Raw genomic sequence first — 56150 nt, 5'->3', positions numbered from 1 at the left:
CTGGGGCCACGACCTCCGCATCGACGGCGTCGTCGTCGAGTTCCTGCAGGGCGCCGACCACCTCGCCGAGGTGCTCACGGTCTTCGGCCCGAGCCAGACGCGGCGCGTCGGCGTGCTGCTCGACCACCTCGTCAAGGGCTCCAAGGAGCAGCGCATCGCGGACGACATCACGAAGCGCTTCGGCGCATCCCACGTCCGCGTCGTCGGGCACCCGTACGTGGACGTGTGGCAGTCGGTCAAGCCCGAGCGCCTCGGGCTCAAGGCCTGGCCGGTCATCCCCCGTGGGCAGGACTGGAAGAAGGGCATCTGCCGGGCGCTCGGCTGGCCTGCCGAGGAGCAGGCGGACACCGCGAGGGCGTGGCAGCGCATCCTCGAGCAGGTCCGCGACTACCGCGACCTGGAGCCGTCGCTGCTTGGCCGCGTCGAGGAGCTCATCGACTTCGTCACGGAGCCCGGCGGCGCAGGTACCTGACGGCGTAGACCGCACCAGCGGCGACGTGCAGCACCGTGCCGATCGCGAGCATCCACCACGTGATGCCGCGCAGGGGCTCAGCTGGCACCTGAGCGGCGTAGGAGAGCAGGTGGAGCGGCATCGCGACCATGATGAACGCCGACCTGGCCTTGCCGAGCAGGTTGACCCTCCCCTCGCGGACGCGGTCGAGGCGGGTGAGCCCGATCACGAGCAGAGCCACGTCGCACACGAAGATCGTGATGAGGACGAACCACGGGAAGTAGCCCAGGAGCGCAAGCCCGAGGCCGATGGCGATGATGCCGAGTCGGTCCGCGACCGGGTCGAGGATCTCCCCCACTCGTGAGACCTGCCCGAGGCGGCGGGCGAGGAACCCATCGATCCAGTCGGTCGCGCCGAAGGCAGCGAGGCTCAGGGTCGCCGCGAGTGCTCTGCCATCGGCGGCGAGCCAGATCGTGAGCGGCACGAAGACGAGCAGCCGAGCCACCGAGATGGCGTTCGGCAGCGTCACCCACCGCATCGGGGCCTCCGGCTCTCTGCTCACCATGCGCACATTCTCTCAGCGGCCGCACCCCAGCGACTGGGTGGACCAGCGTGTCGCCGGGATGATCGCGTCGTACGCCGACGGCGGACCGCGATTCGCGGACGAGCTCGGACTCGCTACCATCAGCGGATGGACCCCGACGAGCATGGCTCCCCGCAAGCCGGCCCCGCATCCGTGCGCGTCGACGTCTGGCTCTGGGCCGTGCGCATCTTCAAGACGCGCAGCGCCGCCACGGCCGCCTGCAAGGCCGGGCACGTGAAGATCGACGGCGACCGCGCGAAGCCCGCCCAGCGCATCCACGTCGGCGACGAGGTTCGCGTGCGCACGGATCGTGACCGGATCCTGGTCGCGCAGCAGCTACTCAAGAAGCGCGTCGGCGCGCCGATCGCGGCGAAGGCCCTCATCGACAACTCGCCGCCGCCTCCCCCGCGGGAGTTCGCCGCGCCCATCGCGTTCCGCGACCGTGGTGCCGGCAGGCCGACGAAGCGCGAGCGGCGCGAGATCGATCGCATCCGCGGTCGCGACATCGAACCGGAGCCCTGGGGCGCGGAGGAGTGAGCGGGCGGCCGGCGGCCGTGGCGACGTCGATCCGTGCCCGAATCGACCTCCAGCGGGACGAGGCCCCAGCCGGGAACGTCGAGTCCTACGCCGTGATGGCGTTGCGCTCCCCCGCTCGCACCGGCACCGTGAGGCGGTTGTCTGCGGCCGGCGTCGGGCAGACGAACTGGTCGCTGAAGGCGCACGGCGGCAGGTAGGCGCGGTTGAAGTCGATCGTCGTCGACCCATCGGCCTCTGGCGCTGGGACGGTGAGGAACCGGAAACGGTAGCTCTCGTCGCCGCTGGTGGCATCCGCGAAGACAACCTGCAGGCCAGCCTCCGAGTGGTCGGCGTCGATCGAGAACTGGGCTCCGCCCAGCGTGAAGTCGAGCTTCCCGCCGAGGTCCTTCCTGGAGACGTAGCCGTCGGCCTGGAGCACGTCGACCTGCTCGGTCGACGGGCGGAAGGTGGCGGAGACGACGTAGTCGTGACCGGGTGCGTAGCTGTCGATGCCGAGCAGCGCCGCGCGTCCGGGCGCTCCCGGGTCCAGCACGCGAAGCGCCCGCTGGTCGTCGCGAGCGAAGGCACGGAGGATGCGCTCGCCGTCGCGGAGCTCCTCTCCCGCGGTGAGCGCGACCCGGTCCCCGACCGCCTCGCCGGAAGCGTCGGTGTACCCGCTCGAGGCGAGCCCCGTGCCGACGACGGCCCCGTCCGTGATCGTCCAGGCCCCCGCTACGGTGTCGAGCTCGAGTTCGATGCCGTCGGCCAGCCAGTTCGTGGCGACGAGCGCCGCGGGCCCGTACGGTGCTCGGACCGCGCGTTCACGACTGTCGTGCCAGGCCGCCCAGCGCTTGCCGAACTGGTCTCCGGTGGTGGTGCTCTGCTGCGTGGTCATGCTGCTCCCGATCCTGGTTCTCTCTGCTGATGTCGCCGACAAGTCTCAAGGTACTCAGCGCGACGGCGTCGTTCTCGCGAAATGACACGGCGTTGGTCCTCGGGCGCGAGAAGGCGCCCACGAACGGATTCGAGGTGTACGGACCGACGGCGAACCGTCGCGGATGCGCGGTTCCGTCGGCCCGCACGATGCGCGAGTCAGCGCGCCGTACCTCGATGACGCCGGTGGCGAGGCTGCCCTCCGGCGTGACGGCGACGCGCTCGCGTCCCTCACCGGACGCGAGGAGCTGGCGCAGGGCGTCGTTGTCGGTGTGCGCGACGTCGGAGTCCGGGAGCCAGGCGTCGATGAGCGCGCGGGCCGAGACCTCCCGCTCGAGCGTGCTGCCTCTCGCGCGGAACGACCCGGTCTCCTCGTCTTCCCAGACTCGGAGGTCGCCTCCGAGGAAATGCACGACACCGGCTTCGCTGAGCGCGAGGAGCTCGTCGAGGCGGTGCCCGGGTGGACCGGAGGCGACGTAGCTGAAGAAGCCCTTCCACCAGACGCGCACGTCCCCCGCGAGGGATGCGGGTGACCAGTTGGGTGCGTCCTGGAACTCGACGAAGGTCATGTACGAGAAGAGGAGCGCGAGGAAGAGCCCCTGGCTCTCGCTGTGCTCCTGCCGGTTCCTGCGTCGCAGGTCCTCGCGAATGTACGCGTGCAGCGAGGCTGAGACCGACCCGACGTCGGTGGCGGTGGCCCCGCGAAGGGGGTGGTCGAAGGTCGCGATGTCGAGTTCGTCGCTTGGGTCGACGAGCGCGGCGATGACCGCGTCGTGCAGTTCTGGAGACTGCGCGCCGAAACGGTCGAGCTCCGCCCGGAACTCGACCCAGGAGATGCGGACGCGCTCCGGGTGGCCCGTGAACAGCTCCCGGTAGTAGCCGTGCAGCATCTCCTTCGCGAGCAGCGGCCAGAAGTGCGCGCGGAAGTCGAGGATGTCGTGCCGCGCGACGACCTCCCGCGCGATGTCCGGCGTGAAGTAGCGCGTCTCGAATGGCTCTCCCTGCAGCACGCTGGTGACCTTCGAGTGGTACGGGACGCCGCGCCTGGAGCCGACGAGGATGCGCGGCTCGCGTCCTGAGGGAAGGTACGTCAGGCGTCCCTCGTCCGGACTCCGCACGAACGCCCCGCCCCGGCCCTCGGTGAGGAGCACGAGCAGGTCCACGGCGGCGAGTCCGAGCCCGCGGACGATGACGGGCTCCCCCGCTCGAACGGCGCTGAAGTCGGCGTCTGCCGTGAACGAGGGCGGCACGTATGCGAGCTCGTGGCGCGCCGCGAAGTCGCTGAGCTCGGCCGTCCTGGTGCCCTCGTGGACACGTGTCCCCGAGTGGCCGAGGGCGTAGACGACCACGTCGACCGTGAGCCCGTCGCCCGTATCGAGCTCGACCCGCTGGGAGCCGTTCTCGAGCGTCGTGACGCCTGTCACCTGCGCGGTGTGCACCAGCACGGTCAGCCCTTCCGGCGCGGCATCCGCTGCCTGCTCGAAGAACCATCCGAGGTACCGGCTCTGGAGCCGCCTGGTGGGGAAGCTCGCGGGACCCAGTGCCCGGATCTCCGCGGCGAGCTGCGGGGCTTCCGTGTCGAGGTCGTACCCAGGCAGCGCGCCGCGCGTCGCGAGCTGCGCCCACTCGACCAGCGATGGCCCCTCGCGGACGGGTCCCTCGATGGTGCTCGTCTTGTCGGTGAACATCGTGACGTCGGCCGCGAGCGAGTTGAGCTTGAGGAGCCCGGACTGCGCGTCGCGCCAGATGCGCCCGGCGCCTGGCGGGTGCGGGTCGATGAGGTGCACGACGAGCTGACCGGTGTCGTCGGCGTCGTAGTTGGCGACGATGCGTTCGAGGAGTCCGGCGCCGCGCGGGCCCGCGCCGAGCACGGCGATGCAGCGCGCGCCCTTGCTGCTGTCGCTGTCGACGAGTCTGGCGGCTGAGGTCACGCGATGACCTCCAGGACTCGCTCGGCGGGTCGCACACCCGGGATCGCGTCGACGAGCGCCCGCGTGTAGTCGTTGGTGCTGCGCTCGAAGACCTCGTCGACCGTGCCCTCCTCCAGCAGCTCTCCCCCGCGGAGCACGCCGACCCTGTCGGCGATCTGCCGCACGACGCCGAGGTCGTGGGTGATGAAGAGGTAGCTCAGCGAGTGCTCCGCCTGCAAGTCGACCAGCAGCTGCAGGATCTGTGCCTGCACGGAGACGTCGAGCGCCGACACTGCCTCGTCGAGCACGATGAGCTCGGGCCTGAGCGCGAGCGCCCTGGCGATGGCCACGCGCTGGCGCTGCCCGCCGGAGAGCTGCGTGGAGCGCCGCTCGGCGAAGCTCTCGGGCAGTGCGACGTCGTCGAGCAGCTCGAGGACGCGCGCTCGCCGCGACGCCTTGTCGCCGACGCCGAAGGCGCGCAGTGGTTGCTCGATGGACTCGGCGACGGTGAACCGCGGGTCGAGCGAGGAGTACGGGTCCTGGTGCACCAGCCCCGTCCTGCGACGGAAGGCCCTGAGCGCGCCGCCTCGCGCTCCGGCGACCTCGACGCCGTCGAGGCGGATGCTGCCCTGGTCTGGCCGTTCGAGCAGCAGCGCGAGTCGCGCCGTGGTGCTCTTGCCGGAGCCCGATTCCCCGACGAGCGCGTAGCTCTCGCCGCGGGCGATCGAGAACCCGACGTCCTTCGTCGCATCCACGCGTGCCCCGCCTGGGAGCCGGAAGGCCTTGCTGAGGCCGGAGACCTCGAGCACGGGCCTGCTCCGGTCTACCGCGAGGGAGCCCTGCGCCGGCACGAGCCTCGTCGAGTTCCTCGTCGGAGCCGCCGCGACGAGTCGCTTCGTGTATGGGTGCTGCGGGTCCTCGAGCACCTCAGCGGCAGGTCCCGCTTCGACGATCACGCCGTGCTGCATGACCAGGATGCGGTCCGCACGGTCGGCGGCCACGCCGAGGTCGTGGGTGATGAAGAGCACCGCCGTTGAGGCCTCGGCGGCGCGTTCCGCGATGAGGTCGAGGATCTGGCGCTGCACCGTCACGTCGAGGGCGCTTGTCGGCTCGTCCGCGATGATGAGGCCAGGCGAGGCGGCGAGCGCCGCCGCGATGAGGACCCGCTGCCGCATGCCGCCGGAGAACTGGTGCGGGTACTGGGCCGCGCGCTTCGCGGCGTCCGGGATGCCCGCATCCGCCAGCAGCTCGACGGCCCGCGCCCGCGCCTCCTTCTTCGTCGCGAGCCCGTGGATGAGGAGCACCTCGGCAACCTGCGAGCCGACCGTCTGCAGCGGGTTGAGCGACGCCGAGGGGTCCTGCGGGATGAGGCCGATGCGGGCGCCGCGCACAGCGCGCCACTCGAGCGGGGTGAGGGCCGTGAGGTCGAGTCCGTCGTAGCGGAGCGCATCCGCGCTGACGTCGGTGCTCGACGGGAGGAGGTCGACGATCGACTTCGCGACGCTCGTCTTGCCGGAGCCCGACTCGCCGACGATCGCGACCTGCTCGCCCGGGTAGACGTCGAAGGAGACGCCGGCGACGGCGAGCGTCGTGGCCCCCTTGTAGGCGAGCTGCAGGCCGCGCACGGAGAGCAGTGGCTCGGCGGGACCCCCGCCGGCGGTGGGTGACTGCGTTACGGTCATGAGCGGTCTCCTCGGTCTTGGAGCCAGCGGGAGAGGCGGGCGGTGGAGAGCACGACCGCGACGATCACGAGGCCGGGCAGCGTCGTGAGCCACCAGGCGGCCTGCAGGTAGTCGCGGCCCTCGGAGATGAGCGCGCCCCACTCGGGCTGGGGCGGCGGGGCGCCGAAGCCGAGGAAGCTGAGCGCGGAGATGGCGAGCACCGCTGCGCCGAACTCGATGGCGGCCAGCGCGAGCACCGGGGTGATCGCGGCGGGCAGCACCTGGCGGAAGATGATGCTCGGCCAGCGGGCACCTGACAGCTTCGCGGCCTCGATGTAGCCGGCCGTCGCCACCGAGAGCACCTGTGAGCGCATGATGCGTGCGAAAGCCGCGGTCGAGGCGAGGCCGACCGCGATGGCGATGTTGAGGGTCCCGAAGCCGAGCCCCGTGATGATCGTGAGGGACAGCAGCAGCGCCGGGATCGCGAGGATCACGTCCATGAACCGCATGATCGCCTCGTCGACGAACCCGCGAAGGTAGCCCGCGAGCAGGCCGAGGAGCGCGCCGGTGCCGAGGGCGATGACCACGGCGAGGCCGGAGGCGAGGAGCGTGGTCTGCGACCCGAAGATGAACCGAGCGAGCGTGTCGCGCCCGAGGTTGTCCGTCCCGAACGGGTGCGCGGCGCTCGGCGGCTGCAGGCGGTCGAGGAGCGTGCCGTTGATGGCGTCGTACGGCGTGAAGACGGACGGGATGATCGCCCAGGCGATGACCGTGGCGAGCACGGCGAGCGCGAGGATGAGGGACGGCAGGCGCAGGAGGCCGCTGAAGCGTGCGAACGACGACGGCTTGACCGCCTCCGGCACCGGCTGCGGCGTCCGCTCAGCGATTATCTGTTCTCGCCCGTCCGGGGCGTCCCGGTGTTCCGGGTTGTCCCCGGCGCTGGGTGCGACGTAGCGTTCCGTGCGGCTGAGCGGGGCGAGGCCCGGCTCGGTCTCGAGAAGTCGCTGGCTCATGCTGGGACCTCGTTCTTCCTCGCGGCAGCCGGCTCGTTCGGGACGAGCCCGGGCGTCGGCTGGGGCGTTGATCGCCCCTTCGACGAGGGGCGCTGCTGTTTCGTGGAATGCGTCAGGCGCGGGTCGATGAGCGGGTAGAGCGCGTCGACGATGAGGTTGGTCACGACGAACACGACCGCGGCGAAGACGACAGCGATCATGACAAGCGGGATGTCGCGGTTCGCGACGGCCGTCACGATCATGCGGCCGATGCCGTCGCGGGAGAAGACGGTCTCGGTGACGACGGTGCCGGCGAGGAGCTGGCCCACGAGCACGCCGCCGATCGTGAGGGTCGGGAGGGCCGCGTTGCGCAGAGCGTGGCGGACGAGGATGCGCGTGTCTCCCGCGCCCTTGGCCCTCGCCTGCTCGACGAACGGCCGCGCGAGCGTCTCGTGGAGGCTGCGCGTCAGCACCTGCGCGAGGTAGGCCCCCGTCGGGATGGACAGCGTGAGCGCGGGCAGGATGAGCCCGACGATTCCGGTGCTTCCGAAGGCCGGCACCCAGCCGAGCTGGAACGAGAAGACCTGCAGGAGCAGCAGGCCCAGCCAGAACGTCGGGACGGCGATGGCGAGCGACGGCAGCGACTGGAGGATGCCGCGCAGCCAGGACGACCGGACGAGGTTGCTGACGAGCGCGAGGCCGACGCCGCCGACGATGGAGAGGACAAGCGCTGCGCCAGCGAGCGTGGCCGTGGACGGGAGGGCGCGGGCAAGTACCTCGGTTGCCGGGATGCCGTTCTGGACGGAGCTGCCGAAGTCGAGCACCAGGGCCCCGCCGAGGGCCGCGAGGTACTGCTCGTGGAACGGGGCGTCGAGCCCGAGCTCCGCACGCAGCGCCTCGACGGCCGCAGGATCGGCCGCGCCTTCACCTCCACCGGCCGCGGCCACTGCGGCCGCGTCACCGGGGAGAAGGTAGAGCAGGAGGAACGAGAGCGTGAAGGCCGCCCAGAGGACCAGGATCCCCAGGGCGAGCCTGCCAGCGAAGTAGCGGACCATGAACTACTCCGCGGCCTTCCAGGCTGCCGAGAAGTCGAGTCGGCTGGACGCTTCGAACTGGGTGCCCTGCACGCCGGGCGCCTGGACGAGGTTCGTCGACAGCTGGATGACGGGAACTGCGTAGCCCTCCTCGAGCAGCTGCGTGACGGCGTCGTCGACCGAGGTCTGGCGCGCATCCGCGTCGATGACGGCCGCCTGCGAGTTGAGGACCTCGTCGATCGGGCCCACCTCGCGGTAGTTGTACTTGTTGCCGCCTTCGGCCGAGAAGAAGATGCGCAGCGCGTCCGGGTCGGCGCGGGTGATGTTTGCCCAGGTGAACGGCTGCGTGCCGTCGTTGATGGCAGTGACGTCGGCGATGGGTGCCTCGCGGAGCTGGAGGTCGATGCCGACGGCTGCCAGCTGCACCTGCACCTGCTCGAGCACGTTCGTGGTCGGCTGCCAGTAGGCGAGCTCGAAGGTCAGCTTCTGCCCGTCCTTCTCGCGGACGCCGTCGGCTCCTTCGGTCCAGCCTGCTTCGTCGAGCAGCTTGGCGGCTTCCTCGGTGTTGAACTCGAGGATGTCGCTCTTGTCGCTGTAGTACGGGGTCGAGGTTGCGAGCACGCTCGTCGCCGGGCTGTCCTCCGGCGTCAGGAGCGCGAGGAGCTCCTCGCGGTTGATGCTCTTCTGCACGGCGAGGCGCACCTTCTCGTCCGAGAGGATGGGGTGGGAGGCGTTCGGGATGAGGTTGTACACGACGCCCGGGTTCGCCCGGTTCTCGACGGTCGCTCCGGCGCTCTTGAGCGGGTCGAGGTCGACGAAGGACACGTCGGTCGACACGTCGAGCTGACCGGACTGGAGCGAGCCGGTGAGGGTCGAGGCCTCTGGGATGACCGAGTACGTGATGGTGTCGAGGTAGGGACGCTCGGTGTTCCCGGTCGTGGACGCACCCCACGCGTAGTCCTCGCGCGCGGTGAGCACGGTCTCGGCGTTCGGCGTGTACGACTCGACGGAGAACGGGCCGGAACCGACGAGGTTGCCGGCACAGCGCTCTTCCTGGCTGAGCTTGCTGCTTTCCGTGGAGACGAGCCCGAGCGTGAAGGTCGAGGTCGCCTGCAGGAACTGCGCGGACGGCTCGGCGAAGGTGTAGGTGACGGTCTGCGGGTCGACGACCGTCACCGATTCGAGGCCGGCCAGGTAGAGATTGCCCAGCGGCGACTTCGCGCCGAGCGCTTGGATGCCCTCGGCGTTGGCCTTGACGGCCTCCGCGTCGATCGGCGTGCCGTCGGCGAAGGTCGGGCCCTCGGCGAGGGTGAAGGTGAACTCCTTGGCGTCGTCGGAGATCTCCCACGACTCGGCGAGCCACGGCAGCACCTCACCCGTCTCGACGTCCTGCGTCGTGAGCGACGCGACGGTCTGGCGGGCGATGTTGACGTTGTTGTTGTTGCCGACCTGCGCTGGGTCGATGCATCCGATGTCGCTGAGGATGCCGACGCGGAGGTTGCCGCCCTGCACGGGGTCCGCATCCGCCGCCGGAGTCGCCCCGGACTGCCCGGCGCACGACGCCAGGGCCATCATCCCGACCGCAGCGAGGGCGGCAGCGGAGAGGGATCTGGTCGAGCGGGTCATCTGGACTCCTTCGTGGTGGGGATGTCCAGAGACTAGGAAGACGGCCGCCAGCGGAAGCGGGCGGCCGAAATCTCGAGTACCAGGGGGACACGCGGGGTCACATTCCGCGTGGCAGGTCCTCAGGCGAGGAACGCCGCGAGGTCCTGGAGCTCCTGCGGCGAGATGCCGTGCGCGAGCCCCGGGTAGACCTTCTCCGTCGGGGTGGCGTGCTCCGCGAGCCAGCCCGTGGTGCGCTCGAAGGTCGTGTCGCTGATGATCTGGTCCCGGTCTCCGCGACCGAAGAACACCGGCGGGCGGATGCGTGCCAGCTCGGCGTCACCGGGTTGCTCGCCCTGGAGGGAGAAGCCGGAGAGCACGGCGCCCCGCGCGAACCGCTGCGGGTCGCGTCGGAGGAGCTGCGTCACCATGAGCCCACCCTGGGAGAACCCGACGGGGATGATGCTCGCAGTCGGCGGCGTGTGCTCGTCGAGCCAGGCGAGCACTGCGTGGGTCGCGGCCGCGGCCTGCGCCGGGTCCGGGAGCCCGGGGCGCTCGATGGGCACCCACGCGTACGAGCCGACCTCGGCGGGTGTCTGCTCGCGGAGAACGAGCGGCGCGCGGAGCGAGGCCCAGGCGAAGGCGTCGCCGAGTGACGGGAGGAGGCTGGTGAGGTCGTCCTCGTGGGAGCCGTAGCCGTGCATGAGCAGCAGGATCGGACGGGCGGTCGCCTCGTCCTGAAGGCTTCCCCCAGCGGAGGTGAGGGCCGTCGTGATGGCGAGGTGGCTCATGCGGCGACCGCCTGGTCGCGTGTTCGCAGCACCACTTCGGAGCGCCACGGGTCCAGCACGGTGATGGAGGCGCCGTCATCCGCGAACTGCAGGCCTGCGCCCCGAAGTCGGTCGGCGACCGCATCGAGCTCGTCGCGGGCAGGCACCTCGATGGTGAGCTGGCCGAGTCCGAGAGTCGCGGCTCGGGGGCCGGCTCCCGCGCTGTTCCACACGTTGAGGGCGACGTGGTGGTGGTAGCCGCCTGCGCTCACGAAGAGGGCACCCGGATAGGTCGTGGTCGTCTCGAAGCCGAGGGTGTCGACGTAGAACCCTCGAGCGGTGTCGACGTCGCCGACCTGCAGGTGCACGTGGCCGACGTCGGCTGCTGCGGTGTTCGGCGCATCCGCGGTCGCTTCGACGAGGTTGGCGCGCAGGTAGGCGTTCGGGTCGAGGAACTCGGTCGACATGGCGATGCGGCCTGAGGCGTCGAGCCAGGTGTCGCGGGGCCGGTCGGTGTAGAGCTCGATGCCGTTGCCCTCCGGATCGGTGAAGTAGAACGCCTCGCTCACGTGGTGGTCGGAGGAGCCGACGAACTGCGAGCGCTTGTGCTGTGCGGCTCGGTAGACCGTCGCGGCGAGGTCGCTCGGCGTCTCGAAGAGGAGCGCCGTGTGGAAGAGCCCAGCGGCACGGCGCGAAGGAATCGGGAGGCCCGGGGTGTGGCGCAGGCGCACCAGCGGAGTCTGCCCACGGCCGAGCGTGATCTCGCCGTCGGCCTCAGCCATCGGCTCGAGCGCGAGGGCAGTTCGGTAGTACTCGGATTGCGCGGCGAGGTCGCCGACGTGGAGGGAGACGAGGCCCATGCCGGTGCCTGCGTCGAGCTTGTCGCCGTCTGTTGTCGTCATGCCAGGAACCGTAGCACTCAAAAACTTGCATCTACAACTAAAAGTCGGGACAATGGGGCAATGACCGAACCCAGATGGCTGACCGCAGACGAGCAGCACTCGTGGCTGCACTTCATCGGGGTCGTCGAGCTCCTCCCGGGGGCACTCGACACTCAGCTCGGCAATGACGCCGGCGTCACGCACTACGAGTACCTCGTGATGGCCGTACTCTCGGAATCGCCGGGGCGCAGCCTGCGGATGACCGACCTCGCGACGCGCACCAACGCGACGCTCCCCCGCCTCTCCAGGGTCGTCCTCGGTCTCGAGCAGCGAGGCTACGTCGAGCGCACGAGCCACCCAGACGATCGCCGGGCGAAGATCGCCAAGCTCAGCGACGAGGGGATGTCGTTCCTCGAGGAGACCGCGCCAGGGCACGTCGCCAAGGTGCGCGAGCTCATCGTCGACGCCCTCACCCCGGAGGAGTTCAGCACGCTCGGCCGCCTCTCCCAGAAGCTGCTGGGCCGGATCGACCCAGAGGACCGTTTCGGCGTGCATCGGGGCCCCGCCGAGCCCTCGACGGGCGACGCGGAACCGCTCGCGCGCCTCGGGATCGGCGCTCCGGCGACGCGCGCGTTGGCGGAGGCTGGCCAGACGATGCTCGGAGACGTCGCTGGAGCGAGCCGCGAGCACCTCCTGTCGCTGCACGGCGTGGGGCCGAGGGCCGTCGGCCTTCTGGAGACCGCGCTCGACGCGCGAGGCCTCGCGCCGCTCCAGCGCTGACGTCGCGGCGCACTCGGGGCACTCGTCCACGCGCCGGGAGCTCAGGCCCCGACGGCACCTCCTGTGCCGAGCAGCTGACCGCTCGGTGCCTCCGCCGACGGCGGCTCGGACGGCAGGCCGAGGGTTTCGCGGAGGGTCGCTCCCGGCGTGTACTCCTCGCGATACACGCCGCGCTCCTGCAGCTCGGGGATGACCTCGTCCACGAACCGGTCGAGCCCGTTCGGGATGAGGGAGGGGACGATCACGAACCCGTCCGCGGCACCGCCCTGCACGTAGCGTGAGATCTCGTCGGCGATGTGGGAGCCGGTTCCGACGAACGTGTGGCGCGTGTTGAGCTTCAGCATGAGCTCTCGGACGCTGAGCGACTCGCGCTCCGCGATTTCCCGGAACTTCGAGATCTGGGCGCGCTGCTTGGAGAGGTCGTTGGCCTGACCGGCACGGATGAGCTGGTCGCCGGGTTCGAGGTCGGGAAGCGGCCCGTCCGGGTCGACGTCGGACAGGTCCCTCCCCCACACCTGCTCGAGCATCGCGATCGCCGTCTGCGGGCTGATCTGGGCGAGTGCCTCCTCGCGGGACCGCTCGCGTGCATCCGCCTCGGAGTCCCCCACGACGAAGGTCGCGGCGGGCATGATGAGGAGCGAGTCCTTCGACCTCCCGACGGCGGGGAGGCGGGACTTGACGTCGTCGAAGAACCGCTTGCCGTCCTCGAAGGCCGCGTGCAGCGAGAAGATGATCTCGGCGTTCGCGGATGCGAAGTCGCGCCCCGCCGGCGAGTCGCCGGCCTGCACGATGACCGGGTACCGTTGCGGGCTTCGCGGCACGTTCGAGATGGTCTCGATGTCGAAGTGCTTGCCGACGTGGTTGATGCGCTGCACGCCGTCCTGGCGCAGGTACTCTCCACGGCCTGGGTTCGCAGCGATCGCGTCGGACTCCCAGGAGTCCCAGAGGCGCTTCGAGAGCCGCACGAACTCCTCGGCGCGCTCGTAGCGCTCCGAGTACTCGAGGAAGCCACCGCGGCGGAAGTTCTGGCCATGGAAGGCGTCGCTTGAGGTGACGACGTTCCAGCCCGCCCTGCCACCGGAGAGGTGGTCGAGCGTCGCGAGCTGGCGTGCGAGGTCGGCGGGCTCGTTGAAGGTGGAGGAGAGCGTGCCGACGAGCCCGATGTGGGTGGTGAGGCTCGCGAGGGCGGCGAGGATCACGAGCGTGTTGGGGCGACCGACGACGTCGAGCTCGTGGATGCGCCCCTTGTGCTCGCGGAGCCGCAGCCCCTCTGCGAGGAAGAGGTAGTCGAACCTGCCGCGCTCCGCTGTCTCCGCGAAGGTGCGGAAGGAGGCGAGGTCGATCTGGCTCCCGGCGTCCGGGTCGGTCCAGATGGTGGTGTTGTTGACGCCGGGGAAATGCGCGGCGAGGTGGACCTGCTTGAGTGGTGAGCTGGTCATGCGCGGTGTGCCTTTCGTGCGGGTGCCGCCTGCGTGGAGCTCCTGGGAGCGCGAGTCGCTGCGGAGCCTGCGGTTCCGGGCCGCTCCGCGTGGGAGGCTGCGAACCGGTTGGCCGGCCGAGGGACGAGGCCGAACGTCTTTCGAAGGCTCGGCGACTTCTCGCGCGGGTTCGGGGGCGCGACGATGCCCCTGGCCTCGAGCATCGGCCGAACGCGGTCGACGAACTCGGCCACGTCGCCGTGCGTGAGCGGGCGGACGCGGACGCCGTCGAGGCCAGCGTCGGCGTACTTCGCGATGAGCTCTGCCGTGATGACGTTCGAGCGCACGACGACCCTCGTGTCGCTGCGATACCCGGAGTCCGCGCGGACACGCTCGTCGAGGGCGCGGAAGTGCTCTTCGGTGGAGCCGTCTTCGTCGCCGAGGAAGATCTCCAGGTCGGCGACGATGCGCAGCGGCTCCCCCGTGCGGCCCACACGCAGCTCCGCGTCCCTGATGGTCGCCACCAGCTCCGCGACCGTCGAGCGACCCGGAGTGATGAACACGACATCTGCCTGCCGAGCCGCGAAGTCGAACGACTCCTCGGCCTGCGCGAGGGCGAAGACGGGGGGCTGGCCCTGCGGTGAGCGGGGCACGATCGATGGCCCCTTGACGCTGAAGTGCTCTCCCTCGAAGTCGGCGTAGTGCAGGCGATCGGCGTCGATGAAGCGGCCGGTGCTCTCGTCGCGGATGACGGCGTCGTCTTCCCAGCTGTCCCAGAGTCGGCGGATGACCTCGACCGCGTCGGTGCCCTCCGCGAAGATCGCGTCGAGGCCGAGCGAGCTCTTGCGGCCGAAGCTCGCGGCCTCGGCCGCACTCGCGCTCAGTTTCGCGCGCAGTCCGGCACGGCCGAGCGAGACGTGGTCGAGGGTCTGGATGCTCGTGGCCGCGTGGAAGGGCTCCGCGTGCGTCAGACCGATGGTCGGGACCAGCCCGATGCGCTTCGTGAGCGGTGCGAGCGACGCTGCCAGGAGGGTCGCGTCGAGCGACACCTCGGCGAGGTCGCGGGGCGCCTCCCAGTCTGGGGCGCCCCCCTCGATCTGGTAGGCGTCCTCGAAGGTGACGTAGTCGATGCCGGCTCGTTCGGCGTGCTGCACGAGGTCGCGCCAGTAGCCGAGCTCGGTGAGCCTGGTGCCGTCACCGCGCGGGAGGACCGTCCAGGCGGCCGGATGCCAGCCAGCTCCCTGGAGGGCGAGTCCGACCGTGAATCGTCCGGGTCCTTGGCGTCTCGTCATGGTGCCTCTCTCACGGGATCGTGGGCCCCACGAACGCCGGAGCAGAGGTGCTGACGGTGCGTGGAGTTGCCCGATCGTAGGTCCGTGCGTGGAGGCCGGGCGTCGGGGCGCGTCACCGACCGAAATGGAGTGCAACATTTCGACGCGCGTCCCGGGGCGGCCGGGCTTCCCCAGCCGATTAGTCTGCTGTTCCATGGAGCTCGAACTCGCAGTCTTCGGCGTCGCCGCGATCCTCATCATCGTCGCGGTCGCCGCGATCGCACCGAGGCTCGGGGTGGCCGCGCCCATCCTGCTGGTCCTCGTGGGCATCGGCGTCGGCTATCTCCCCGGGGTCCCCGACTTCGAGTTCCCGCCGGAGATCATCCTCACGATCGTGCTCCCGCCGATCCTCTACTCGGCCGCCGTGAACGTTCCGCTGACCGACTTTCGCCGCAACCTGCGCTCCATCACCGGCCTGTCCGTGCTGCTCGTGATCATCTCCGCGTTCGGCAGCGGGCTGCTCCTCTTCGCGCTGCTCCCGGAGCTGAACTTCGCCGCAGCGGTCGCGCTCGGCGCCGTCATCAGCCCGCCGGACGCCGTGGCGGCGACAGCCATCGGCAAGCGGCTCGGGCTGCCACCCCGTCTCGTGACGGTGCTCGAGGGCGAGGGGCTCGTGAATGACGCGACGGCCCTCGTCATGCTGCGCAGTGCCATCGCGGCGACGGCCGGGGCCCTCTCGTTCTGGGGTGCGGTCGGCGACTTCGTGCTCGCCGTGGCGCTCGCCGTTGTGCTCGGCGCCGTTGTCGGTGCAGTCACCGTGTTCGTGCGCTCGAAGCTGGGCAGCCCCGTGCTCACGACCGCGATCTCGTTCACGGTGCCGTTCCTGGCCTACGTGCCCACCGAGGAGATCGGTGGCTCCGGCGTGCTCGCCGTCGTCGTCGCCGGTCTCGTCACAGGGCACGCGAGTGCCAGCCGCTTCAGTCCACAGGACCGCATGAGCGAGCGCACCAACTGGCGCACGGCGCAGCTGCTCCTGGAGAACGGCGTCTTCCTCCTCATGGGATTCGAGCTCTCGGCGCTCATCGAGTCGGTCGACGGCGACGAGGACGGCATCGGCCTCCTGCACGCGGTCGGCATCGGGCTCCTCGCGACCGCGGCCCTCGTCCTCATCAGGGTCGCGTTCGTCATTCCCCTGGTGCTGATGCTCCGCAGCGAACAGCGCAGGGCCACGCTCGTCGCTCCTCGCCTCGACCGGTTCCTTGAGCGCGTCGCCGGCAAGGACAACGTGCGGCCACGCCTGCTCGACCGGGCGAAGCGGGCGAGCGCGGACATGGCGTTCTACCGGGACGAGGGGCTGGGCTGGCGCGGTGGAGCCGTGCTCGCCTGGTCGGGGATGCGGGGCGTCGTGACGCTCGCTGCCGCGCAGTCGCTGCCCTCGGATTTCCCGTACCGACCGCAGCTCATCCTCATCGCCTTCACCGTCGCGATCGTCACGCTCGTGGTCCAGGGCGGTTCGCTCCCCTGGCTCATCAAGCGGCTCGGCGTGACCGGCACCGACGCGCAGGCAGACGCGCGGGAGCTCTCGAGCCTCGCTGACGAGGTCTTCGAGGTCGCACAGGATTCGCTCGCGAACCCCGAGCTGCGGCGCGCGGACGGACAGGCGTACGACCCGGAGGTCCTCGAGCAGGTGCGCGCGCTCGCGTCTCGCATGGGCGGCCTCCTCGCCAACCGCGCGGAGCTTGACGAGGATCTCGACGACGCGCACCTGCAGCGCCGAGAGCTCACGCGCATCCTGCTCGAGAACGCCCAGCTCGCGCTGCTCGACGCCAGGTCATCCGGCACCTACTCGTCGCGGACGATCGAGCAGGCCCAGAACCGCCTCGACGCCGAGGCGCTCCGGTTCGGCGGCGCGTGAGGGGACGCACGGGAAAGGGTGGGGCGCCGACTCGATCCGAGTCCGCACCCCACCCCCGTCGGGCCCTGTCGCCGGCCTACGCGGTGGCGTCCAGCGGGTAGCGCAGCGTCGCGGCCACCTCCGCACCGTCGACCAGGTCGCCCCTGCGCACTGCCCTGACCTTCGCGCCGTGCTTGAGGGCGCGCGCCGCGATCTCGTCGACGATCGCGTAGGTGTGCGGACCGGGGGTCTCGGCGCGCGTCAGCCCGCCGTGCTCGTCGAGCTCCCCCTCGAGCGTGGAGTCCATGTCGAAGTAGAGCTCAGCGACGGCGCCCTGCGACGCGGCCCTCGCCACCTCGTTGATCGAGGTCGTCGCGTGCCCGTTGCTGCGCTTCGTCCCGAACTCCTCGCGCCACGTGTTGATCTCGCTGCGGTAGTGGTCGTCGAGGATGCCGCGGGCCTTCGCGTCGAGCTCGCCGGCGGCCAACGACCCGGGATGCGCTCCGATGCGCTGCTCGAGGAGCCCCGGGTACTCGTTCACGGCCCGGTACGCGGTGTCGAAGTCGCCCGTCGCCGCGAGGATGAGCGGTGCGCCCGATTCCCGGAGGATCGGGATGACCTGCTCCTGCACGATCCTCGCGAACCGCTCGTGGCCGATGCGGTCGCCCGTCGTGCCCTGCGCTCGCTGTCGGTCGAAGCGTCCGCCCGTCGTCGTGTGCTCGAGCACCAGAGGGAGGTCGTCGGGGAGCCCCTCGATGGGCAGCTGGCGCGGCTTCGCGTCGGCGAGCACCTCGAAGAGCGTCACCTCGCCTCGGGAGAGCCCGAGCACGAACCCGCAGTTCGGGAAGGTGGTGGCCCGCAGGAGTGCGCCGACATCGAAGCGGTCGCCGACGGCGACATGCTGGCCGAGGCGATTCGCGAGGCGGAAGGTGCGGAAGCGGTCAGGTGAGGCGAGGATGACGAGCGACCGGGATTGCGCCCGCCAGAACTCAGGATCGGACTCCAGCTGCTTCGCTGGATCGAGGGTCTTCGCGATTCGCGTCCGGTCCAGGCCGAGCGCCTCGAGCTCCTTCGCCGCCTGGCTCACCGCCGCGCGCAGCTCAAGTCGAAGAGCCTCCGACTCGCTCGGAGCACTCGATGCCGGGATGGCGATGCTCACGCTGCCCTCGCCCCGGTACTCGGTCAGTTCAAGCAGATCTTCATGGGTGGGAATATCACTTGGCAACATCTCTGCACGCTATTGATTCGGCCTGAGAGTTCGGTCACCGTCGAACACCTAGACTGACGTGGTTACGCCCCTCCACACCCCTCGTACGGCTCAGGACGCAAATCACATCTATGACAGGTAACGCGACTACTCGCTTCCACAACGTCTCGCTGCTGTCGGTCGCGAGCCGCCTTCCGTCGAAGGCCACCGCCTCCTCGGACATCGAAGGCCAGCTCGCCACGGGCCTGAAGCGGTTGAAACTCCCCGGCAACCTCCTCGAGCGCGTCGCCGGGGTCACCGAACGGCGAAACTGGGCCGACGGCGAGTCCTTCACCGACGCGACCGTGGCCGCGGGCCAGGAGGCGCTGCGGCGTGCTGGCGTCGACGCCAGCGACGTGGGCCTCCTCATCAACACCTCCGTGACCCGCACGCACCTCGAGCCCTCGGTTGCCGTCCGCATGCACCACGGTCTGGGGATGCCGAGCTCGGCCGTCAACTTCGACATCGCAAACGCGTGCCTGGGCTTCGTGAACGGCATGACGCTCGCCGCCCAGATGATCGAGGCCGGACAGATCCGCTACGCCATCATCGTCAACGGCGAGGACGCCGACGAGATCCAGGTCAACACCATCAACCGCCTGCTGCGCGACGACATCGGCCGCGAGGACTTCATGAGCGAGTTCGCGAGTCTCACGCTCGGCTCGGGGGCGGCGGCGGCCGTGCTCGGCCGCACCGACGAGCATCCGGAGGGCCACCAGATCCTCGGCGGCGTGACCCGGGCGGCCACCCAGTTCCACGAGCTCTGCGTCGGCAGCGTCCAGGGCATGTTCACCGACGCGAAGGCGCTCCTCAAGGGGGGACTCGACCTCGTCGTCTCCGCCTGGAAGGAAGCCCAGGCCGACTGGAACTGGTCGTCGATGGACCACTACATCACCCACCAGGTCTCCCGCGTGCACACGAACGCGATCGTCAAGGCCGTCGGCCTCGACAGGAAGCGAGTGCCCACGACGTACCCGACGCTCGGCAACGTCGGCCCCGCCTCCATCCCGATCACGCTCGACCTGCAGTCGAGCACGCTGAAGCGCGACGACCGAGTGCTGCTCATGGGGGTCGGTTCAGGCCTGAACACGGCGATGATGGAACTCAAGTGGTGAGGTCGGCCACACGCCCACCCTCCGGCCTGCCCGGGCTCCAAGACCGGTTCAGCCGCATCGTCGATGCTCCGGGCGTCGGCGCGGACGCCGGCACCCGGCGGGGCTGGCATGTCCTCGACACCGGGCCGGCGCTGGCGCAGCTCGGCATCGAGACGGTCGGCACGGTCCTCGCTGTGCACGGCAACCCGACGTGGTCCTACCTGTGGCGCGCCCTCGCCAACGAGTCGCTCGCAGCCGCCGAGTCCGGAGGCACCGCCTGGCGCGTCGTCGCGGTGGACCAGCTCGACATGGGCTTCTCCGAGCGAACCGACGTGCGACGCACGCTCGAGCAGCGCATCCTCGACCTCGGGTCCCTCACCGCCGAGCTCGCGCTGGACGGCCGCGTCGTCTCGCTCGGCCACGACTGGGGCGGCGTCGTCGCCCTCGGCTGGGCGGTCCGCCACCCCGAGCTGCTCGCCGCCGTCGCCTCCCTCAACACCGCCGTCGACCAGCCGAGCGACCTGCCCATCCCGGCGGCACTGCGGCTCGCACGCTTCGGTCCGGTGCTGCGCGCTTCCACGTCGACGAGCCCGGCGTTCCTGCGGACGACGCTCGCCCTTGCGAATCCCCCTCTTCCGACCGAGGTGAAGGCCGCGTACTCCGCGCCGTACCCGGACCGCGCGTCGCGTCTCGGCATCGAACAGTTCGTCGCCGACATCCCCGTCGACGAGGACACCGAGAGCCACGAAGCGCTGCTCGGAGTCTCATCGGGCGTCGCGAAGCTCGAGGTGCCCGCCCTGCTGCTCTGGGGCCCCCGCGACCCGATCTTCACCGACCTCTACCTCGGCGACCTCATGCGTCGGCTCCCCCACGCCGAGGTGCACCGCTTCGAAGGCGCTGGCCACCTCATCGCCGAGGACGCCCCGTACGCGACGCATCTCCTCACCTGGCTCGACGACGTCGCCGCCGGTCGTGCGCGCCGGCGCGAGCAGCCGGCGAACTCCCCCGCCCCGGTCAGCGTCCACAGCTCCGCACCCATGTGGGCGGCCCTCGACGAGCACCGTGACGACCCGTCCGTCGCCGCGCTCGAGATGGGCCGCGGTCCCGACGGGGCACCGCTCGCCGTGTCCTGGCGTCAGCTCGCCGCCCGCGTCGACGAGCTCGCCGCGGGGCTGAGCGCCGTCGGCGTCCGCCGCGGAGACCGCGTCTCGCTGCTCGTGCAGCCCGGCGTGACCCTCACCGCCATCGTCTACGCCTGCCTGCGGATCGGCGCAGTCGTCGTCGTCGCGGACGCGGGCCTCGGCGTCACAGGCCTCTCGCGTGCCGTCCGTGGCGCGTGGCCCGACGTCGTCATCGGGCAGGTCCCCGGGCTGACCGCGGCGAAGGTGCTCGGCTGGCCGGGCCTCCGCATCAGTGCCACGAGCATCCCCGCCAGCAGTCGCGCGGCCCTCGGGGTCGCCCACTCGCTCGCCGAGGTCGCCGAGCTCGGGCGCGGCGCGCCCCTTCCCGATGCCCCCGGCCCCGACGACCTCGCAGCGGTGCTCTTCACCTCCGGCTCCACGGGACCCGCCAAGGGCGTCGTGTACACGCATCACCAGCTGCAGGCCGTGCGAGACACGCTTCGCGACACCTACGGCGTCACCGCCGAATCAGGCCTGGTCACCGGGTTCGCGCCGTTCGCGCTGCTCGGCCCGGCCCTCGGAACACGATCAGTGACCCCGGACATGGACGTCACCTCGCCACGCACACTGACGGCGACGGCTGTTGCCGACGCGGTCATCGCGGCGGACGCCCGCATCGTGTTCCTGTCGCCAGCGGCGATCCTCAACGTCGTCGCGACCCGAGACGCGCTCGACGCGACGCAGCGTGCGGCGCTCGAGCGCGTCCAGACGTTCCTCTCGACGGGCGCGCCCATCGGCGCGAGGCTGCTCGACGATGCCTGCACGCTCATGCCGAACGCCGACGCGCACACGCCCTACGGCATGACCGAGTGCCTGCTCGTGACCGACATCGACCGCGACGGCATCTCGGCCGCGGCGCTCGCCCCCGACGACGGGGTCTGCGTGGGCACGCCCATCGGCAGCAACGTGGTGCGCATCAGCGCCCTCGACTCCACTGGAGCCGCGCGGGGCGAGCCCTCCGACGAGCCCGGCGTGCTCGGCGAGATCGTCATCAGCGCCCCGCACCTCAAAGAGCGCTACGACCGACTCGCGATGACGGACCGCGCCGCAGCGCGCGAACTGCCCCCACAGGGGCGCTGGCATCGCACGGGCGACGTCGGCCACCTCGACGACGAAGGCCGCCTCTGGGTGGAGGGCCGACTCCCACACGTGTTCGTGACAGCGGACGGACCCCTCGCGCCCGTCGGCACCGAGCAGGACCTCGAGACGCTGCCATGGGTTCGGCGCGCTGCCGTCGTCGGGGTCGGCCCAGCCGGCACGGCGCAGGCGGTTGCGGTGCTCGAGACGCGGGAGCCGACCCGTCGGGTGCGCGTCGCCGAAGCGGAACTCGCCGACGCCCTGCGCGCGTCCACGACGCATCCCATCGCGGCCGCCTTCATCGTGCCTGAGCTCCCCACCGACATCAGGCACAACTCGAAGATCGACCGGAGCGCGCTGGCCGCCTGGGCTGAGCGCGCGCTCTCCGGGGAACGGGTCTCGGCGCCGTGAGGGTTCTCGTCACGGGCGCGAGCGGAATGCTGGGGCGCGCCGTCGCGACCGAGCTGCGCGACAGCGGCCACGAGGTCACGACGATGCAGCGCGGTCCCAGCGGCATCGACGGGGTGACGGATGCGCTCGGATCGGTCACCGACGAGGCTGCCGTCGAACGAGCCGTCGCTGGCGCCGAGGGCGTTGTGCACCTCGCCGCCAAGGTGTCGCTGAGCGGCGCGGAACACGAGTTCGAGGCCGTCAACGTCACGGGAACGAAGCGTCTGCTCGCACACGCGAGGGCCGCTGGCGCCACACGCTTCGTCATGGTGTCCTCCCCGTCGGTGGCGCACTTCGGCGCCGCCATCCACGGCGCGAGCGCCGATGAGGCGAGGCCCGATCTCGCGCACGGCAGCTACGCCCGTACGAAGGCGACGGCCGAGCTGCTCGCCCTCGCGGCGGACGCCCCCGAGTTCGCGGTGGTCGCGGTTCGTCCCCACCTCGTCTGGGGGCCGGGCGACACGCAGCTCATCGGGCGCATCCTCGAGCGCGCCACGAAGGGGACCCTCCCGATCCTCGGACGCGGAGCCGCGCTCATCGACTCCTGCTACGTCGACAACGCCGCAACCGGGATCGCAGCGGCGCTCCGTCGAGCGCCCGCCGCGCACGGCAACAGCTACGTGATCACGAACGGCGAGCCGCGCACCGTCGCCGAGCTCATGGAGGGCATCTGCCTGGCCGGCGGCGCGCCACCGCCGCGACTGCGCATCCCAGCCGGGGTGGCTCGTGCCGCGGGGTCGATCATCGAAGGCGTGTGGCGCATCCGACCGGGTCAGGATGAGCCGCCCATGACGCGCTTCCTCGCCGAGCAGCTCTCGACCGCGCACTGGTTCGACCAGCGCCGCACCCGCGCCGACCTCGAGTGGTCGCCCGCGGTCTCCCTCGAAGAGGGATTGCAGCGTCTCGCCGATCACGCCGCTGCGACGCGCAGCACGGCGCAGGCGCAGGGAAGCTAGTCGAGCAGCCCCCGCCGCTCAGCTGCCGCCACGGCCGAGCGGCGGTCACTCGCGCCGAGCTTGCGGAACACGCTGCGGAGCTGCGCGCGGACCGTATGCACGGAGACGAAGCGCTGCGCGGCGATCTGCGCGTTAGTCCAGTTCCTCCCGACGAGGCGCAGGACCTCGATCTCGGCGCTCGAGAGCTCCTCGCCGACGGTGGAGTCGGAGAGGGGCCGCGAGTCGAGTGCGGAGACCACCAGCAGGTCGGCGATGCGCTTCGGCAGCCTGTCGCTGATGGAGGTCATGAGCGCGGCGTCGCTTGTTGTCGCGAAGCGCAGGGCGAACCTGGCGTTGCGATCGTCGAGGCACTGCGTGGCCATCGTTGCGATGCGGTTGGCGGCCGCATCCAGGTTGCCGAGCCGGAGCACGCAGAGGGCCGCGAGCGTGCGCGCGATGGACGCGAAGCGCGGGGCGATCTTGTCGTCGGCGAGGGCGGCTTCGGCGTGGGCGAGGGCCTCCCCGGGTCGGCCGTTCGCGAGCTCGACGAGGGCGCGCGCGACGCTCACGTAGCAGTCGCCCTCCGCGCCGGAGTAGTCCGCCGCCTTCTGGGCGCGCACGCTCTGTCCGCGCGTGAGGTAGAAGGTCGTCGCCGACAGGGTGAGCAGCGTGGATGGCAGCCCGTCGCGCCAGGACGCCGCGCTCAGCTCGAGGAGCTCATCGACCTCGGCGATCGGGTCCTCGTCGCCCACGAGGGCCTCGAGGAGGATGCGCACGCTCGCCCCGGTGTCGTGCGGGAGGACGGAACGGGGGAGGTCGCGAAGCTGCCGCGCCAAGTCGCGCGCCTTCGCTTCCTCGCCGTTGTCGAGCAGGTCGAAGCAGTCCGCGAAGCCCGGCAGGGAGCGACCGGTGAGCTTGGCTGCGTCGGACTGACGCACGCCGGCGATGACCCCGATGATCTCGATGTGCCGGAGCGCGTCGGTGTCGGTGCGGTTGAAGCTCTGGCCGTGCTCGGCGGCGATGTTCGACAGCTCGAGTGCGAGCGGCATGTCCTCGAGGAGGGTTGCCGCCCAGACCAGCACGAGGCAGTCGGCCGCGAAGCGACCGCGGGCGATGGGCGACGCGTGGAGGGCGGCGTGCAGCTTCCCGTCCGCGTCCCGGATGAGGGCCTTCGCGTCGCGAAGGCAGCGTTCGGCAGCGGCACGGTCTCCCCCGAAGGAGGTGGCCAGGGAGTGCCTCGTGACCTGCGAGAACAACCCGATCGGGTCGCTGGCGGCGATGCGCGTCGTGGCGATGCTGGACTCGCGCAGGCTGTGGAGGACGCTCCGTGTGGCGCCGAATCTGCGCCAGCGGAAGAGGGCGATGAGGAGGTTCGTGCTCACGAGCCGCGGGAGCACGCTGGCCGGGGCCTGGAGCATCTCCTCGACGGTCTCGCGTGGGGCGTACTCGTAGATGGTCCTGAAGTGGCGCTGCGCGATCGACTCGACTTCGCCCCAGGCGCGGGCCCGGAGGGAGAGGAAGAGCCTCTGCATGACGTTGCTCTCGCCGGGGAAGGCCGCCACGGCCCGCGCGGCGAGCGCACGGACCTCGTGGGGTGAACGCTCGGCGCTGAGGCGCGCGAAGGTGTCCGCGTGCCAGACGAACTCGCCGTCGAGGGACACCGGGTTGATCTCCGTGACGCCGTACGGGGACGAGGCGAGCTGGTCGAACCAGTGGTCGCCGGTCAGCTCCGGCGCGAGCAGGTGGAGATCTTCCCGAGAAAGGCGCCGCAGGACGCTGGTGGCGCGCATCATCCGCACGGCGTCGACGCGGTCGAGCTCGGCCGGGTCGAATCGACGCAGCTCCTGCAGCGTCAGGGCGGCACTCGAGCTGCCGCTGACGACGGACCAGCCTTCGGCGTGGGCGTTGGCCCGGAATCGCTCCAGCGCGACGCGAGTCGTGAGCGGATGCCCGGCGAACGAGTCGAGGAGCTGCATCCGAAGTTCTCGAGGCGAGCCTGGCGCGTTGGCTGCCAGGACCGCGTTCAGCTCCGACGCGTCGAAGGCGAGGTCTCGGGGCCTGAGGACCACGCCGGAGGCTCCGTGCACGGAGGCCCAATCCGGCATCGACAGCGACGCGATGAGGAATCGCGGGGCGCTCCCCCGGTCCGGGGCCTCATCGCCGTCCGCTGGCATGACGAGCCGCCTGATGCGGTCCCAGAGCTGGTCGTCCTGCGCGACGATGACGTCGTCGACGATCACCGCGAGACGCCCCGAGCGCTTCCCGTCGGCGAGGCTGTCCAGGACACGTTGCAACTCCGAGCGTGACGAGCACCAGACATGCGCCTCGCCGACGGTCTCGAGCTTCGCCTGCATCTGCCGGAGCACCGTGGTGCGGCCGCTCCCCGGCATGCCGACGAGGAAGGTCAGGGCATGGCCCTCGAGCGCGACGCCGGAGAGCCGGTCGCGTTCCGCGATCTGCCACGGCTCTCCCCCGCGGTGATCGCCGTTGAGCGTGGTGCTGGACATTCGCTTCTCTCCTGCTGATTCTCGGCGCCAGGCGCCGTGGACTCCCCCCAGAGTCCGGCACGATCGCGGAAATCGTCCTCCGCTACCACGCCTCGCCCCCACGATACGGTTTTGGGGACACGCGCGTTGTATACGTTCACGCCGCGTCTCGGGTCGCTGCACCCGATTCGGAGCTACGGCCCGGGTTTTGTTGGCCCATTTCTCCTATTTGTGACGCCAAAGCGCGCGAACGACCATGAATTCACCGGGTGACCGGCGCACGGAGCGAATTCTTGGACCGCGTTCGCTCGGGCGTGTCTCGCCTCAGATGCCCAGGACCGACTTCGCGATCGAGAAGTAGACGATGAGCCCCGTCGCGTCGCAGAACGTGGAGATGAACGGCGTCGAGAACACGGCGGGGTCGACCCGGATGGACTTCGCCACGAGCGGCATGACGCCGCCGACGGTCGCCGAGATCGTGCAGACCGACAGCAGCGTGAGACCGATGACCGTGCCGATGCCGATGCCGTAGAACGTGGTCGCGATAGCGAACGCGACGGCCCCGAGCGTCACGCCGAGCACGATGCCGGTCCGCAGCTCCTTGAGCGCGACCGGCCAGGCGTTCCTGGGGCGCACCTCCCCCATGGCCAGGGCCCTCGTGACCGTGGTCGCCGCCTGCGAACCGGTGTTGCCGCCGATGCCGGTCAGGAGTGGGATGAACAGCGCGAGCGCCACCTGCTGCTCGAGGGTCGCCTCGAAGAGCTCGAGCACGCTCACCGTCAGAATCGCGGAGACGGCGAGCACGAACAGCCAGACGATGCGGGAGCGGACGACGGCGAAGACCGGTGTCGTCAGGTACGGGCGCCGCAGCGGTTCGGCTGCGCCTGCGTGGGCCTCGTCCTCGTCGCGAGCGGCCTCGACCATCCGGTGCGCGTCGTCGCTCGTGAGCAGCCCGATGAGTCTGCTCTCGCGGTCGACGATCGGCATCGCCAGCACGCCCCGGTCGACGAGGGTGCGGGCCGTCACCTCGGCGTCGTCGTCGGCGTGCGCGTACAAGGCCGTGGCCATGTGGGTCTCGACCGCGTCGTCCGGGTCGGCGAAGAAGAGCTCCCGGAGGCTCACGACACCGAGCAGGTGCCGCTCGTCGTCGATGACGGGGATCGTGTAGATGGTCTCCGCGTCGCCGCCCCGCTGCCGGATGCGCTCGAGGGCGACGCCGACGCGCTCGTGCGGGTAGACGTGGACGTAGTCGGGGGTCATGCGCCTGCCGACGGAGCCGACCGGGTAGCCCAGGATGATGGCCGTCCCGCCGCGCTCATCCGCCGGCAGGTCCTGGATGAGCCGCTTCGCGATCTTCGCCGGGAGCTCGTCCATGAGGGCGACCCGGTCGTCTGGGTCGAGTTCCGAGAAGACCCTCGCGACGTCGGCGTCGGAGAGCTGCGCGACGACCTCGCGCTGCGCGGGTGCGTCCATGCGCTCGAAGACGGTCATGGCCTCGTCCTTCGGCAGGAGCCGGAACGCGACCCCGGCGTCTCCTGCAGGCAGGCGTTCGAGCAGCACGGCGACCTCGGGCATCGGCGCGCTCCCCAGCGCAGACGCGACAGCGCTGAGGTCTCCCCGGGCGAGTTCGGTGGTCACGAGTTCGACAAGATCGTCGAGAGAGTGGAACGGGGGCATGTGGGAAATGCAAGCACACTCAGGCACTGGTCCCGCCGCCCGCGCGCCGCATCCGGTCGATGCCGAGGTCCGGCTGCCCGCCGCGAACCGCGTGCCGCTCGCTACGATCACTGCATGTATGAAACCATCCGCGTTCGCGGTGCTCGCGAGAACAACCTCAAGGGAGTCGACGTCGACATCCCGAAGCGCAAGCTGACGGTCTTCACCGGCGTCTCCGGCTCCGGAAAGAGCTCGCTCGTCTTCGGCACGATCGCCGCGGAATCTCAGCGACTCATCAACGAGACCTACACGGCCTTCGTGCAGTCGTTCATGCCGAGCCTGGCTCGGCCCGACGTCGAGGTGCTGGAGGGGCTGAGCGCGTCCATCGTCGTCGACCAGGAGCGGATGGGGTCGAACGCGCGTTCAACGGTGGGCACGGCCACCGACGCGCACACCATGCTTCGCATCATCTTCTCGAGGCTCGGGACGCCCTCAGCCGGGCCAGCCGGTCACTTCAGCTTCAACCTCGCGGAGGGCATGTGCCCGCGCTGTGAGGGAATAGGCCGCGTGACCGACCTGGATCTCGACGAGGTCGTCGACCGCTCGAAGTCGCTCAACGAGGGCGCCATCACCATTCCCGGCTACAAGGTCGACGGGTGGATGGTCCGCGGCTACTCCGAGGCGCCGTTCCTCGACGGCGACAAGAAGGTCGCCGAGTACTCGGACCAGGAGCTTCAGGACTTCCTGTACAAGGAGGCGACGAAGGTCCACGTGCCAGCCCTGAACATGAACATGACGTACGAGGGGCTCGTCCCGCGCATCCAGAAGTCGATCCTGTCGAAGGACCCCGAGGCGGCCCAGCCGGCGATCCGCGCGTTCATGGATCGGGCCGTCACGTTCACGGCCTGCCCCGACTGCGAGGGGACCCGCCTGAACCAGGCGGCCCTCGCCTGCCGCATCGACGGCAAGAACATCGCGGACTGCTCGTCGATGCAGATCAGCGACCTGGCCGTCTTCATGGCGGGGGTGCAGGACCCGCAGGTAGCGCCCGCCATCGCGACGCTGCAGGAGACCCTCGACTCGCTCGTGAACATCGGACTCGGCTACCTCAGCCTCGACCGCGAGTCCGGGAGCCTCTCCGGAGGCGAGGCGCAGCGCGTGAAGATGGTGCGTCACCTCGGCTCCAGCCTCACCGACATCACCTACGTCTTCGACGAGCCGACGGTCGGGCTGCACCCCCACGACATCCAGCGCATGAACGAGCTGCTGCTGCGCCTGCGCGACAAGGGCAACACGGTGCTGGTCGTCGAGCACAAGCCGGAGACGATCGCGATCGCCGACCACGTCGTGGACCTCGGCCCGCGTGCCGGCTCTGGCGGCGGCGAGCTGATGTTCGAGGGCACGGTCGAGGGACTGCGCGCGTCCGGCACGCTCACGGGCAAGCACCTCGACGACCGCGTCCCGCTGAAGGACACGACTCGCACCTCGACGTCGAGCCTCGAGATCCGCGGCGCGACGCGCCACAACCTCAAGGACGTGGACGTCGACATCCCCCTCGGGGTGCTGACGGTCGTGACCGGCGTCGCTGGTTCCGGCAAGAGCTCCCTCATCCACGGGTCGATCCCGAAGTCCGCGAACGTCGTGGTCGTCGACCAGACGTCGATCCGTGGGTCTCGCCGCAGCACGCCCGCCACGTACACGGGCGTGCTGGACGCGATCCGCACGGCCTTCGCGAAGGCCAACGGCGTGAAGCCCGGCCTGTTCAGCGCGAACTCCTCAGGGGCCTGCCCGAAGTGCAACGGCCTCGGGGTGATCTTCACGGACCTCGCGATGATGGCGGCCGTGTCGACCGTGTGCGAGGAGTGCGAAGGGAAGCGCTTCCAGGCCGAGGTGCTGCAGTACACGCTCGACGGGAAGAACATCAGCGAGGTGCTCTCGATGTCGATCGACGAGGCGCACGAGTTCTTCTCGACGGGGCCGGCCAACAAGGTGCTGGCGCGGCTCGTCGACGTCGGCCTGGGCTATCTCGGCCTCGGCCAGCCGCTGACGACGCTCTCGGGAGGCGAGCGCCAGCGGCTCAAGCTCGCGATCCACATGGCCGAGAAGGGCGGCGTCTACGTGCTCGACGAGCCGACGACCGGTCTGCACCTCGCCGATGTGCGGCAGCTGCTCTCGCTGCTCGACCGGCTCGTCGAGTCGGGGAAGTCGGTCATCGTCATCGAGCACCACCAGGCCGTCATGGCGCACGCCGACTGGATCATCGACATCGGGCCCGGGGCCGGGCACGACGGGGGCTCCGTCGTCTTCGAGGGAACCCCCGCGCAGCTCGTCGACGATTCCTCGACCCTCACCGGGCAGCATCTGGCCCGCTACGTCGGCGCGTAGCGTCGCCGAGGCAGACGATCGCGCGGCGGCACCCTGCGGAACGTCATCCAGCGAGACTGGTCAGCTCGTGCTCGCCTCGAGACCCTTCAGCTCGCGCTCGAGGTTGCGTCGTGCTCGCGGCTCCCAGTCCTCGGGGGCCGCGGGCGAGACGAAGAGGCGAGCTGATCCGAGGAGCGCGCGGAGCACAGACGCTCGGCCGATGCGCCACTGCGCGTCTGGCACATGCGCGTAGTCGCGGCGGACAAGGGCGACGTAGCGGGCGTAGCCGTCCTCAGGACGCGCGAGGACGGCGAGGTCCGCATCCATGAGGATCTGCCCCGCGGCATCCCCGGGCTGGACCCGGTGGTCGATCGTGGCCAGCACGAGGCGCTCGACGTTCTCCACGAGCTCGGGCTCGAGACCGAGGGCGCCGAGCCGCTCCACCGCCAGGGCTGCGCTGGCGCGTTCGTCGTCACCCGCCGCCCCCTCGTAGACGGCGTCGTGGAACCAGGCGGCGAGGCGGGCCGTGAGCAACTCGCGCCCGCTCAGCGGGGACCCCATCTCGGTGGCTCTGCGGCGCAGCGTGTCGACGGCGTCGAGCACCGACAGCAGGTGCGTGACGTCGTGGTAGTTGCGGGAGGTGCCCGACCAGGCGTCAAGCAGGTCGTCACGGAGCGCATCCGCCGCCGCCCGCCTGTCGCGGGCTATCTCTCGCTCGAGCTCGCCCCAGCGGCGCACGAGGATGAGGCGGGCTCGCTTCGGCCGGTCCCTCGCCGGTACGCGCACGCCCCCTGCGACGAGGCGCCGCACGAGCTCGGACCCTCCGACCGGTTCGGCTCCCATCGCGACGAGGGCGCCGTACTGCTCAGCGGGAACGTCGTAGTGGTCGAGGTCGAAGGCCCTGCCCCTGATGCCGGCCTTCGCCGCGAACGCGTGCAGCTCATCCACCGAGGAGTCGGAGACGAGATGCGAGAAGGTCGTGCCGTGCGCGGGCCAGACAGGCGGATCGATCAGGATGACCATCCAGAGAGACTACGACTACCCTTGCCACATGGTCTCCCGTGTCAAAGGTGCAGTTGTCCGTGGCAAGAATGAACCGGTGTCGATTGAGACGGTGCTGGTCCCCGATCCGGGGCCAGGCGAAGCTGTGGTCGACATCATCACGAGCGGTGTCTGCCACACCGATCTCCACTATCAGCAGGGTGGGATCAGTGACGACTTCCCGTTCCTGCTCGGCCACGAGGCCACCGGCCGTGTCTCGGCGATCGGCGAGGGCGTGACCGAGATCGAGGTCGGCGACCGGGTCATCCTGAACTGGCGCGCCGTGTGCGGCGAGTGCCGCGCCTGCGCGAAGGGGCAGCCGCAGTACTGCTTCAACACGCACAACGCGACGCAGAAGATGACGCTCGAGGACGGCACCGAGCTCTCCCCCGCGCTCGGCATCGGCGCCTTCATCGAGAAGACGCTCGTCGCCGCCGGGCAGTGCACGAAGGTCGACGAGGAGTCGGACGCCGCTGCGGTCGGCCTGCTCGGCTGCGGCGTCATGGCGGGCATCGGAGCCGCGATCAACACTGGCGAGGTGAAGCGCGGCGAGTCGGTCGCGGTCATCGGCTGCGGTGGCGTCGGCATGGCGGCCATCGCCGGTGCCGCCCTCGCCGGTGCCACCACGATCATCGCCGTCGACATCGACGCCGCGAAGCTCGAACGTGCGGCGCACTTCGGCGCAACCCACACCATCAATTCCCGCGAAGAGGACGTCGTCGAGGGCGTCCGCGCCCTCACGGGCGGCTTCGGCGCCGACGTCGTCATCGAGGCTGTCGGACGGCCAGAGACGTACAAGCAGGCGTTCTACGCGCGCGACCTCGCGGGCCGGGTTGTCCTGGTGGGGGTGCCGACGCCCGAGATGACCCTCGAGCTCCCGCTGCTCGACGTGTTCGGACGGGGCGGATCCCTGAAGTCCTCCTGGTACGGCGACTGCCTCCCGAGCCGCGACTTCCCGATGCTCGTCGAGCAGTACCGCCTCGGCAGGCTCGACCTCGACGCGTTCGTGTCGGAGCGCATCGGCATCGAGGACATCGAGGCGTCGTTCGAGCGGATGAAGGACGGCACCGTCCTCCGATCGGTGGTGGAGCTGTGAGCGGCCACGGGAAGGTCCGCATCGATCGCATCGTCACGAGCGGCACGTTCTCACTCGACGGTGGCACCTGGGACGTCGACAACAACGTCTACCTCGTCGGTGACGACGATGACGTGGTGGTGATCGACCCTGCCCACGACGCGCAGGCGGTCCGGGACGCGGTGGGAGACCGGCGAGTTCGCCGGGTCCTGCTGACGCACGGGCACGACGACCACATCGCGGCGGCGCAGGAGTTCGCGACGCTCGTCGACGCTCCCATCGCACTGCACGGTGGCGACCGGATGCTCTGGGACGCCGTCTACCCCGACGCAGCACCCGACATCGAGCTCACTGATGACGACCGCATCCTGATCGACGAGGTCGACCTGCAGGTGCTGCACACCCCAGGCCACTCCCCAGGGTCGGTGTGCTTCTACGCGCCGGCGCTCGGGACGCTGTTCAGCGGCGACACGCTCTTCAGCGGCGGCCCGGGAGCCACGGGACGCAGCTACAGCGACTTCGGCACGATCATCGCCTCGATCTCGGATCGCCTGCTGACCCTGCCGCCCGAGACGACGGTGCTCACGGGACACGGTGACGCGACGTCGATCGGCGCGGAAGCTCCGCACCTCGAGGAATGGATCGCTCGTGGACACTGACACACAGAGCGGGGCAGCCGACGCAACCGCCTACGACGTGATCGTGATCGGCGCGGGCCCAGTCGGCGAGAACGTGGCGGACCGTGCGGTGCGTGGGGGCCTGAAGGCCCTCGTCGTCGAGAAGGAGCTCGTCGGGGGCGAGTGCTCGTATTGGGCATGCATCCCCTCGAAGGCCCTCCTCCGCAGCGGTTCAGCGCTCCGCGCGGCGCGCGCGGTCCCCGGGGCTCGGGAAGCCGCGACCGGCGACCTCGACGTCTCGGCCGTTCTCGCGCGGCGCGACTCCTACGTCTCCGATTGGAGCGACGAGGGTCAGGTGAAGTGGCTGTCTGGCGCTGGCATCGACCTGGTTCGCGGGCACGCGCGCCTGACGGGGGAACGGGAGGTGACCGTCGGCGACACCACGTACGCGGCGAGGGTCGCCGTGGTCGTCGCGACCGGTTCGGCGGCGCTCCTGCCCGATATCCCCGGCCTCGCCGACGCGTCCCCCTGGACGAGCCGAGAGGCGACTGCCGTCAAGAGCATCCCCGAGTCGATCACGATCATCGGCGGAGGCGTCGTGGCGGTCGAGATCGCGACCGCGTACACGGACCTCGGCGCCAAGGTGACCCTGCTCGTCAGGAGCCGCGTGCTCGGCGGGTTCGAGGAGTTCGCCGGGAAGGCGGTGGCTGACGCCCTGCGCTCTCGCGGCGCGGAGGTCATCCTGGGCACTTCACCGTCGAGCGTGAACCGTGACGCAGCTGGCCGCGTCGCGGTGAGTCTCGACGACGGCCGCGTGGTCGAGAGCGCTGAGCTGCTCGTCGCGACGGGGCGCGTCCCTCGGACCGATGATGTGGGCCTCGAGGTGGCCGGGCTCGAACCCGGTTCGTGGATCGACGTGGACGACACGATGCTGGTGCGCGGCAGCGACTGGCTGTACGCGGCGGGCGACGTGAACCATCGCGCGCTTCTCACCCACCAAGGCAAGTATCAGGCTCGGGCTGCAGGCGACGCGATCGCGGCTCGGGCCGCGGGACGTGCTCTGGACGACGGCCCGTGGGGAACCCACGCGGCCACGGCCGACCATGTCGCGGTGCCGCAGCTGGTCTACTCGGATCCCGAGGTCGCTGCCGTCGGTCTCACGAGCGCGGCAGCGGAGAAGCAGGGCCTCCGTGTGCGGTCGGTTGACGTCCCGATCGGCAAGGTCTCCGGGGCGTCGCTGCACGCCGAGGGGTACGAGGGCACGGCGCGGATGGTCGTCGACGAGGAGCGCGGCGTCATCGTCGGGTTCACCATGGTGGGCCCCGATGTGGGCGAGCTGCTGCACTCGGCGACGATCGCAGTCGTTGGTGAGGTGCCGCTGTCGAGGCTCTGGCACGCAGTGCCATCGTTCCCGACGATGAGCGAACTGTGGCTGCGTCTGCTCGAAGCCTACGGGCGGCCCGAATAGCCCGACGGCACACGGGGCATCACGGGGCAGGTTCTCGATGCTTGCTCGCCTGCATCGGGCGCCTGCCCTCGGACGCCTCCCCCGGGTGCCTGCCCTCGGGTGCCTGCCCTCGGGTGCCTGCCCTCGGGTGCCTGCCCTCGGGTGCCTGCCCTCGGACTCCTGCCCTCGGGTGCCTGCCCTCGGACGCCTGCCACGGTGCCTGCATCGGGCGCCCGCCCTCGGACGACTACCCGTGGGTGCCTGCCTCGGGCGCCTGCCCCCGGACGCCCTGCCACGGGACAGGCGCCTACCCCCGGACGCGTGCCGCGGGCGCCTGCCCTGGGTGCTGCCCGTCGCGTTCGTGACGCCGGGCCGGGATCAGCCGTGGGCGCCGGCGAAGACCTCTCGCACGGTGGGCGCGCTGACGGGGCCCGGGAGGACGTCGACGGCGTCGCCGGCGGCGACCCTGCCCGTCTTCGCGACGCGCAGGTATGCGCCGACGCGGCCGGTCGAGCCGAATCGCTTGACCCAGCCGCGTTCGTCCTCGCCGCCGACCCAACGGGCGAAGGTCTGGCACGGAACCCGTGGGGCGGTGACGACGAGCTCGACGGTGCGGGACGAACTCGCCGACGTCGGGTCGCCGATGCGGAGCGTGTCACCGATGCAGAGCTCGTTGACGTCGATGCCGTCGATGCGGAGGTTCTCGCCGAAGAAGCCCGGGGCGAGTTCCCTCCCGAGTTCCGCTGCCCAATAGTCGGCGTCCGTCTGCGAGTAGGCGTAGATGGCCTGGTCGAGTCCACCGTGGTGCTTGCGGTCCGCTTGCACGTCGCCGTACACCCCGTAGCGGCCAACCTTGACCGTCCCATCGAGGGGTCGCTTGTCGATGGCGGTGACGCCGATGGCGCCTGGATCTTTGCGGAGCTGCGCGACGGCGCAGATGGCGAGCAGGCTGACCAAGGTCGGCTCAGTTGCCGCGTTTGGCGTGCAGTTCGGCGACGCGGGCGTTCTCGGCGCGGACCTTCGCTTGGACGCCGCGCTCATGGGAGAGCCACGAGGGTGCTGCTTCGAGGAGCGCCTGGATCTCGGCGGTCGTGAGCGCTTCGGTGACGCCGCCCCTGGCGAGGCCCGAGTTGGTGATGCCGAGTTTGCGCGCGACGACGTCGCGCGGGTGGGGGCCGGTGCGGCGCAGCTCTTGGAGCCATTCCGGTGGCGTCTCCTGGAGCTCGAGGAACGCGCTGCGGGTGAGCGGCGTCTGCTGGAATGCCTCGGGTGCGGCCGGCAGGTAGATGCCGAGCTTCTTGGCCGCCGTGGCCGGCTTCATCTTCTGTTCCGGCCCGCGGTCTGCTGCGGTGTCGTTCTCGTCCGTCGGCTGGTTGTCGGTCGAGGTGCCCTCTGATTCGCTCATCTGTGCATCGTACCCAGTAGCCTTGCGGGCATGGAGACTCCGACGCACCTCACGGTCGCTCTGGCCCCCGGCATCAATCCACGGAAGTGGTCTCGTGTGTGGGAGGAGCGACGAGCGGAGACGCCGCTGGAGTTCACGACCGTGCACGCGGCCGAGGCTCGCCAGCTCATCCTCGACGATGTTGCGCAGGTCGCGTTCGTGCGCCACCCCTTCGACCGTGATGGGGTGAACGCCATCGATCTGTTCGCCGAGGATGTGGTGGCCGTGGTCGCCGTGGAGTCGGACCTCGATGTCGACGAGCCGCTGCGGCTCGAGGAGCTCGACGACTGGCAGCTGGTGCTGGCCGCTTGGACGCCCGATTGGGCGGAGGCTGCTGAGCGGCTCGGCCTCGACTCGGGTGCGTCGGCCATGACCACCGACGCCGCGGATGCGATGGAGCTGGTGGCTGGAGGCGCTGGAGTTGCCGTCGTCCCACAGTCCGTCGCTCGGCAGCACGCACGCAAAGACGTCACGTATCGGGTGATCAGCGATCTTCCCCGGGTTCCGGTGTCGATCATCTGGGCGGCTGAGGATGATCGCCTCGATACGGAGGAGTTCGTGGGCATCGTCCGGGGACGGACGGCCGGGAGCTCGCGAGGCCGCACGGGCGCGAAGTCGGCGGCGTTGCAGCGGGAGGAGCAGCAGGCGCTGGCCGAGGCGGAGCGCCGCGTGAAGGAGCAGCAGAAGAAGCGGGCGACGGCGAAGCGGATCGGCACGTCGTCCGGCACGAGCCGTGGCGCCCAGCTGGCTGCGAAGCGGGCCAAGGCTGGCGGCTCGGGCGGGAAGCGCAAACGCCGGTAAGCCCGGTCAGCCCGGCAAAGGTTCTGTATGCGTCTCGGACGTTGCTCGTCCGCATCCGTCGGTTCGGTGCGCGCCAGCCGCCCCATCAGGGGCACACCGCGCGTGTCGTGCGGCCTGGCCAATGGGTGTCGCCAGGCCAACCGAAGGGTGTCGCTCGTCGGTAGCGCCTGTCCGCGCCGTCGGGCCTCGAACCCTGGGCCTCGGTCAGAACGGAGGTTCATCTGCGGTTCTCGTTTCCGGGGGCTCGGCGGCGGGCGGACTCGTCCCGCGGTTTGCTGGTGATGGCTCCCCCGGCGTGAGGTAGTCGTCGTTGGGTGTGAAGTAGACGTCGTGGTGCTCGGGTCTGTCTGTGCACGCCTTGCCGCTTGGGGTGCGCCAGTCGAGGATGCCGCCCCCGAGTTCTTCGACGCTCCAGGCGGTGGCGTGTTTCATGACGTGGTGGTGCTTGCAGAGCCCGCAGAGGTTCTCCAGGGTGGTGGTGCCGCCGTGTTCCCAGGCGTGGGTGTGGTCGAGGTCGCATCTCGCGGCGGGTTGTCGGCAGCCGGGCCAGCGGCAGTGGATGTCGCGGGCGGCCAGGAAGTTCCGCATCGCGGCCGTAGGGCGATAGCTGTCGACGGCTTCGACGGTGCCCGTGATCGGGTCGGTGAGGATCCGGAGGAACGACGGCGCATTCGCGGCGAGGCGCATCGCCTCTTCGAGCGGAACCGGGACCATGCCGTCGAGCAGGGCTGGGGCCGGGGTGAGGCGGGTAGCGCCTGACGCGCGGCTGGCGCCGGCAACGACGCCGCCCGTCCCACCAGGGCCGCTCACGCCGGCACCGGCAACAGCACTGGCACCAGCGCTGGCACCACGGGCCGCGCCATTCCTCCCCGGCGCGGTGAGGGCTGAGAGGATCGGGATCGTGAAGGCGACGTTCGCCTGGATGCCTGCCGCAGCGGCGCAGGACATCGGGTCGGACGTGAGCAGCATGTCCGCGAACAGGTCGGCCTTGACTTCGTCGATGGTGCGCTCATCAGGAGCGTCCACGGCGGGGTCGGCAGCGGCGTCGACATCGACGCGGGCGCCGGCATCGACACGCGCATTGGCAGCGGCGGCGACATCGACGCGGGCGCCGGCATCGACACGCGCGTCGGCGCGGGCACCGCCATCGACATGCGCATCGGCGCGGGCGTCGACATCGACATGCGCATCGGCGCGGGCGCCGCCATCGACATGTGCGTCGGCGCGGGCGTCGACATCGACATGCGCATCGGCGTCGGCATCTGCCCCTGCCCCGAACGGGCCTCGCCTCCCGGCTGCACCGGCGCTGGTCGCGCTCCTGGCAAGTTTCGTGCTCGCGGGCTTCGGCCGCGCTTTGATGAGCGCCTTGCCCTGCTTCCGCAGTCGGTCCGCGATCGCCGTGCCCTCGATCAGCGGGAGCCTCGCACGCAACAGGCACATGCCGTTCTCCGTCGCCGTCACCGACACGTAGCGGGTCTTCCGCGCTCGCTCGTACCGCTCGGACACCGACTCCTCCGTCAGCGACTCCGCGACCCGAGCCGCGGCCATCCGCAGCGCCTTCGGCGGCAGCACTCGCGAACCCAGCTCGGCGAGCATCACCCGCACGAACTCACCCCGCCGCGCCGCCTGCTCGTCCGAATCAACATGAGACACCGACAACCCTGCCCCCGTGAGCACCCGCAGCTGCTCTTCGCTGAGCTTCCCCTCACCGAGCGCATCGACGAGACCAGGAAACTCTCGCACCGCGATGCCAGCATCCGACAACGCGCCCTCAGCCGCCGACTGCCCGATCTGCTCGATCAGTGCGACCTCCGCCGCGACCGACTGCACGTGCATGGCATGTTCGGCGGTGCCGTCGAGGGCGTCCAGAACCGACGCCATCTCCGCCAACTTCGCGCGTACCCGCACCTGGTCCGAGGCCACGATGGCCGCCATGACTGCGAGGTCCGCGTCCCAGTCCAGCAGGAACTTCCGCCACGCCACGACCGAAGACGGGTCGTGAGGATCAAGCCCCAGGACCTTCAGCGGTTCACCGTCGTAGGAGTACATAGCTGCATCTTGGACCGGACCACCGACATTGCAGACACTGACGGCGAAAGAAGCAGAAAAGGGCAGGTCCCGCGCGTGTCTCGCACACCCGACACCGACTTCGAGCGGCACCATTCGCGGGTGGTAGGTTCAGACCCTCGAACAAGGAGGTTCGCTCATGCGGAAGGTGACGTACTCGCTTGCCCTCACGCTCGACGGCTACATCAAGGACGAGGACGGCAGCTTCGACTGGGGCGACCCCAGCGAGGAGGTGTTCCGGCTTGCGACCGACGAAGTTCGCGGCGTCGACGTTCACCTGATGGGGCGTCGGCTGTACGAGACGATGGTCTACTGGGAGCCCACCGATGAGGAGCGAGACCACGGGCAGCTCGAGGAGGAGTTCGCGGAGCTCTGGCGTGCCCTGCCGAAAGTGGTCTTCTCGAACACGATCACCGAGGTGCGGGGCAATACTCGGATCGCTGTCGGCACGCTCGCCGAGGAGATCGCCCAGCTGATGAGCGAGCCAGGTGATGGCACGATCGCCATCGGTGGCGCTGAACTCGCACACCAGGTTGCCGACCTCGATCTGATCGACGAGTACCTGCTTCGAATCTGCCCGGTCCTCGTGGGAGGCGGAACGCCGTTCTTCTCTCGGAACAACCGCCGCACCGCGCTTGAGCTGCTCGACACGCGCACCTTCGAGTCCGGGGTCGTGCACCTCCGCTACCGCGTCATCCGGTGAGCGGCGACACCGCGGAGACGACCTTCGCGGTCACCCTTCCCGCGACCAGCCGATCGCGGGCGCGATGTGCTCGGCGATGGTCGCCAGCAGGCGCGTGTTGTAGGCGACCCCCAGCTGGTTCGGCACCGTGAGCAGGAGCGTGTCTGCGGACTGGACCGCCGCATCCGCCGCCAGCTCCTCGGCGAGACGGTCGGGAGCGCCCTGGTAGGTCCGCCCGAACCGGGAGCGCATGCCCTCCAGCACGCCGACCTGGTCGCCTTCGCTGCCGCCGCGTCCCCCGAAATAGGTGACGTCCTCGTCGGTCGTGATGGGGATGACGCTGCGACTGACGGAGACTCGCGGCTCGCGGGCATGGCCTGCAGCGGCCCACGCGTCACGGAAGCCCCGGATCTGCTCGGCCTGCAGTTCGTCGAAGGGCACACCGGTGTCTTCCGTGAGCAAGGTGGAGCTCATGAGGTTCATGCCCTGCTCGGCGACCCAGAGCGCGCTCGCGCGGCTCCCGGAACCCCACCAGATGCGGTCGTCGAGACCCGCCGAGCGCGGCTGGATGGGCAGCAGGGCGTTGGAGCCCGTCATCTGCGGGTTGCCCTCGACCAGCCCGGCACCCGTGATAGCCGCGCGGAACAGCTCCGTCTTCGCGCGGGCCAGATCGTCGTCGGTCTTCCCCTCCGGCGGGGTGAACCCGAACGCGTGCGCGCCATTCTGGGCAGGCTCCGGTGAGCCTCGGCTCAGCCCGAGCTGCAGTCGACCTTCTCCACCGGAGTGGGCGCTGATGAGGTCGGCCGCGGCGGCCTCCTCCGCCATGTAGAGGGGGTTCTCGTAGCGCATGTCGATGACGCCCGTGCCGATCTCGATTCGGCTCGTGCGCGCCCCTACGGCTGCGAGCAGCGGAAACGGCGCGGCGAGCTGCCGTGCGAAGTGGTGGACCCGGTAGTACGCGCCGTCGATGCCGAGCTCCTCGGCGGCGACGGCGAGCTCGATCGACTGGACGAGCGCGTCACCACCGGTCCGTGTTCCCGACTGGGGTGATGGGTGCCAGTGGCCGAAGGAGAGGAAGCCGATGTTCTTGCGCATGCAGGGCACAGCGTTCGGGACCTGCGTGGCATTCCCGGCCCCTCTCGCGTCGGCCCTCCAGCTGTCTTGCCGGTGCGATCGGGGCTCCACCGGATTTGTCGGTGGCCGCGGGTACCGTGCCGACATGACGAACGTGATCTACAACACCGCGACAACGCTTTCCGGATTCATCGCAGACGACGACAACTCGCTCGACTGGCTGTTCGTGGTCGAGCAGCCTGAGGACAACAGTTTCGGCCCGTTCCTCGAGGGGGTTGGTGCCCTCGTCATGGGTTCGACGACCTACGAGTGGGTCTACACCCATGAGGGGCTCGACGAGCATCCCGAGAAGTGGCGGGATTCCTACGCCGAGCGTCCCGCGTTCGTGTTCACGACACGCGAGCTCCCGGTCCCGGACGGGCTCGACATCCGCCTCGTCCAGGGCGCCGTGAGCGACCACTTCGGCGAGATCGCGGAGGCGGCAGGCGACGGCGACGTGTGGGTGGTCGGTGGCGGCGACCTGGCTGGCCAGTTCTACGAGGCCGGGCAGCTCGACGAGATACGACTCTCGATCGCCCCCGTCACCCTCGAGTCGGGGGCGCCGGTGCTCCCCCGACGCATCGAGGCGGATGCGCTTCACCTGAAGTCGGCGCACGTCGAAGGCCAGTTCGTGCACGCGCACTACGAGGTCCGCTACCCGCGCCCCTGACGGAGCCTCGCCGCCGTCGCAAGGGCGAGCAGCGACGTCGCGACCACGAGAGTCGCGACCGAGAGCGCCGGTGCGCCCGCCAGCCAGGGAAGCGCGAGGCCGAGACCGAGGGCGACAGAGAGGAGCACGCCATCGAACTGCCAGGCAAGACGCGCGACCACCGACAGGTCGCCGACCTCACTCGGCATCGGCGTCAACAAGAGGGGAGGCAGGTGCCCGCGCGCGGCATCGAATGCTCGGACGGCGACCAGGGCGAGGCCGACGAGGATGGGCAGCGGACCACCCCCTGAGATCGCGACGAGCGCGCCGACGACGAGCACGACCAGAGCCACGGGGAACACCGCGTGCAGGAGGAACTGCTCTCCGACCGGGGTTCCGAAGACCGCGGCGCCCACCGCAGCGTCGGCGGCGTGCCTGAAGCCGTCTGCGAAGCTCCCCAGCGCGAGATACATGAGCACGGATGCGACGGCGGCGATGCCAGCGATTGCGCCAGTCGTCGTGACCGCTCCCGGAAGCTCGGGAGCGCCCGAGGGGACCGTGGCCAACCCGAGCAGCACGGCCCCGACCGCGAGGCCGAGCGCACCCAGAACCGTCCGCTGGGGCGTTCGCATGGCTCCAACCGCGTCGCGGACCAGCATCCCAAGGACGCGTGGCCCACCGACCACGGCGCTGAGCCTTCTGCCTGTCGTGGGGCGCTCTCGATACATCGCCGCAGCACCCGCCAATTCACCGGTGGCGATCGCGACAGACGCCGACTCGCGGCGTGCCGCCTGCAGCAGCAGAGCGTCACCGCGCAGACGATCGAGGAGGCCAGGCACACCGGCGAGCACCGCAACCGCAGCGGCGACCAGGAGAACTGGGCCGGTGATCCCGACACTGGCGTCACCGACGAGACCAGCCCAAGCCGCTGCGAACCACTGGCCAGGACCAAACGGAGACGCACCCCAGACCCCAAGGAGCACGGCGCAAGCCCACACCCGCGGGCCGACGAGCACCTGACCGAGCAACGCCGACACCACGCCGAGAGAGGCCACCGCCACCGCTGCGACAGCACAGGCCACTACCGACAGAGGCGGAGCGCCGAGGCCCACAACCAACGCGGCTCCAGGGAGACACACGACTGCGGCGGAGACGGCTGCCGCGGCGATCAGGCTCTTCAGGAACGGGCCCCTCAGCGTGAGCTTCCTCGGGAGGTGGTTCGAGCCGAGCGTCACCGTCGCGAACGGGGTACGGAGGGCCGGCCCTCTCACGGTGCCCACGAGCATGCCCACAGGGCCAACTGCGGCCACGAGGACACGCAGCTGCTCGAGGAAGTCCGGAGAGGTCAGCCAGCCGACCGACGCAGGTTCGAGAAGCGCGAGGAAGAGCATCCGCACGACCGGAGCAACCGCGATGAGCCCAACGGCGACAGCGAGGTAGACCCGGTATGCACCCTCACGCCGCCGCACGGCCATCGTCACCGCCAGGACCGCGAGTGTCCCCCATGCCACTGTCGCGGGCACCGGGACTGCGCGCGAGACGCAGTTCGGCTGCGCCCAGCTCATCGATGAGGGGACGACTGTGGGTCGCCACGACAATCGCCGCGCCGCGGGCTCGCTCCTCGGTCAAGATGCGGGCGAGCAGCTCGCGCCTGTCCTCGTCGAGGCGCTGCTCCGGCTCATCCAGCACCAGCACCTCGAACGGTCGCGCGAGCGCGGTGGCAAGCGAGAGGAGCTGGAACTGGCCGGACGACAGCTCGTGCGGGAAGCGATCGGAGAGGTCCAGGATGTCGAGACGCGCGAGCACCTCGTCGGCGCTGGCATTCGCGTCGCGGACCGAGGCACCCCAGGAGGCGGCCACCGCGGTGAGATGCTCTCGCGCGGTCATCGTCGTGGAGAAGGGGACCGACCCGAGCAGCGCCGCCAGCCTTCGCCGGAACTTCGGGCTCCGCTCGTCAACGGGTTCCCCGACGATGAGGACGCGGCCTGAACTCGGCGAGACCTGTCCGGTGAGCGTGCGCAGCACTGTCGTCTTCCCGGACCCGTTCTCGCCGGTCAGGCACAGCACGGAGCCCGCCGCCACCTCGAAGTCGACCGCGGCAAGCACACGGGTCCCGCCGCGTCTGACGGACACCCCTTCGACGCGGACCGCTGGCATGCATCCATCCTCCCGTGCCCGCAGACCCTGAGCAAGTCGCCTCGCGAGCAGCTGGCCGACGGCCCTCGTCCGCACCTCGGGGTCACGAAGGCGGAGTCGCCGGCAATCAGCGGCGCAGCGTCTCCAGGAAGCGACCGAGGTGCGCCAGTCCCTCCGCCAGCTCGGTCGCTGAGGCGGCGTAGGAGAGCCGCACGTGCGTCTCCCCCGTCGCCGCTCCGAAATCGCGTCCTGGCGTGAGGGCAACGTGTGCTTCCTCGAGCGCTCGGTCACAGAACTCCCACGCGGAGAGACCGGTGGCCGACACATCGAAGTACACGTAGAACGCCCCATCTGGAAGAACCGGGACAGGCAGCCCGACGCGGGCGAGCCCATCCAGCACGAGGTCCCGTCGCACACGCAGCTCCGCGCGCCGCGCCTCGCAGAGGTCGAGCGACTCGGGCGTGAACGCGGCGAGCGCCGCGATCTGCGCGGGCGCCGACGCCGAGAGGAAGTAGTTGGTTGCGAGCTTCTCGACGGCGGGCACGAGGGCCTCCGGCAGCACCGCCCAGCCGAGCCGCCACCCCGTCATGCCGAAGTACTTCGAGAAGCTGTTGATGACGATCGCGTCCGGGTCCACGCTGAGGACGCTCCGCGGTGGCGTGCCGTCGGCACCGGGGTCGGAGAGGTTCAGGTAGATCTCGTCGACGATGCGCCACGCGCCCTGTTCGCGGGCGAACGCGCAGATCGTCGCGAGCTCGTCGAACGGTATCGACGTTCCGGTCGGGTTCGACGGCGTCGCCACCATGAGCGCGTTCGTGTGCTCGCTCCAGGCGGCCCGCACGCTGGCGAGGTCGAGCTGGTAGCGAGACCCCACAGTCGACGGCACGCTGACGACTCGGCCGCCGAAGCCCTCGACCAGCTGACGATTGCACGGGTAGGAGGGATCAGCCATGAGGACGTCGTCGCCGTTGTCGGTGGTCGCGGCGACGACCAGGAGCAGCGCGGCGGATGCTCCTGACGTCACGATGATGCGCGCCGGGTCGACGTCGACACCGTGGCGGAGACGGTAGAAGCCGCTGATCGCCTCGCGGAGCGCGGGCAGCCCGAGCGCGACCGTGTATGGCAGGGGGCGACCATCCATGGCTTCGCGCATGGCTTCGCGCACGGCCGGGGGCGCCCCGAAGTCGGGTTCACCGAGCGAGAGCTTCACGATCCGGTGACCAGCGGACTCAAGGACCGCCGCCCGCTGCCCGAAGGCCATGGCGTGGAACGGCTCGACGGTCTGGGCGCGATGCGAGAGCTTCATGATCCAAGGATGCCAGGAGCCGTGCCCGCTGCCGTCGGTGGGTGCAGCTACGCTGATCGGAACGGTTCAGAGCTGGGGGCGGCATGGATGTTCTTCTGACGGGGGCGACGGGATTCGTGGGCACGGCCGTGCTCGCTCGGCTGCGCACGCTGCCGGGTGTCACTCGCATCCGCGTGCTGACGAGACGTGCGGAGCCGGCCCCGCACGACGTGGAAGTCGTGCGCGGTGATCTCGCCGAGACCACGACGATCGTCGGTGCCACCGAAGGGGCAGACGTCGTGATCCATGCGGCCGCCTATGTGGGGAGTGACGAGCGCTTGGCCGCTCGCGTCAACGACGCAGGAACCCGTACTCTCGCCGCCGACTGCACGCGGTCTGGGGCGAGACTCATCTCCGTCAGCACGACCGCCGTCTACGGCCCAGGCCCGCACAGCCTCGCCCGTGAAGGCGAGGTGGGAGTGCATCCGGTTTCCGCGGTGAGCGTGTCGCGGAGCGCCGGCGAGGCGCACGTGCTGTCGGCCGGCGGCAAGGTCGTGCGGGCCGCGCTGACGTTTGGGGTCGGCGACCGCTGGTTCATCCCGACGGCACTCGCGGGCGTTCGCGCCCTGGGTGGATGGGTGGGCGCCGGGAGCGGGCGCCTCTCGACCGTCCATGTCAGCTCGCTGTCGGCGCAGATCAGCCTTCTGGCGGCTGACCCCGGCACTGTTCCTGAGTCGATCTTCCATGCCGCCGACCCTGAACCAGTGACGTTCAGGGAGATGCTCACGAGCGTGGCTCGTCAGCTCGGCATCGACCTCCCCGGTGAAGACATCCCGGTTGACGATCCGCGCCTTGCTGACGTACCTCCGCAGCTGCTGCAACGATCGTTCGTCGACCACACGTACGACGGCGACCTCCTGCGTCGACGAACCGGCTGGCATGCTCATCCCGAGCGTCATCCCAGGCTGTCCGGCGAAGACCTGGACTGGTACGCCTCCGTCACACGGTGACGGAGGACCGCAGGCGAGGAGCCACACCATCGACCGTGTGCAGCCACATGCCGGTTGGGATCGCCCTGATGACAACGCGCCCGCGGTCCCCGTCAGATTCGACGTTCGGCCGGAAGACCTCGGCGAGGAGCGCCCTGTCGTCGCTCGCGAACACCGCCGACCCGACTTCCACCCACGAAGCACGCCGGCCGCCGGCTCGCGGCCCCTCCACGCGAACCGCGCCCTGCGCGTCTTTCGCGATGATGACTGCATCGTCCGCGAGGAGCGAGGAGAGGTCGGAAAGCTCGCCAAGGGAACGCCGCCCCTGAGCGAGGAGCACGACTGCGGTCGCCGTCTCCCCCTGGAGGCGGCTGAGGATGACCAGGTCCAGGTGCCTGGTCCGGACTTCCGTGAGCTCACGGTCAGCGGGACGCGCAAACAGCCAGGGGTTGCCACCGCGGTGGTCGGCGATCACCCGAAGGCGTCCGTCTGCAACAGCCGACCGCACCGCGAAGCGCGGCTGACGGTCTGGATGCACGAGCACTCCCATGTGTCCCCCTCGGATCGTGGGCAGTTGGCTTCCCGATCGACCCAGGGCAAGCTAACATACAGAACACTCTGTTTTGAACGACACTCCTCGTGAAACCTCTGCCAGCTGGCGCACGCGTCACGCTGCGCCGTGACGTCACCGAGATCACGGCGTCGTGGCGCAGGGTGACGCCGAAGGGGGCACCGATGCGGGTCAGCCGAGAACTCGTCCACAAGGACAGCGAGGAGTCCATGCTCATCGCCACAATGGATGAGGTGAGTCCAGATGAGTACCTCGCTCGCCTGCGTGCGACCCCACCCGTCGTGCAGGCGGCTGACACCCGGACGACCGCGGTCTCATCACCGACCCTCCTCGGGCTCGAGATCACCAGGCAGCTCGGCCTCCTCATGGGGCACCGCGCGGGCGGCATCCCTCTGGATTGGGCCTTCCTACTCAACGAGTTGAGCTTCCAGGGGTCGGATGCGTTCGCGCTCGGCATCGCAGCGAACGCAGCCGCGATGACGGCCTCGGTGCGCATCAGCAGCGCGCGAGTCCGAGCTGGGCGCTGCGACGAGATGACGGCGTTCGCGGTCTTCGAAGTCGATCACGATGTCGTCGCCGAGGGCTCGGGCTCGTTCCGGTGCGTGCCAAGGCGCACCTACTCGGCGCTACGGCGACGTCAGCTGCGGGCCCCCCACCCCCGCCCCAGCAACGGGGCACTCGCGGAGGTGTCCGTGCACGGTCTGGACCTGCAGGCGCACCTCGGCTGGCCATCCGCCAACCGGCTCATCTTCGACCACGAGGTCGACCACGTGCCCGGCCTGCTCTTCGCCCAGGCAGGAATCGAGGCCCACGAGCACCTCACGGGGACGCCACCACAGGAGGTGGCGCTCGAATGCCCCCGATTCGCCGAGATCGGGGAGGTCGTCTCGATCAGCGCCAGGCGTTCGGGCCACCAGGTGTCGACGGCGGCAGATCAGGCGCACGAGCGCGTTGCGCAGGTTCGATGCGCCTGAGGCCTGACTGGATTCGGACCTTCCCGCTCGCCTTCCCTCAGCGGCGGGGCGATCGTCATTACACTCACTGGCTATGAGCGCCCTCCCCCGACCGTCAAACGCGCCCCAGCAGCAGCGGAGCGTGGAGACGCGGAGTCGGCTGGTGCTCGCAGCCGCCACCACCTTCGTGGAGTTCGGCTTCGCCGGGTCGACGCTCGCGCGGATCCGCGAGCACTCCGGGGTGACCAACGGGGCGTTCTACCACCACTTCGCGACCCGCGAGGCGGTCGCGGAGGCAGTCCTCGCCGAGTACGCGGAGCGTGCCACGCGCTCGGTGACGGATGCGACGAGCTCCGCGACCAGTGGCATCGAGGCTCTCCTCAAGGTTTCGCTCGCTTTCGCCCGCCTCCTGCGCAGCGACGTCGTGGTGCTCGCCGGGGTCCTGGTCACGACGGAGATCGGGTCGAACTTCCTCGCTCACGGGCCGTATCTCGACTGGCTTGCACGCCTCAAGCCGCTCATCCAGCTCTGCCAGCGCGAGGGAAGCATCCGCCGCGATGTGGCGGCGGCGGACCTCAGCTCGCTGCTCGTGTCGACGTTCACGGGGACCCAGCTCCTCTCGGGCGCTGTGAGCGGGCGACACGACCTCGTAGCGCGGGTTGCCACGCACTGGCGGATCATTCTGCCGAGTCTGACGACCCCGGAGCAGGCGGAGCGCGTCGCAGACCTCCTCGACTCGGTGTTCGATGACCACGCTGTTGCGCACTGACCGATCAGCCCAGCCCAGCCGCGTTCCCGACGATCCCACGACGATCCCGACCGAGTTTGCCTCGGGCTGAGAGGAGACGACGCATGCCCTTCGCAGACGAACTGCTCGGACGCCAGCAGGCCTCCGCCATGACGGACCTGCTGGAAACGGCGGCCGCCGTTCGCCTCACCGAGACACGCAGCGCCGCCCAGCAGCTCGACGACCTTCCGCTGGGTGCTCGGAGCGCGCACCTCGCCGCCTCGCTCGCCGTCGACCTCCCTGTGCCGTACCCCGCCTTCGCAGCGATCGTGCGCCGAGCGCTGGAGTCTCCATCCCTCACCGGGTGGATGATCTGGCCCGTCTCGGTGGCCGTCTCCGCAGCGGCGATCGCCGACGGCGGTGAAGAGGCGTTCGACGACGGCATGCAGCTGCTCGCCGAGCTGACTCCTCGGCTCACGTGCGAGTGGGCGGTTCGGGCGATGCTTCGTGCGCGCCTCGGACGGGCGCTCGAGATCATGCTCGCGTGGACTCGCAGCAGTGATGAGCACGTGCGTCGCCTCGCGTCCGAGGGAACGCGCCCATACCTTCCGTGGGGAACGAGGGTGGCGGGGATCACTCGCGACGCTCGCCTGACCGCCCCGATCCTGGATGCCCTCTACAGGGACGAGAGCGAGTACGTCCGCCGCTCGGTCGCGAATCACCTCAACGACATCAGCCGGCACGACGCGGGACTCGTCTGCGAACTGGCCACGGCATGGCTGGCGGAGGGCGACGAGCACACGCCGAGGCTCGTGCGCCACGCCCTCAGGACGCTCGTGAAGCGTGGCGACCAGCAGGCGCTGGGCATCCTCGGCTTCGTAGCGACCGACGTGGCGGTTGACGGGCCGACGCTCGATCGCACGAGCATCACGCTCGGTGAGGAGCTGCTCATCTGCGGAGCGATCCGGAACACCGGCCAGGAGCCCGCGAAGCTGGTCGTCGACTACATCGTGCACCATGTCAAGGCGGATGGCAGCAGGACGCCGAAGACCTTCAAGATCTCGACGACCACGCTCGCGCCCGATGAGACGCTCGAGATCGAGAAGCGTCACAGGATCGTGCCGATCACCACCCGCCGCTACCACCCTGGAGTTCACGCCATCGAGCTGCAGGTCAACGGCGTTCGCTTCGGCTTCGCCGAGTTCGAGTTGCTTCCCGACGTCGTGTGCTGAGATACGGACATGCCTCAGACACCAGCCGACGATGTCGGCACGCAGACCATTCGCATCGAGCGCGTCGTCGCGGCTCCCCGGGAGGACCTGTGGCTGTGGTTCACGGAGAGCGACCGGACTGCGCAGTGGATCGGCCCGTGGCACTACACCGATGAGGCTGCCGGGCAGATCGGACTCGAGCTGGTGGCCGAAGAGGGCACCCCGGCAAGCAGCGCGACGATCGGACGCTGCGAGGCGCCCAGGGTGCTGGAGGTCACGACCGAGGACGCTGCGGGCGTGTGGCATCTGCAGGTCTCTCTCGAACCCGCGGGTGCCGGCGGAGCATCGACGCGGCTCACCTTCGAGCATTTCGATGTGCCCGTCGGCATGCTGAAGGACATCCGAGCAGGTTGGAACTTCTACCTCGACACGATGCTGGCGGCGAAGGACGGGCTTGAGAAGCCCGTGTTCGAGGACTACCTCGAGCCCCCATCCCCTGGCACCGCCTAACACGGGCCCCGGCAGCCACCCGCCAGCGAACGTCATTCCCGGTCATGATGGATGGCGCGTCACATTGTCGAGACACAGCCTCGGTAGCCTGTGCTCATGCTCGAAGCCCCTACGAACTCCCCCGCCAGCCGAACTGAGGCTGGCGCAGAACTGCCGGACGAACTGCGCTCCGATGTGCACCTCCTCGGCACCCTGCTCGGCCAGGTCATCACCGAGACGGGAGGCCCGGAGCTCCTCGACGACGTCGAGCGGCTGCGCCGCCTCACGATCGCCGCGTACGAGCGCGGGGCCGAGGTCGCGGACGACTCGTTCGCGTCCGCCGAGGAGCTGGTGGATGCGCTCTCGCCGGCACGTGCGGATGAGGTCGCCCGCGCGTTCACCTGCTACTTCCACCTCGTGAACCTCGCCGAGGAGCACCACCGGGTTCGCGTGCTCCGAGCCCGCGGCGCCTCTCCCGCGAAGCAGCAGGAGGACACCATCTCTCAGGCGTTCGCTCGCCTCAGCTCGGAGATCGGCGAGGACAAGGCCGCCGAGCGCGTGCGAGGCCTCCGCTTCCACCCGGTGTTCACGGCGCATCCCACGGAGGCCCGCCGCCGGGCCGTGTCTTCCGCGATCCGCCGCATCAGCGACCTGCTCGAGGAGCGCGACGAACTGCGCTTCCTGGGCTCCGCGTCCGACGGCAGCGCGGCTGCGCAGGAACTCACGCGTCGCCTGCTCGAGGAGATCGACCTCCTCTGGCGCACGTCACCGCTGCGCAGCGACAAGCCGACCCCCGTCGACGAGGTGCGCACCGTCATGGCGGTCTTCGATGAAACGCTCTTCACGACCGTCCCCCGCGTGTACCGCCGGGTGGATGAGGCGCTGCAGGGTGGCATCTCCGGCACGGTGGCCCCCCTCGCGAAGCCGTTCGTGCGAGTTGGCTCCTGGATCGGCGGCGACCGGGACGGCAACCCGTTCGTGACCGCCAAGGTCAGCCGACAGGCGGCTGTCATCGCCTCCGAGCACGTGCTGCTCGGCCTCGAGCGCGCGTCCGCCCGAATCGGCCGCACCCTCACGCTCGGGTCCGACACGACCCCGCTCGATGCGGCCGCGGCGACTCTGCTCGCGCGCCTCGGGAGTGCCGACGAGTCGGCCGCTGCTGAGATCGCACAGCGCTCGCCCGGTGAACCACACCGCCGGGTGCTGCTGCTCATCGCGCGGCGCATCGAGGCCACGCGGCGACGCAACGCCGACCTTGCGTACACGGTTCCAGACGAGCTGCTGCGCGAGCTGCGCATCCTGCAGGCGTCGCTCGTCGCGGCCGGCGCGGGCCGGCACGCGTACGGGGAGCTGCAGCACCTGATCTGGCAGGTGGAGACCTTCGGCTTCCACCTCACGGAGCTCGAGGTGCGCCAGCACTCCCAGGTGCACCGCAAGGTGCTCGCCGAGCTGGCTGAGCTGAAGGCCGGGGACGAGCCGAGCGAGCTCGCCGCCGAGGTCCTCGACGTGTTCCGCTCGGTCGCGTTCATCCAGGAGCGTCACGGGCCTCGCGCCGCTGGCCGCTACATCGTCTCGTTCACGCAGTCGTCCGAGGACATCGCCAATGTCTTCAAGCTCGCGGTGGCGGCGACGGGTCCGGGCGCGACGCCGCCTGCGCTCAACGTCATCCCGCTCTTCGAGACGTTCGCCGACCTGCAGGCGGCTCCCCGCATCCTCGCCGAGATGCTCGAGCAGCCGGAGGTCGTCGAGCTGCTCGCCGGCAACGGCCGCAGGCTCGAGGTCATGCTCGGCTACTCTGATTCCTCGAAGGACGTCGGCCCCGTTGCCGCGACGCTCGCGCTCTACGAGGCGCAGAGCCAGATCGCGGCGTGGGCGCAGGAGAACGGCATCGAGCTGACGCTCTTCCATGGCCGTGGTGGCGCTCTCGGCCGTGGCGGCGGCCCCGCAAACGTCGCGATCCTCGCCCAGCCGCCGCACTCGGTCGACGGCCGTTTCAAGCTCACCGAGCAGGGCGAGGTCATCTTCGCCAGGTACGGCGACCCGGACATCGCGGCCCGCCACATCGACCAGGTCATCTCCGCGACGCTGCTCGCCTCCGCGCCCTCAACGGAGTCGCGCAATGCGAACGCCGCCGAGAAGTACGCCGGCGTCGCGGCCACGATGGATGCGGCCTCGCGCGAGCGCTTCTTCGCGCTCGTCAAGGCGCCCGGCTTCGCGCCCTGGTTTGCCCGCGTCACCCCGATGGAGGAAGTCGGGATGCTCGCACTCGGCTCGCGACCGGCACGCAGAGGCCTGTCAGTCGAGTCGTTGGAGGACCTGCGCGCGATCCCCTGGGTCTTCGCGTGGACGCAGGCTCGCATCAACCTCACCGGCTGGTTCGGCCTGGGCACCGCCCTCGAGGCGGTCGGCGACCTCGAGCAGCTGCAGGCGGCCTACGCCGAGTGGCCCCTCTTCCGGTCGATGATCGACAACGTCGCGATGAGCCTCGCGAAGACGGATGCGCGTATCGCGCGCCGCTACCTTGAACTCGGCGATCGGCCGGAGCTCGCGGGACTCGTGACGGACGAGCTTGATCTCACGGCCAGCTGGGTCACCCGCATCACCGGCGGTGCCGAGCTGCTTGAGCGCAAGCCGGTGCTGCAGCGTGCCGTGAAGATGCGCAGCCCGTACGTGGACGCGCTCTCGCTGCTGCAGCTCCGCGCACTGCGCCGACTGCGCGACGACGCCAGGAAGCCCGACAGCGACGAGGCGGCGGAGCTCCAGCGCCTGCTGCTGCTCTCGGTCAACGGCGTCGCAGCCGGACTGCAAAACACCGGCTGACGCTCCGCGGGGGCGCCACGTCGTCGCGCGAAGCCGGCAGAGCATGGCCGTCACCCGTCTGGGTGGCGGCCATGCTGTGGATTCAGCTCCCGCGGATCTGCCCGTCGAGGTAGACCCAGCGGCCGTCGGCGCGGATGAAGCGGGCGCGCTCGTGGAGGAGGCCCGCGCCGTCAGGGTCCCGGTACGCGGCCCGGAACTCGACGATTCCGGATTCGTCATCCGGGCCTCCGTCGAGGGTGTCCACGATCTGCAGGCGTCGCCAGACGGTGCCATCGTCGAGGTCGATCTCGTCGGGCCTGGTCGCCTCCGCCCACGTCTCCGCGAGGTAGCCCGGCAGGCCGAGCGCGAATGCCGAGTAGCGGGAGCGCATGAGCGTCTCGGCTGTGGGGGCGGGTCGACCGGCGTGGAAGGCTCCGCAGCATGACTCGTACGCGAGGCGGCTGCCGCAGGGGCAGACGTCGGCAGCAGGCGGAGCTGCGTTGTCGACACGTTCCGCAGGGGCTCGGGCAGAACCGCGTGGCGCCCCCTCTGGTGCGCTCACTCCCCCGCCGCTGGCTTCGTCGCCACGCCGTCGAGCCAGAGCGTGTCCGACTCGTCGCCGTGTGCCCCCGACTTGCCGACGTGCTTCGCGCTGATCTGCGGACCGTTCTTGATGACGTGCACCAGCGCCATGCCGTGCCCGCGACCGAGGTCGTAGTCCTCCTTCAGCCAGGCCAGGATGTCGCCCGCCTTCGTGTCTGGCGCATCGAGGCCCTTCTCCTGGGCGATGGCGATGAACTGACGCGGCGTGAGGCCCGTCTTGCCCTCGATGTTGTCGAGGTACGACTGGAACGACATGGATGCTCCCTCCCTGGGTTCGCCGCTGATCGGCGACCGTGCTGGCATCTTAGCTATCGGTGTTTCCTCCTAACTCCCTGCGGATCGGACCGGGCCGGTGGCGACAGGAGGATGATGTGGCTATGTCGCACCATCCAGCACTGTCGCGGCCGTTGTTCCACGACGCAGATCAGAATTTCGACGCCAAGATCGTTCTCGGATCCGTCGGCGCAGGTGCCGGCGACCTCGGCGAGATCTTCGCGACGCTCGCCGCTGTCGAGGACGGCAAGCGGGAGTCGTGGGTCAGGGCCTGGTTCGCGAGAGCGCAGGCCACGCAGCAGCTCGCGCAGGTCTCCGAGAGCAGCGGGCGGGCGGCCACCGCGGCCGCGCAGTGGCTGCGAGCATCCGCCTACTACGGCCACGCGCTCAACGCGATCGCGGCGATCGGCGACACCGACGGGTACGCCAACGCGTTCGCCATGCACCGCGCGGCATGGGACCGCTTCGCGTCGCTCAGGCGCGTGCCCCTCGAGGGGTGTTCGATCCGCTACGGGAAAGGCGCCATTCCCGGTTTCCTGCAGCGCCCGGATGTGCCGCCGCGGGATGGGCTGTCGCCCCTGCTCGTGCTGGTCAACGGCAGCGACGGGACGCTCACGGATCTCTACGCGACGATCGGTGCGGCCGCGGCCGCCCGCGGGTACGCCGTGCTGTACTTCGACGGGCCTGGTCAGCAGAGCCAGCTCGTCGCCGGCTCCCACTTCAGACCTGACTTCGAAGCGGTCCTGACGCCCGTGATCGACCACGCGCTGGGTCTGCCGGGCGTCGACGGGTCCCGCGTCGCCGTCTACGGGGTCAGCCAGGCGGGGTACTGGGTGCCGCGGGCGCTGGCATTCGAGCATCGCGTGGCAGCGGCGATCGTCGACCCCGGGGTGACGGACGTGTCGACCTCATGGGTCGGACACCTGCCGTCACCGCTGCGTCACGAGCTGGAGAAGGGCGACTCGAAGCACTTCGACCAGTACATGAAGCTCGGTCTCGGGCACAGCGCCGCCGAACGGGCCGTGTGGAACTTCCGCGCCAGACCCTACGCGAGCACCGGCTACTTCGCGGTCTATCGGGAGGTCGGGAAGTACCGGCTCAATCCGGAGCTCGCCGCCTCGATCACCACGCCGCTGCTCATCACGGCGCCGGAGAACGAGCAGTTCTGGCCCGGACAGTCGGACGAGCTGGCAGGCCTTGTGCCAGACGCGGAGCTGGTTCGGTTCACGGCCGTCAACGGTGCCGATTCTCACTGCGAACCCCTCGCCCGGACCGCCGTCAACGAGGTGCTGCTCGACTGGCTCGACGCGCGCCTCGACGCGCGCGCAGCAGCACGCGGTGACGCCGGTTTCGGGACGCCCGAGGTCACACGCGAAGCCGTCGCCACGGAATCTGCGCTCCGGTGATCCCTCTGGTTCCGAGCGGCAGTCGCGGGCGGCGCGGGAGCCAGGTCGTGGGCGGCTACTCGCTGCGCTTGGCGACGAGTCGGTCTCGGACCTGACGACGGAGCACCTTGCCGATGAGTGACTTGGGGAGCTCCTCGACCTGCACGACCCGCTTGGGCACCTTGTAGGACGCGAGGCGTGAGCGGCAGAAGTCGCGCAGCGCGTCGCCGTCGAACGTGGCACCGTCGCGGAGCACGACCGCGGCGGTCACATCCTCACCCCCGGAGCTGCGCGGGAGGCCGACAACTGCGGCGCCCTCGACATCGGGGTGCGCGGTGAGGGCTTCCTCGACTTCGGAGGGGCTCACGTTGAAGCCGCCCGTGATGATGAGCTCCTTCTTGCGGTCGACGACCGTCACGAAGCCGTCGTCGGACACGGTGACGATGTCGCCGGTGCGAAGCCAGCCGCCGGCGAGGAGCACTTCGCGCGTCTCGTCCGGCCGCTTCCAGTAGCCCTGGAACACCTGCGGCCCGCGGATGAGGAGCTCGCCCGATTCCCCGGCGGCGCGGTCGATGCTCGGGTCGTCCGGGTCGACGACGCGGATGTGCGTGCCCGGGAAGGGAACCCCGACCGTCCCGGGGCGCCTGGTCGGGCCGACGGGGTTGCCGAGCGCGACCGGCGATGTCTCGGTCATGCCGTATCCCTCAACCAGGAGCCCTCCGGTGACCTCCTCCCAGCGCTCGACCGTCTTGACGGGCAGGCTCATGGCCCCCGAGATCGCGAAGCGGATGCCCGTGAAGCTGACCCCCTTGCGGGAGGCTGCCCTCGACAGCGCGTCGTAGATGGGAGGGACTGCTGGCAGGAAGGTCGGCGGGGAGCTCTTCGCCGCGGCGACGACGAGGTCGACGTCGAACTTCGGGAAGAGGACGAGCCGCGCGCCGATGCTCATGGCGAAGGTGAGGCACAGCGTCATGCCATACGCGTGGAACAGCGGGAGCACCCCGTAGAAGACCTCCCGCCCCTCCGTGAGCCCGGGCACCCACGCACGACCCTGCGCGGCGTTCGCGCGCAGGTTGCGGTGGGTGAGGATGGCGCCCTTGGGGTTGCCGGTGGTTCCGCTCGTGTACTGCAGCAGGGCGACGTCGTCGAGGGCGGGCTTGGGCACGCGCTTCGAGATGCGCTTCGCATTCGCGATGCGCTCCCACTTGAGCACGCCTCGATCCGAGGGCGTCGCCGTCATGGCCTCGCGGGATTCGCGGGCCTTCGCGACGGGAAGGCGCAGCGCGAGTCGCTTCCCGAACGGAAGCGCGCTCGTCATGTCCACGGCGACGATCGTGTCCGGGACGACGTCGCTCGGCAGCTCCGAGATGAGATCGGCGACCTTGTCCCACACGATCGCGATCTTCGCGCCGTGGTCTTCGAACTGATGCCGCAGCTCGCGCGCCGTGTAGAGCGGGTTGTGCTCGATGACGATCGCGCCGAGCCGGAGTGCGGCATAGAAGGCGATGACGTGCTGTGGGCAGTTGGGGAGCACCAACGCGACGCGGTCGCCCGCCGTGACCCCGAGCTTGCGGAGGCCCTCGGCCGCACGAGCCACCTGCTCCCCGAGCTCGCCGTAGCTGGTCTCGGCGCCGAAGAACTCGAGCGCCGGGCGAGAGCCGAAGTGCTTCACGGAGTTCTCGAGCAGGTCGACGAGGGACTCCCGCACCTCGGCGATGTCATGAGGCACGTCGTCGGCGTACGCGGCCAACCATGGCCTGGACGCGAGGTCGGACGTGCTGCTGGTCTCGTTGGCGTCGTTCACCGGGGTCCTTTCGACGGGCACGGCTGCGCGCACAGCGGTGCGCTCGAAGCCTAAGTCGCGGCACTTGTGCTGAAGCCGTGTGTCCCGGAGCCTCTCGCGCTCCCCGCGACGCGCATCCGCTTCCTCACGCGATCGACGAGAGACTCATAGTCCAGCCATAGGAAAGTGCTTCAAGCTACAACTATGAAGAAGCCATCGAAGAAAGCCACCATCGGTCTCGTCATCGCGGCCGTTGTCGTGGTGATCGGCATCGCCGCCGCCGTGTTCGGCCCCATGATCTACCGTGACGTGATCGCCGAGCCCGCCGCCGAGGCGCCGGCCCTCGAGATCGAGTCGACGGCCCCGAGCGCTGCCGACGCCAGCACGCTCGCGGGCTCGTGGACCGTCGCGTCCGGCTCCTACGCTGGATACCGGGTCGACGAGGTGCTCAACGGCACGGACGTGACGGTCACCGGTCGCACCGAGACCGTCTCTGGCACGCTCACGACGACCGAGACCGAGCTCACGGCCGCCGACATCACGGTCGACGTCGCATCCATCGCCACCGACGAGGAACGTCGCGACGAGTACTTCCGCAGCGAAGCACTCGACACCGCCGCGAACCCGGAAGCGACCTTCACGCTCGACGAGCCAGTGGCCGCACTCGACGGACTCGCGGATGGCACGCAGGCGACGATCCCGGCCACCGGAACGCTCACGCTCAACGGCGTCAGCCAGCAGGTGACCATCGACATCACGGCAGGCCTTGACGGCGACAACGTGCAGGTCGCCGGCAGCATACCCGTGACCTTCGCCGACTACGGG

Annotated in this window: 48 protein-coding genes (2 of these 48 running past the window's edge); 22 read left to right on the top strand and 26 right to left on the bottom strand. The window is 70.0% G+C overall.

The window, feature by feature from the left end:
• On the top strand, nucleotides 1-472 hold the 3' portion of the coding sequence (locus tag F8O03_RS07815; RefSeq protein WP_104252968.1) for a DUF3097 family protein. Its footprint begins 344 nt before the window's first position; 472 of the gene's 816 nt are visible here — the last part of the coding sequence; the start codon falls outside the window, past its left edge; the stop codon is at nucleotides 470-472.
• Here F8O03_RS07815 and F8O03_RS07810 read toward each other — a convergent pair.
• Nucleotides 444-1016: a CDP-alcohol phosphatidyltransferase family protein gene (locus tag F8O03_RS07810; protein WP_151423379.1), complete on the bottom strand. Its 573-nt coding sequence runs from the start codon at nucleotides 1014-1016 to the stop codon at nucleotides 444-446. The two genes, F8O03_RS07815 and F8O03_RS07810, sit on opposite strands and share 29 nt — an antisense overlap.
• A gap of 126 nt (nucleotides 1017-1142) precedes the next feature.
• On the opposite strand from F8O03_RS07810, the gene F8O03_RS07805 reads away from it, so the two are divergent.
• Nucleotides 1143-1571, top strand: coding sequence for an RNA-binding S4 domain-containing protein (locus F8O03_RS07805; RefSeq protein ID WP_104252807.1), 429 nt, complete (start codon nucleotides 1143-1145; stop codon nucleotides 1569-1571).
• Nucleotides 1572-1656: 85 nt separating this feature from the next.
• Here the strand turns inward: F8O03_RS07805 and F8O03_RS07800 are convergent, their stop codons facing one another.
• From F8O03_RS07800 to F8O03_RS07765, 8 genes are all read right to left on the bottom strand, one after another.
• Nucleotides 1657-2445, bottom strand: coding sequence for a DUF1684 domain-containing protein (locus tag F8O03_RS07800; RefSeq protein WP_151423378.1), 789 nt, complete (start codon nucleotides 2443-2445; stop codon nucleotides 1657-1659).
• Nucleotides 2372-4414 carry an FAD/NAD(P)-binding protein gene (locus tag F8O03_RS07795; protein ID WP_208851823.1) on the bottom strand — a complete coding sequence of 681 codons (2043 nt, stop codon included), beginning with the start codon at nucleotides 4412-4414 and terminating at the stop codon, nucleotides 2372-2374. The genes F8O03_RS07800 and F8O03_RS07795 overlap by 74 nt, the downstream gene beginning before the upstream one ends.
• Nucleotides 4411-6075, bottom strand: a complete 1665-nt coding sequence (locus F8O03_RS07790) for a dipeptide ABC transporter ATP-binding protein (RefSeq protein WP_151423377.1) — start codon at nucleotides 6073-6075, stop codon at nucleotides 4411-4413. The genes F8O03_RS07795 and F8O03_RS07790 overlap by 4 nt, the downstream gene beginning before the upstream one ends.
• On the bottom strand, nucleotides 6072-7067 hold the full coding sequence (locus tag F8O03_RS07785; RefSeq protein WP_151423376.1) for an ABC transporter permease: 996 nt from the start codon (nucleotides 7065-7067) through the stop codon (nucleotides 6072-6074). Before F8O03_RS07785 ends, F8O03_RS07790 begins: the two co-directional genes overlap by 4 nt.
• Nucleotides 7064-8101, bottom strand: a complete 1038-nt coding sequence (locus F8O03_RS07780; protein WP_151423375.1) for an ABC transporter permease — start codon at nucleotides 8099-8101, stop codon at nucleotides 7064-7066. Before F8O03_RS07780 ends, F8O03_RS07785 begins: the two co-directional genes overlap by 4 nt.
• 3 nt (nucleotides 8102-8104) lie before the next feature.
• Nucleotides 8105-9706, bottom strand: coding sequence for an ABC transporter substrate-binding protein (locus F8O03_RS07775; protein WP_151423374.1), 1602 nt, complete (start codon nucleotides 9704-9706; stop codon nucleotides 8105-8107).
• Between the two features lie 119 nt (nucleotides 9707-9825).
• Nucleotides 9826-10473, bottom strand: coding sequence for an alpha/beta hydrolase (locus F8O03_RS07770; RefSeq protein WP_151423373.1), 648 nt, complete (start codon nucleotides 10471-10473; stop codon nucleotides 9826-9828).
• Nucleotides 10470-11354 carry a VOC family protein gene (locus tag F8O03_RS07765; RefSeq protein WP_151423372.1) on the bottom strand — a complete coding sequence of 295 codons (885 nt, stop codon included), beginning with the start codon at nucleotides 11352-11354 and terminating at the stop codon, nucleotides 10470-10472. Before F8O03_RS07765 ends, F8O03_RS07770 begins: the two co-directional genes overlap by 4 nt.
• A 60-nt stretch (nucleotides 11355-11414) precedes the next feature.
• Here F8O03_RS07765 and F8O03_RS07760 point away from each other — a divergent pair, with 60 nt between their 5' ends.
• A complete protein-coding gene (locus F8O03_RS07760; RefSeq protein ID WP_151423371.1) occupies nucleotides 11415-12113 on the top strand; it encodes a MarR family transcriptional regulator in 699 nt (232 codons plus the stop codon).
• A 41-nt stretch (nucleotides 12114-12154) separates the two neighbouring features.
• Here F8O03_RS07760 and F8O03_RS07755 read toward each other — a convergent pair whose 3' ends face one another.
• Together F8O03_RS07755 and F8O03_RS07750 are read right to left on the bottom strand one after the other, a co-directional pair.
• Nucleotides 12155-13552 carry an NtaA/DmoA family FMN-dependent monooxygenase gene (locus F8O03_RS07755; protein WP_151423370.1) on the bottom strand — a complete coding sequence of 466 codons (1398 nt, stop codon included), beginning with the start codon at nucleotides 13550-13552 and terminating at the stop codon, nucleotides 12155-12157.
• Nucleotides 13549-14823: an LLM class flavin-dependent oxidoreductase gene (locus F8O03_RS07750; protein ID WP_151423369.1), complete on the bottom strand. Its 1275-nt coding sequence runs from the start codon at nucleotides 14821-14823 to the stop codon at nucleotides 13549-13551. The genes F8O03_RS07755 and F8O03_RS07750 overlap by 4 nt, the downstream gene beginning before the upstream one ends.
• Nucleotides 14824-15016: 193 nt before the next feature.
• Between F8O03_RS07750 and F8O03_RS07745 the strand changes: the two genes are divergently transcribed.
• Nucleotides 15017-16717 carry a cation:proton antiporter gene (locus tag F8O03_RS07745; RefSeq protein ID WP_151423368.1) on the top strand — a complete coding sequence of 567 codons (1701 nt, stop codon included), beginning with the start codon at nucleotides 15017-15019 and terminating at the stop codon, nucleotides 16715-16717.
• Nucleotides 16718-16793: 76 nt separating this feature from the next.
• Here the strand turns inward: F8O03_RS07745 and F8O03_RS07740 are convergent, their stop codons facing one another.
• On the bottom strand, nucleotides 16794-17924 hold the full coding sequence (locus tag F8O03_RS07740) for a baeRF11 domain-containing protein (RefSeq protein WP_151423367.1): 1131 nt from the start codon (nucleotides 17922-17924) through the stop codon (nucleotides 16794-16796).
• A 110-nt stretch (nucleotides 17925-18034) separates the two neighbouring features.
• Between F8O03_RS07740 and F8O03_RS07735 the strand changes: the two genes are divergently transcribed.
• The 3 genes from F8O03_RS07735 to F8O03_RS07725 are packed head-to-tail and all read left to right on the top strand — an operon-like array spanning nucleotide 18035 to nucleotide 22700.
• A complete protein-coding gene (locus F8O03_RS07735; RefSeq protein ID WP_151423366.1) occupies nucleotides 18035-19057 on the top strand; it encodes a 3-oxoacyl-ACP synthase III in 1023 nt (340 codons plus the stop codon).
• Nucleotides 19054-21705 carry an alpha/beta fold hydrolase gene (locus F8O03_RS07730; RefSeq protein WP_341872790.1) on the top strand — a complete coding sequence of 884 codons (2652 nt, stop codon included), beginning with the start codon at nucleotides 19054-19056 and terminating at the stop codon, nucleotides 21703-21705. The genes F8O03_RS07735 and F8O03_RS07730 overlap by 4 nt, the downstream gene beginning before the upstream one ends.
• On the top strand, nucleotides 21702-22700 hold the full coding sequence (locus F8O03_RS07725; RefSeq protein WP_151423364.1) for an NAD-dependent epimerase/dehydratase family protein: 999 nt from the start codon (nucleotides 21702-21704) through the stop codon (nucleotides 22698-22700). Before F8O03_RS07730 ends, F8O03_RS07725 begins: the two co-directional genes overlap by 4 nt.
• Here the strand turns inward: F8O03_RS07725 and F8O03_RS07720 are convergent.
• Nucleotides 22697-25186, bottom strand: coding sequence for a LuxR C-terminal-related transcriptional regulator (locus F8O03_RS07720; protein ID WP_151423363.1), 2490 nt, complete (start codon nucleotides 25184-25186; stop codon nucleotides 22697-22699). The two genes, F8O03_RS07725 and F8O03_RS07720, sit on opposite strands and share 4 nt — an antisense overlap.
• A 303-nt stretch (nucleotides 25187-25489) precedes the next feature.
• Nucleotides 25490-26842, bottom strand: a complete 1353-nt coding sequence (gene mgtE, locus F8O03_RS07715; protein ID WP_151423362.1) for a magnesium transporter — start codon at nucleotides 26840-26842, stop codon at nucleotides 25490-25492.
• 114 nt (nucleotides 26843-26956) lie between these two features.
• Between mgtE and F8O03_RS07710 the strand changes: the two genes are divergently transcribed.
• Entirely contained in the window at nucleotides 26957-29206 is a 2250-nt protein-coding gene (locus F8O03_RS07710; RefSeq protein ID WP_151423361.1) for an ATP-binding cassette domain-containing protein, read from the top strand.
• Between the two features lie 60 nt (nucleotides 29207-29266).
• On the opposite strand, the gene F8O03_RS07705 is transcribed toward F8O03_RS07710, so the two are convergent.
• Nucleotides 29267-30208 (bottom strand): DUF4031 domain-containing protein, encoded by a 942-nt coding sequence (locus F8O03_RS07705; RefSeq protein WP_151423360.1) that lies wholly within the window; start codon nucleotides 30206-30208, stop codon nucleotides 29267-29269.
• Between the two features lie 28 nt (nucleotides 30209-30236).
• Here F8O03_RS07705 and F8O03_RS07700 point away from each other — a divergent pair, with 28 nt between their 5' ends.
• Genes F8O03_RS07700 through F8O03_RS07690 form a run of 3 tightly spaced genes read left to right on the top strand, consistent with a single transcriptional unit; the run spans nucleotide 30237 to nucleotide 33386 of the window.
• Entirely contained in the window at nucleotides 30237-31322 is a 1086-nt protein-coding gene (locus tag F8O03_RS07700; RefSeq protein ID WP_151423359.1) for an S-(hydroxymethyl)mycothiol dehydrogenase, read from the top strand.
• Nucleotides 31319-31960 carry an MBL fold metallo-hydrolase gene (locus tag F8O03_RS07695; RefSeq protein WP_151423358.1) on the top strand — a complete coding sequence of 214 codons (642 nt, stop codon included), beginning with the start codon at nucleotides 31319-31321 and terminating at the stop codon, nucleotides 31958-31960. Before F8O03_RS07700 ends, F8O03_RS07695 begins: the two co-directional genes overlap by 4 nt.
• The gene (locus tag F8O03_RS07690; RefSeq protein WP_151423357.1) at nucleotides 31950-33386 is read left to right on the top strand and encodes a dihydrolipoyl dehydrogenase family protein; all 1437 of its coding nucleotides are present in this window, start codon (nucleotides 31950-31952) and stop codon (nucleotides 33384-33386) included. Before F8O03_RS07695 ends, F8O03_RS07690 begins: the two co-directional genes overlap by 11 nt.
• A 357-nt stretch (nucleotides 33387-33743) precedes the next feature.
• Here the strand turns inward: F8O03_RS07690 and F8O03_RS07685 are convergent, their stop codons facing one another.
• Complete coding sequence (locus F8O03_RS07685) at nucleotides 33744-34322, bottom strand: MOSC domain-containing protein (protein ID WP_208851822.1); 579 nt, start codon at nucleotides 34320-34322, stop codon at nucleotides 33744-33746.
• A 7-nt stretch (nucleotides 34323-34329) separates the two neighbouring features.
• Nucleotides 34330-34686: a DUF5997 family protein gene (locus F8O03_RS07680; protein ID WP_151423632.1), complete on the bottom strand. Its 357-nt coding sequence runs from the start codon at nucleotides 34684-34686 to the stop codon at nucleotides 34330-34332.
• 114 nt (nucleotides 34687-34800) lie between these two features.
• Here F8O03_RS07680 and F8O03_RS07675 point away from each other — a divergent pair, with 114 nt between their 5' ends.
• A complete protein-coding gene (locus tag F8O03_RS07675) occupies nucleotides 34801-35610 on the top strand; it encodes a LysR substrate-binding domain-containing protein (RefSeq protein ID WP_151423355.1) in 810 nt (269 codons plus the stop codon).
• Between the two features lie 204 nt (nucleotides 35611-35814).
• Here F8O03_RS07675 and F8O03_RS07670 read toward each other — a convergent pair whose 3' ends face one another.
• Nucleotides 35815-37659 (bottom strand): HNH endonuclease signature motif containing protein, encoded by a 1845-nt coding sequence (locus F8O03_RS07670; RefSeq protein ID WP_151423354.1) that lies wholly within the window; start codon nucleotides 37657-37659, stop codon nucleotides 35815-35817.
• A gap of 157 nt (nucleotides 37660-37816) precedes the next feature.
• On the opposite strand from F8O03_RS07670, the gene F8O03_RS07665 reads away from it, so the two are divergent.
• A complete protein-coding gene (locus F8O03_RS07665) occupies nucleotides 37817-38380 on the top strand; it encodes a dihydrofolate reductase family protein (protein WP_151423353.1) in 564 nt (187 codons plus the stop codon).
• A gap of 30 nt (nucleotides 38381-38410) precedes the next feature.
• Here the strand turns inward: F8O03_RS07665 and F8O03_RS07660 are convergent, their stop codons facing one another.
• Nucleotides 38411-39454 carry an LLM class flavin-dependent oxidoreductase gene (locus F8O03_RS07660; protein ID WP_151423352.1) on the bottom strand — a complete coding sequence of 348 codons (1044 nt, stop codon included), beginning with the start codon at nucleotides 39452-39454 and terminating at the stop codon, nucleotides 38411-38413.
• A 124-nt stretch (nucleotides 39455-39578) separates the two neighbouring features.
• On the opposite strand from F8O03_RS07660, the gene F8O03_RS07655 reads away from it, so the two are divergent.
• Nucleotides 39579-40142 (top strand): dihydrofolate reductase family protein, encoded by a 564-nt coding sequence (locus F8O03_RS07655; protein WP_151423351.1) that lies wholly within the window; start codon nucleotides 39579-39581, stop codon nucleotides 40140-40142.
• Here F8O03_RS07655 and F8O03_RS07650 read toward each other — a convergent pair.
• From F8O03_RS07650 to F8O03_RS07640, 3 genes are all read right to left on the bottom strand, one after another.
• Nucleotides 40127-41644, bottom strand: a complete 1518-nt coding sequence (locus F8O03_RS07650) for a hypothetical protein (protein ID WP_151423350.1) — start codon at nucleotides 41642-41644, stop codon at nucleotides 40127-40129. The genes F8O03_RS07655 and F8O03_RS07650 overlap by 16 nt on opposite strands.
• Nucleotides 41577-42278: an ABC transporter ATP-binding protein gene (locus tag F8O03_RS07645; RefSeq protein WP_151423349.1), complete on the bottom strand. Its 702-nt coding sequence runs from the start codon at nucleotides 42276-42278 to the stop codon at nucleotides 41577-41579. Before F8O03_RS07645 ends, F8O03_RS07650 begins: the two co-directional genes overlap by 68 nt.
• 106 nt (nucleotides 42279-42384) lie before the next feature.
• On the bottom strand, nucleotides 42385-43563 hold the full coding sequence (locus F8O03_RS07640; protein WP_151423348.1) for an aminotransferase class I/II-fold pyridoxal phosphate-dependent enzyme: 1179 nt from the start codon (nucleotides 43561-43563) through the stop codon (nucleotides 42385-42387).
• Nucleotides 43564-43646: 83 nt separating this feature from the next.
• Between F8O03_RS07640 and F8O03_RS07635 the strand changes: the two genes are divergently transcribed.
• Nucleotides 43647-44552 (top strand): NAD-dependent epimerase/dehydratase family protein, encoded by a 906-nt coding sequence (locus F8O03_RS07635; RefSeq protein WP_151423347.1) that lies wholly within the window; start codon nucleotides 43647-43649, stop codon nucleotides 44550-44552.
• Here the strand turns inward: F8O03_RS07635 and F8O03_RS07630 are convergent.
• On the bottom strand, nucleotides 44542-45081 hold the full coding sequence (locus F8O03_RS07630; RefSeq protein WP_151423346.1) for a hypothetical protein: 540 nt from the start codon (nucleotides 45079-45081) through the stop codon (nucleotides 44542-44544). The genes F8O03_RS07635 and F8O03_RS07630 overlap by 11 nt on opposite strands.
• 89 nt (nucleotides 45082-45170) lie before the next feature.
• On the opposite strand from F8O03_RS07630, the gene F8O03_RS07625 reads away from it, so the two are divergent.
• The 5 genes from F8O03_RS07625 (at nucleotide 45171) to F8O03_RS07605 (ending at nucleotide 51302) form a co-directional block, all read left to right on the top strand.
• The gene (locus tag F8O03_RS07625; RefSeq protein WP_151423345.1) at nucleotides 45171-46076 is read left to right on the top strand and encodes an AfsA-related hotdog domain-containing protein; all 906 of its coding nucleotides are present in this window, start codon (nucleotides 45171-45173) and stop codon (nucleotides 46074-46076) included.
• A gap of 73 nt (nucleotides 46077-46149) precedes the next feature.
• Nucleotides 46150-46824 carry a ScbR family autoregulator-binding transcription factor gene (locus F8O03_RS07620; protein ID WP_151423344.1) on the top strand — a complete coding sequence of 225 codons (675 nt, stop codon included), beginning with the start codon at nucleotides 46150-46152 and terminating at the stop codon, nucleotides 46822-46824.
• An 83-nt stretch (nucleotides 46825-46907) separates the two neighbouring features.
• Nucleotides 46908-48014, top strand: coding sequence for a DNA alkylation repair protein (locus F8O03_RS07615; RefSeq protein ID WP_151423343.1), 1107 nt, complete (start codon nucleotides 46908-46910; stop codon nucleotides 48012-48014).
• A 9-nt stretch (nucleotides 48015-48023) separates the two neighbouring features.
• Nucleotides 48024-48503: an SRPBCC domain-containing protein gene (locus F8O03_RS07610; protein WP_151423342.1), complete on the top strand. Its 480-nt coding sequence runs from the start codon at nucleotides 48024-48026 to the stop codon at nucleotides 48501-48503.
• Between the two features lie 96 nt (nucleotides 48504-48599).
• A complete protein-coding gene (locus tag F8O03_RS07605) occupies nucleotides 48600-51302 on the top strand; it encodes a phosphoenolpyruvate carboxylase (protein WP_151423341.1) in 2703 nt (900 codons plus the stop codon).
• Nucleotides 51303-51384: 82 nt separating this feature from the next.
• Here F8O03_RS07605 and F8O03_RS18410 read toward each other — a convergent pair whose 3' ends face one another.
• A complete protein-coding gene (locus F8O03_RS18410) occupies nucleotides 51385-51843 on the bottom strand; it encodes a YchJ family protein (RefSeq protein WP_151423340.1) in 459 nt (152 codons plus the stop codon).
• Nucleotides 51840-52139, bottom strand: coding sequence for a DUF4287 domain-containing protein (locus F8O03_RS07595; protein WP_104252963.1), 300 nt, complete (start codon nucleotides 52137-52139; stop codon nucleotides 51840-51842). Before F8O03_RS07595 ends, F8O03_RS18410 begins: the two co-directional genes overlap by 4 nt.
• Nucleotides 52140-52261: 122 nt before the next feature.
• Between F8O03_RS07595 and F8O03_RS07590 the strand changes: the two genes are divergently transcribed.
• Complete coding sequence (locus F8O03_RS07590) at nucleotides 52262-53563, top strand: alpha/beta hydrolase family protein (RefSeq protein ID WP_151423339.1); 1302 nt, start codon at nucleotides 52262-52264, stop codon at nucleotides 53561-53563.
• A 55-nt stretch (nucleotides 53564-53618) separates the two neighbouring features.
• Here the strand turns inward: F8O03_RS07590 and F8O03_RS07585 are convergent, their stop codons facing one another.
• Nucleotides 53619-55346 (bottom strand): long-chain-fatty-acid--CoA ligase, encoded by a 1728-nt coding sequence (locus F8O03_RS07585; RefSeq protein WP_151423338.1) that lies wholly within the window; start codon nucleotides 55344-55346, stop codon nucleotides 53619-53621.
• A 183-nt stretch (nucleotides 55347-55529) separates the two neighbouring features.
• On the opposite strand from F8O03_RS07585, the gene F8O03_RS07580 reads away from it, so the two are divergent.
• On the top strand, nucleotides 55530-56150 hold the 5' portion of the coding sequence (locus F8O03_RS07580; RefSeq protein ID WP_151423337.1) for a YceI family protein. Its footprint extends 81 nt past the window's final position; the window shows 621 of its 702 coding nt (coding positions 1-621); its start codon is at nucleotides 55530-55532; the stop codon falls past the right edge of the window.

It is taken from the genome of Pseudoclavibacter terrae, from assembly GCF_008831075.1.
In the GTDB taxonomy this organism is placed as follows: domain Bacteria; phylum Actinomycetota; class Actinomycetes; order Actinomycetales; family Microbacteriaceae; genus Pseudoclavibacter; species Pseudoclavibacter terrae.
The sequence above is the reverse complement of the archived record's forward strand: the minus strand, read 5'-3'. Positions and strand labels throughout refer to the sequence as shown.

Bases quoted from the DNA above. Each gene is read 5' to 3' on its own strand.
- F8O03_RS07640 (WP_151423348.1), bottom strand. From the start codon at position 43,563: ATGAAGCTCTCGCATCGCGCCCAGACCGTCGAGCCGTTCCACGCCATG.
- F8O03_RS07800 (WP_151423378.1), bottom strand. From the start codon at position 2,445: ATGACCACGCAGCAGAGCACCACCACCGGAGACCAGTTCGGCAAGCGC.
- F8O03_RS07720 (WP_151423363.1), bottom strand. From the start codon at position 25,186: ATGTCCAGCACCACGCTCAACGGCGATCACCGCGGGGGAGAGCCGTGG.
- F8O03_RS07620 (WP_151423344.1), top strand. From the start codon at position 46,150: ATGAGCGCCCTCCCCCGACCGTCAAACGCGCCCCAGCAGCAGCGGAGC.
- F8O03_RS07810 (WP_151423379.1), bottom strand. From the start codon at position 1,016: ATGGTGAGCAGAGAGCCGGAGGCCCCGATGCGGTGGGTGACGCTGCCG.
- F8O03_RS07770 (WP_151423373.1), bottom strand. From the start codon at position 10,473: ATGAGCCACCTCGCCATCACGACGGCCCTCACCTCCGCTGGGGGAAGC.
- F8O03_RS07655 (WP_151423351.1), top strand. From the start codon at position 39,579: ATGACGAACGTGATCTACAACACCGCGACAACGCTTTCCGGATTCATC.
- F8O03_RS07790 (WP_151423377.1), bottom strand. From the start codon at position 6,075: ATGACCGTAACGCAGTCACCCACCGCCGGCGGGGGTCCCGCCGAGCCA.
- F8O03_RS07680 (WP_151423632.1), bottom strand. From the start codon at position 34,686: ATGAAGCCGGCCACGGCGGCCAAGAAGCTCGGCATCTACCTGCCGGCC.
- F8O03_RS07735 (WP_151423366.1), top strand. From the start codon at position 18,035: ATGACAGGTAACGCGACTACTCGCTTCCACAACGTCTCGCTGCTGTCG.
- F8O03_RS07700 (WP_151423359.1), top strand. From the start codon at position 30,237: ATGGTCTCCCGTGTCAAAGGTGCAGTTGTCCGTGGCAAGAATGAACCG.
- mgtE (WP_151423362.1), bottom strand. From the start codon at position 26,842: ATGCCCCCGTTCCACTCTCTCGACGATCTTGTCGAACTCGTGACCACC.
- F8O03_RS07665 (WP_151423353.1), top strand. From the start codon at position 37,817: ATGCGGAAGGTGACGTACTCGCTTGCCCTCACGCTCGACGGCTACATC.
- F8O03_RS07740 (WP_151423367.1), bottom strand. From the start codon at position 17,924: ATGTTGCCAAGTGATATTCCCACCCATGAAGATCTGCTTGAACTGACC.
- F8O03_RS07630 (WP_151423346.1), bottom strand. From the start codon at position 45,081: ATGGGAGTGCTCGTGCATCCAGACCGTCAGCCGCGCTTCGCGGTGCGG.
- F8O03_RS07595 (WP_104252963.1), bottom strand. From the start codon at position 52,139: ATGTCGTTCCAGTCGTACCTCGACAACATCGAGGGCAAGACGGGCCTC.
- F8O03_RS07775 (WP_151423374.1), bottom strand. From the start codon at position 9,706: ATGACCCGCTCGACCAGATCCCTCTCCGCTGCCGCCCTCGCTGCGGTC.
- F8O03_RS07780 (WP_151423375.1), bottom strand. From the start codon at position 8,101: ATGGTCCGCTACTTCGCTGGCAGGCTCGCCCTGGGGATCCTGGTCCTC.
- F8O03_RS07645 (WP_151423349.1), bottom strand. From the start codon at position 42,278: ATGCCAGCGGTCCGCGTCGAAGGGGTGTCCGTCAGACGCGGCGGGACC.
- F8O03_RS07635 (WP_151423347.1), top strand. From the start codon at position 43,647: ATGGATGTTCTTCTGACGGGGGCGACGGGATTCGTGGGCACGGCCGTG.
- F8O03_RS07765 (WP_151423372.1), bottom strand. From the start codon at position 11,354: ATGACGACAACAGACGGCGACAAGCTCGACGCAGGCACCGGCATGGGC.
- F8O03_RS07755 (WP_151423370.1), bottom strand. From the start codon at position 13,552: ATGACCAGCTCACCACTCAAGCAGGTCCACCTCGCCGCGCATTTCCCC.
- F8O03_RS07675 (WP_151423355.1), top strand. From the start codon at position 34,801: ATGGAGACTCCGACGCACCTCACGGTCGCTCTGGCCCCCGGCATCAAT.
- F8O03_RS07760 (WP_151423371.1), top strand. From the start codon at position 11,415: ATGACCGAACCCAGATGGCTGACCGCAGACGAGCAGCACTCGTGGCTG.
- F8O03_RS07670 (WP_151423354.1), bottom strand. From the start codon at position 37,659: ATGTACTCCTACGACGGTGAACCGCTGAAGGTCCTGGGGCTTGATCCT.
- F8O03_RS07590 (WP_151423339.1), top strand. From the start codon at position 52,262: ATGTCGCACCATCCAGCACTGTCGCGGCCGTTGTTCCACGACGCAGAT.
- F8O03_RS07705 (WP_151423360.1), bottom strand. From the start codon at position 30,208: ATGGTCATCCTGATCGATCCGCCTGTCTGGCCCGCGCACGGCACGACC.
- F8O03_RS07605 (WP_151423341.1), top strand. From the start codon at position 48,600: ATGCTCGAAGCCCCTACGAACTCCCCCGCCAGCCGAACTGAGGCTGGC.
- F8O03_RS07710 (WP_151423361.1), top strand. From the start codon at position 26,957: ATGTATGAAACCATCCGCGTTCGCGGTGCTCGCGAGAACAACCTCAAG.
- F8O03_RS07610 (WP_151423342.1), top strand. From the start codon at position 48,024: ATGCCTCAGACACCAGCCGACGATGTCGGCACGCAGACCATTCGCATC.
- F8O03_RS07785 (WP_151423376.1), bottom strand. From the start codon at position 7,067: ATGAGCCAGCGACTTCTCGAGACCGAGCCGGGCCTCGCCCCGCTCAGC.
- F8O03_RS07750 (WP_151423369.1), bottom strand. From the start codon at position 14,823: ATGACGAGACGCCAAGGACCCGGACGATTCACGGTCGGACTCGCCCTC.
- F8O03_RS07660 (WP_151423352.1), bottom strand. From the start codon at position 39,454: ATGCGCAAGAACATCGGCTTCCTCTCCTTCGGCCACTGGCACCCATCA.
- F8O03_RS07615 (WP_151423343.1), top strand. From the start codon at position 46,908: ATGCCCTTCGCAGACGAACTGCTCGGACGCCAGCAGGCCTCCGCCATG.
- F8O03_RS07805 (WP_104252807.1), top strand. From the start codon at position 1,143: ATGGACCCCGACGAGCATGGCTCCCCGCAAGCCGGCCCCGCATCCGTG.
- F8O03_RS07745 (WP_151423368.1), top strand. From the start codon at position 15,017: ATGGAGCTCGAACTCGCAGTCTTCGGCGTCGCCGCGATCCTCATCATC.